The sequence below is a fragment of the Kluyvera sp. CRP genome (assembly GCF_019930565.1).
Lineage (GTDB): Bacteria > Pseudomonadota > Gammaproteobacteria > Enterobacterales > Enterobacteriaceae > Kluyvera > Kluyvera georgiana_A.
The window spans coordinates 4,938,256-4,995,267 of sequence record NZ_CP082841.1 but is presented as its reverse complement, the minus strand read 5'-3'; the positions used below and the strand labels follow the sequence as shown (position 1 = coordinate 4,995,267).

General features: G+C 56.4%; 54 protein-coding genes (2 of these 54 cut by a window edge). 33 read left to right on the top strand and 21 right to left on the bottom strand.

The window, feature by feature from the left end; all coding sequences use genetic code 11:
• On the bottom strand, positions 1–1,472 hold the 5' portion of the coding sequence (gene nadB / locus K7B04_RS23610) for an L-aspartate oxidase (RefSeq protein ID WP_223803149.1). It extends 148 nt beyond the left edge of the window; only the first 1,472 of its 1,620 coding nucleotides appear in the window; its start codon is at positions 1,470–1,472; its stop codon lies off the left edge, out of view.
• Between the two features lie 417 nt (positions 1,473–1,889).
• On the opposite strand from nadB, the gene rpoE reads away from it, so the two are divergent.
• The 11 genes from rpoE (at position 1,890) to acpS (ending at position 11,259) form a co-directional block, all read left to right on the top strand.
• Positions 1,890–2,465: an RNA polymerase sigma factor RpoE gene (rpoE, locus tag K7B04_RS23605; protein WP_223803148.1), complete on the top strand. Its 576-nt coding sequence runs from the start codon at positions 1,890–1,892 to the stop codon at positions 2,463–2,465.
• A gap of 31 nt (positions 2,466–2,496) precedes the next feature.
• A complete protein-coding gene (gene rseA, locus K7B04_RS23600; protein WP_163448319.1) occupies positions 2,497–3,144 on the top strand; it encodes an anti-sigma-E factor RseA in 648 nt (215 codons plus the stop codon).
• Positions 3,144–4,097, top strand: coding sequence for a sigma-E factor regulatory protein RseB (rseB, locus tag K7B04_RS23595; RefSeq protein WP_163448318.1), 954 nt, complete (start codon positions 3,144–3,146; stop codon positions 4,095–4,097). Before rseA ends, rseB begins: the two co-directional genes overlap by 1 nt.
• On the top strand, positions 4,094–4,570 hold the full coding sequence (rseC, locus tag K7B04_RS23590; RefSeq protein ID WP_163448317.1) for a SoxR-reducing system protein RseC: 477 nt from the start codon (positions 4,094–4,096) through the stop codon (positions 4,568–4,570). Before rseB ends, rseC begins: the two co-directional genes overlap by 4 nt.
• A 171-nt stretch (positions 4,571–4,741) precedes the next feature.
• Positions 4,742–6,541 carry a translation elongation factor 4 gene (gene lepA, locus K7B04_RS23585; protein WP_223803147.1) on the top strand — a complete coding sequence of 600 codons (1,800 nt, stop codon included), beginning with the start codon at positions 4,742–4,744 and terminating at the stop codon, positions 6,539–6,541.
• A gap of 16 nt (positions 6,542–6,557) precedes the next feature.
• Positions 6,558–7,532, top strand: a complete 975-nt coding sequence (gene lepB, locus K7B04_RS23580) for a signal peptidase I (protein ID WP_163448315.1) — start codon at positions 6,558–6,560, stop codon at positions 7,530–7,532.
• A gap of 218 nt (positions 7,533–7,750) precedes the next feature.
• Positions 7,751–8,431, top strand: coding sequence for a ribonuclease III (rnc, locus tag K7B04_RS23575; RefSeq protein ID WP_064543445.1), 681 nt, complete (start codon positions 7,751–7,753; stop codon positions 8,429–8,431).
• Positions 8,428–9,333 carry a GTPase Era gene (gene era, locus K7B04_RS23570; protein WP_223803146.1) on the top strand — a complete coding sequence of 302 codons (906 nt, stop codon included), beginning with the start codon at positions 8,428–8,430 and terminating at the stop codon, positions 9,331–9,333. Before rnc ends, era begins: the two co-directional genes overlap by 4 nt.
• Positions 9,334–9,344: 11 nt before the next feature.
• On the top strand, positions 9,345–10,052 hold the full coding sequence (gene recO, locus K7B04_RS23565) for a DNA repair protein RecO (RefSeq protein ID WP_064543449.1): 708 nt from the start codon (positions 9,345–9,347) through the stop codon (positions 10,050–10,052).
• A 95-nt stretch (positions 10,053–10,147) separates the two neighbouring features.
• Positions 10,148–10,879 carry a pyridoxine 5'-phosphate synthase gene (gene pdxJ / locus K7B04_RS23560; protein WP_163448314.1) on the top strand — a complete coding sequence of 244 codons (732 nt, stop codon included), beginning with the start codon at positions 10,148–10,150 and terminating at the stop codon, positions 10,877–10,879.
• Complete coding sequence (acpS, locus tag K7B04_RS23555) at positions 10,879–11,259, top strand: holo-ACP synthase (RefSeq protein ID WP_163448313.1); 381 nt, start codon at positions 10,879–10,881, stop codon at positions 11,257–11,259. Before pdxJ ends, acpS begins: the two co-directional genes overlap by 1 nt.
• On the opposite strand, the gene K7B04_RS23550 is transcribed toward acpS, so the two are convergent.
• A complete protein-coding gene (locus tag K7B04_RS23550; RefSeq protein ID WP_163448312.1) occupies positions 11,256–11,516 on the bottom strand; it encodes a YfhL family 4Fe-4S dicluster ferredoxin in 261 nt (86 codons plus the stop codon). The genes acpS and K7B04_RS23550 overlap by 4 nt on opposite strands.
• Before the next feature lie 93 nt (positions 11,517–11,609).
• Positions 11,610–12,458: a MurR/RpiR family transcriptional regulator gene (locus K7B04_RS23545; protein ID WP_223803145.1), complete on the bottom strand. Its 849-nt coding sequence runs from the start codon at positions 12,456–12,458 to the stop codon at positions 11,610–11,612.
• Positions 12,459–12,684: 226 nt separating this feature from the next.
• Here K7B04_RS23545 and yfhb point away from each other — a divergent pair, with 226 nt between their 5' ends.
• Both yfhb and tadA read left to right on the top strand, forming a co-directional pair.
• Positions 12,685–13,320 carry a phosphatidylglycerophosphatase C gene (gene yfhb / locus K7B04_RS23540; protein ID WP_223803144.1) on the top strand — a complete coding sequence of 212 codons (636 nt, stop codon included), beginning with the start codon at positions 12,685–12,687 and terminating at the stop codon, positions 13,318–13,320.
• 65 nt (positions 13,321–13,385) lie between these two features.
• Positions 13,386–13,889 carry a tRNA adenosine(34) deaminase TadA gene (gene tadA, locus K7B04_RS23535; RefSeq protein WP_163448310.1) on the top strand — a complete coding sequence of 168 codons (504 nt, stop codon included), beginning with the start codon at positions 13,386–13,388 and terminating at the stop codon, positions 13,887–13,889.
• 9 nt (positions 13,890–13,898) lie between these two features.
• Here tadA and K7B04_RS23530 read toward each other — a convergent pair whose 3' ends face one another.
• From K7B04_RS23530 to mltF, 4 genes are all read right to left on the bottom strand, one after another.
• The gene (locus K7B04_RS23530; RefSeq protein ID WP_167575223.1) at positions 13,899–14,735 is read right to left on the bottom strand and encodes a helix-turn-helix domain-containing protein; all 837 of its coding nucleotides are present in this window, start codon (positions 14,733–14,735) and stop codon (positions 13,899–13,901) included.
• A gap of 19 nt (positions 14,736–14,754) precedes the next feature.
• Positions 14,755–16,734 carry an amylo-alpha-1,6-glucosidase gene (locus K7B04_RS23525; protein ID WP_223803143.1) on the bottom strand — a complete coding sequence of 660 codons (1,980 nt, stop codon included), beginning with the start codon at positions 16,732–16,734 and terminating at the stop codon, positions 14,755–14,757.
• Positions 16,734–18,095, bottom strand: a complete 1,362-nt coding sequence (locus K7B04_RS23520; RefSeq protein WP_163448308.1) for a glycoside-pentoside-hexuronide (GPH):cation symporter — start codon at positions 18,093–18,095, stop codon at positions 16,734–16,736. The genes K7B04_RS23525 and K7B04_RS23520 overlap by 1 nt, the downstream gene beginning before the upstream one ends.
• 154 nt (positions 18,096–18,249) lie before the next feature.
• Complete coding sequence (mltF, locus tag K7B04_RS23515; protein ID WP_223803142.1) at positions 18,250–19,788, bottom strand: membrane-bound lytic murein transglycosylase MltF; 1,539 nt, start codon at positions 19,786–19,788, stop codon at positions 18,250–18,252.
• 245 nt (positions 19,789–20,033) lie between these two features.
• Between mltF and purL the strand changes: the two genes are divergently transcribed.
• The 5 genes from purL (at position 20,034) to glnB (ending at position 28,371) form a co-directional block, all read left to right on the top strand.
• Positions 20,034–23,921 carry a phosphoribosylformylglycinamidine synthase gene (gene purL / locus K7B04_RS23510; protein WP_223803141.1) on the top strand — a complete coding sequence of 1,296 codons (3,888 nt, stop codon included), beginning with the start codon at positions 20,034–20,036 and terminating at the stop codon, positions 23,919–23,921.
• 566 nt (positions 23,922–24,487) lie between these two features.
• Entirely contained in the window at positions 24,488–25,924 is a 1,437-nt protein-coding gene (gene qseE / locus K7B04_RS23505) for a two component system sensor histidine kinase QseE/GlrK (protein WP_163448305.1), read from the top strand.
• A gap of 17 nt (positions 25,925–25,941) precedes the next feature.
• Positions 25,942–26,634, top strand: coding sequence for a two-component system QseEF-associated lipoprotein QseG (qseG, locus tag K7B04_RS23500; protein WP_163448304.1), 693 nt, complete (start codon positions 25,942–25,944; stop codon positions 26,632–26,634).
• Positions 26,627–27,964 (top strand): two-component system response regulator GlrR, encoded by a 1,338-nt coding sequence (gene glrR, locus K7B04_RS23495; RefSeq protein ID WP_163448303.1) that lies wholly within the window; start codon positions 26,627–26,629, stop codon positions 27,962–27,964. Before qseG ends, glrR begins: the two co-directional genes overlap by 8 nt.
• Positions 27,965–28,032: 68 nt before the next feature.
• On the top strand, positions 28,033–28,371 hold the full coding sequence (gene glnB, locus K7B04_RS23490) for a nitrogen regulatory protein P-II (protein WP_002914032.1): 339 nt from the start codon (positions 28,033–28,035) through the stop codon (positions 28,369–28,371).
• Between the two features lie 45 nt (positions 28,372–28,416).
• On the opposite strand, the gene dtpD is transcribed toward glnB, so the two are convergent.
• The 5 genes from dtpD to hmpA all read right to left on the bottom strand — a co-directional run bounded on the left by dtpD (position 28,417) and on the right by hmpA (position 36,682).
• Positions 28,417–29,871, bottom strand: a complete 1,455-nt coding sequence (gene dtpD, locus K7B04_RS23485) for a dipeptide permease DtpD (RefSeq protein ID WP_223803140.1) — start codon at positions 29,869–29,871, stop codon at positions 28,417–28,419.
• Between the two features lie 60 nt (positions 29,872–29,931).
• Entirely contained in the window at positions 29,932–32,079 is a 2,148-nt protein-coding gene (cadA, locus tag K7B04_RS23480) for a lysine decarboxylase CadA (protein WP_163448342.1), read from the bottom strand.
• Between the two features lie 90 nt (positions 32,080–32,169).
• Positions 32,170–33,501, bottom strand: coding sequence for a cadaverine/lysine antiporter (cadB, locus tag K7B04_RS23475; protein WP_163448301.1), 1,332 nt, complete (start codon positions 33,499–33,501; stop codon positions 32,170–32,172).
• A 348-nt stretch (positions 33,502–33,849) separates the two neighbouring features.
• Entirely contained in the window at positions 33,850–35,355 is a 1,506-nt protein-coding gene (gene cadC / locus K7B04_RS23470) for a lysine decarboxylation/transport transcriptional activator CadC (protein ID WP_223803139.1), read from the bottom strand.
• Between the two features lie 136 nt (positions 35,356–35,491).
• Positions 35,492–36,682, bottom strand: coding sequence for an NO-inducible flavohemoprotein (gene hmpA, locus K7B04_RS23465; protein ID WP_223803138.1), 1,191 nt, complete (start codon positions 36,680–36,682; stop codon positions 35,492–35,494).
• 326 nt (positions 36,683–37,008) lie between these two features.
• Between hmpA and glyA the strand changes: the two genes are divergently transcribed.
• Entirely contained in the window at positions 37,009–38,262 is a 1,254-nt protein-coding gene (gene glyA, locus K7B04_RS23460) for a serine hydroxymethyltransferase (RefSeq protein ID WP_024157213.1), read from the top strand.
• A 67-nt stretch (positions 38,263–38,329) separates the two neighbouring features.
• On the opposite strand, the gene K7B04_RS23455 is transcribed toward glyA, so the two are convergent.
• The 6 genes from K7B04_RS23455 to hcaE form a co-directional block, all read right to left on the bottom strand.
• Entirely contained in the window at positions 38,330–38,752 is a 423-nt protein-coding gene (locus K7B04_RS23455) for a DoxX family protein (protein WP_223803137.1), read from the bottom strand.
• Positions 38,753–38,900: 148 nt separating this feature from the next.
• Positions 38,901–40,103: a phenylpropionate dioxygenase ferredoxin reductase subunit gene (hcaD, locus tag K7B04_RS23450; RefSeq protein WP_223803136.1), complete on the bottom strand. Its 1,203-nt coding sequence runs from the start codon at positions 40,101–40,103 to the stop codon at positions 38,901–38,903.
• 9 nt (positions 40,104–40,112) lie between these two features.
• Positions 40,113–40,925 (bottom strand): 3-phenylpropionate-dihydrodiol/cinnamic acid-dihydrodiol dehydrogenase, encoded by an 813-nt coding sequence (hcaB, locus tag K7B04_RS23445; protein WP_223803135.1) that lies wholly within the window; start codon positions 40,923–40,925, stop codon positions 40,113–40,115.
• On the bottom strand, positions 40,925–41,242 hold the full coding sequence (gene hcaC, locus K7B04_RS23440; RefSeq protein WP_223803134.1) for a 3-phenylpropionate/cinnamic acid dioxygenase ferredoxin subunit: 318 nt from the start codon (positions 41,240–41,242) through the stop codon (positions 40,925–40,927). The genes hcaB and hcaC overlap by 1 nt, the downstream gene beginning before the upstream one ends.
• Complete coding sequence (gene hcaF / locus K7B04_RS23435) at positions 41,242–41,760, bottom strand: 3-phenylpropionate/cinnamic acid dioxygenase subunit beta (RefSeq protein WP_223803133.1); 519 nt, start codon at positions 41,758–41,760, stop codon at positions 41,242–41,244. Before hcaF ends, hcaC begins: the two co-directional genes overlap by 1 nt.
• On the bottom strand, positions 41,757–43,118 hold the full coding sequence (hcaE, locus tag K7B04_RS23430; protein WP_163448293.1) for a 3-phenylpropionate/cinnamic acid dioxygenase subunit alpha: 1,362 nt from the start codon (positions 43,116–43,118) through the stop codon (positions 41,757–41,759). The genes hcaF and hcaE overlap by 4 nt, the downstream gene beginning before the upstream one ends.
• A 135-nt stretch (positions 43,119–43,253) precedes the next feature.
• Between hcaE and hcaR the strand changes: the two genes are divergently transcribed.
• Entirely contained in the window at positions 43,254–44,138 is an 885-nt protein-coding gene (gene hcaR / locus K7B04_RS23425; protein WP_223803132.1) for a DNA-binding transcriptional regulator HcaR, read from the top strand.
• Between the two features lie 161 nt (positions 44,139–44,299).
• Entirely contained in the window at positions 44,300–45,436 is a 1,137-nt protein-coding gene (locus K7B04_RS23420; protein ID WP_163448291.1) for a 3-phenylpropionate MFS transporter, read from the top strand.
• Here the strand turns inward: K7B04_RS23420 and csiE are convergent.
• Positions 45,433–46,710, bottom strand: coding sequence for a stationary phase inducible protein CsiE (csiE, locus tag K7B04_RS23415; protein ID WP_167575235.1), 1,278 nt, complete (start codon positions 46,708–46,710; stop codon positions 45,433–45,435). The genes K7B04_RS23420 and csiE overlap by 4 nt on opposite strands.
• 116 nt (positions 46,711–46,826) lie before the next feature.
• On the opposite strand from csiE, the gene K7B04_RS23410 reads away from it, so the two are divergent.
• Together K7B04_RS23410 and K7B04_RS23405 are read left to right on the top strand one after the other, a co-directional pair.
• A complete protein-coding gene (locus K7B04_RS23410; protein ID WP_167575236.1) occupies positions 46,827–47,465 on the top strand; it encodes a DUF1007 family protein in 639 nt (212 codons plus the stop codon).
• The gene (locus K7B04_RS23405; RefSeq protein ID WP_223803131.1) at positions 47,456–48,439 is read left to right on the top strand and encodes a nickel/cobalt transporter; all 984 of its coding nucleotides are present in this window, start codon (positions 47,456–47,458) and stop codon (positions 48,437–48,439) included. The genes K7B04_RS23410 and K7B04_RS23405 overlap by 10 nt, the downstream gene beginning before the upstream one ends.
• Before the next feature lie 121 nt (positions 48,440–48,560).
• On the opposite strand, the gene K7B04_RS23400 is transcribed toward K7B04_RS23405, so the two are convergent.
• Together K7B04_RS23400 and suhB are read right to left on the bottom strand one after the other, a co-directional pair.
• Positions 48,561–48,989 (bottom strand): OsmC family protein, encoded by a 429-nt coding sequence (locus K7B04_RS23400; protein ID WP_163448287.1) that lies wholly within the window; start codon positions 48,987–48,989, stop codon positions 48,561–48,563.
• A 135-nt stretch (positions 48,990–49,124) separates the two neighbouring features.
• Positions 49,125–49,928, bottom strand: coding sequence for an inositol-1-monophosphatase (gene suhB, locus K7B04_RS23395; protein ID WP_163448286.1), 804 nt, complete (start codon positions 49,926–49,928; stop codon positions 49,125–49,127).
• A gap of 119 nt (positions 49,929–50,047) precedes the next feature.
• On the opposite strand from suhB, the gene trmJ reads away from it, so the two are divergent.
• From trmJ to pepB, 10 genes are all read left to right on the top strand, one after another.
• Entirely contained in the window at positions 50,048–50,782 is a 735-nt protein-coding gene (gene trmJ, locus K7B04_RS23390) for a tRNA (cytosine(32)/uridine(32)-2'-O)-methyltransferase TrmJ (RefSeq protein WP_163448285.1), read from the top strand.
• Between the two features lie 239 nt (positions 50,783–51,021).
• Positions 51,022–51,513, top strand: a complete 492-nt coding sequence (iscR, locus tag K7B04_RS23385) for a Fe-S cluster assembly transcriptional regulator IscR (RefSeq protein WP_064543514.1) — start codon at positions 51,022–51,024, stop codon at positions 51,511–51,513.
• A 150-nt stretch (positions 51,514–51,663) separates the two neighbouring features.
• The gene (gene iscS / locus K7B04_RS23380; RefSeq protein ID WP_035891364.1) at positions 51,664–52,878 is read left to right on the top strand and encodes a cysteine desulfurase; all 1,215 of its coding nucleotides are present in this window, start codon (positions 51,664–51,666) and stop codon (positions 52,876–52,878) included.
• 25 nt (positions 52,879–52,903) lie between these two features.
• The gene (gene iscU, locus K7B04_RS23375) at positions 52,904–53,290 is read left to right on the top strand and encodes a Fe-S cluster assembly scaffold IscU (RefSeq protein ID WP_005120408.1); all 387 of its coding nucleotides are present in this window, start codon (positions 52,904–52,906) and stop codon (positions 53,288–53,290) included.
• 21 nt (positions 53,291–53,311) lie between these two features.
• A complete protein-coding gene (gene iscA, locus K7B04_RS23370) occupies positions 53,312–53,635 on the top strand; it encodes an iron-sulfur cluster assembly protein IscA (protein WP_004104506.1) in 324 nt (107 codons plus the stop codon).
• Positions 53,636–53,713: 78 nt separating this feature from the next.
• Entirely contained in the window at positions 53,714–54,229 is a 516-nt protein-coding gene (gene hscB, locus K7B04_RS23365) for a co-chaperone HscB (protein WP_223803130.1), read from the top strand.
• A gap of 15 nt (positions 54,230–54,244) precedes the next feature.
• Positions 54,245–56,095 carry a Fe-S protein assembly chaperone HscA gene (gene hscA, locus K7B04_RS23360; protein ID WP_163448283.1) on the top strand — a complete coding sequence of 617 codons (1,851 nt, stop codon included), beginning with the start codon at positions 54,245–54,247 and terminating at the stop codon, positions 56,093–56,095.
• A gap of 1 nt (position 56,096) precedes the next feature.
• On the top strand, positions 56,097–56,432 hold the full coding sequence (fdx, locus tag K7B04_RS23355) for an ISC system 2Fe-2S type ferredoxin (RefSeq protein WP_015963427.1): 336 nt from the start codon (positions 56,097–56,099) through the stop codon (positions 56,430–56,432).
• 9 nt (positions 56,433–56,441) lie between these two features.
• Entirely contained in the window at positions 56,442–56,642 is a 201-nt protein-coding gene (iscX, locus tag K7B04_RS23350) for a Fe-S cluster assembly protein IscX (protein WP_064543522.1), read from the top strand.
• Between the two features lie 177 nt (positions 56,643–56,819).
• Positions 56,820–57,012: the start of an aminopeptidase PepB gene (pepB, locus tag K7B04_RS23345; RefSeq protein ID WP_223803129.1), read on the top strand. 1,094 nt of this gene lie beyond the right edge of the window; only the first 193 of its 1,287 coding nucleotides appear in the window; the start codon lies at positions 56,820–56,822; the stop codon falls past the right edge of the window.

Sequence of the window (57,012 nt, the reverse complement as noted above, 5' to 3'; positions counted from 1 at the left end):
CGCAGTTCCAGCAGGTTATTGGAGACGCGGAAACGTGAGTAATACTCGTCCAGCTCCTGCTGCAACATGGTGATACGGCGCAGGGCACGCTCCAGCCGCTTGGTGGTGCGCACGATACCGACGTAGTCCCACATAAACAGACGCAGCTCGTGCCAGTTATGCTGAATCACCACCAGTTCGTCAGAGTTTTCCACCCGGCTTTCGTCCCAGGCGGGTAGTTTCTCCACCTGACGGGCGTACGGCATGCGCTTATGAATATCTTCCGCCGCCGACCAACCGTAAACCAGGCACTCCAGCAGCGAGTTTGACGCCATGCGGTTCGCGCCGTGCAGGCCGGTATAGCTCACTTCGCCAATGGCGTACAGGCCATCCACGTCGGTGCGTCCATAGTCGTCGACCATCACGCCGCCGCAAGTGTAGTGCGCTGCCGGAACAATCGGCACCGGCTCTTTGGTGAGATCGATACCCAGCCCCAGCAGCTTCTCGTAAATCATCGGGAAGTGCTGGCGTACAAAGGCTTCCGGTTTGTGGCTGATGTCGAGGTACATGCAATCAACGCCGAGGCGTTTCATCTCGTGGTCAATGGCGCGCGCCACGATATCGCGTGGTGCAAGCTCGCCACGTTCATCAAAGTCCGGCATAAACCGGCTACCGTCGGGGCGCTTCAGATGTGCGCCTTCGCCGCGCAGGGCTTCGGTGAGCAGGAAATTACGCGCCTGCGGGTGATACAGCGCGGTCGGGTGGAACTGGTTAAACTCGAGGTTAGCGACGCGGCAACCCGCGCGCCAGGCCATGGCGATGCCGTCGCCGGAGGAAATATCTGGGTTGGTGGTGTACTGATACACCTTCGAGGCGCCGCCGGTAGCCAGCACTACGGACTTCGCCGAACAGGTTTCCACCTTCTCTTTATTACGGTCCCAGATCCACGCGCCAACAACCCGGCGAGTGCCCGGCAGGCCGACTTTATCCGACACGATAAGATCGACGGCGTTACAGCGTTCCAGCACGCGAATATTCGGGTGGCTCATCGCTTTACTGACCAGCGTGTTCTCGACTTCGCGTCCGGTGGCGTCCGCCGCGTGCAGGATACGGCGATGGCTATGGCCGCCTTCGCGCGTCAGATGATAACTCTCTTCCCCGTTAGCCTGGATTTGCGTATCGAACAGCACGCCTTGATCGATCAGCCACTGCACGCAGTGTCTGGCATTGCTGACAACAAACGACACCGCCTGACGGTCACAGATGCCCGCGCCGGCAATCAGCGTATCCTCAACGTGTGATTCAATGCTATCCGTCTCGTCAAAAACGGCGGCAATGCCCCCCTGTGCATAAAAGGTGGATCCTTCGCTCATCGGGCCTTTGCTGAGGACAATCACGGAACTGTGCTCCGCAAGGCGCAATGCCAGCGAAAGCCCAGCAGCGCCGCTGCCTATAATCAATACATCACAGGAAAGTTCTGGAAGTGAGTTCATCTTCTTTGTTTAATTTACTAAACACGGTAATCGAAGATTAGCACTATAAAAGCGACATGTGCAGGGTTTTTTTACGTCAGGGTTATAATGGCTAAACATGCTGGCTGAAAAGGCGGCGTGGGCGAGGGCAAAAAATCTGAATAAAGCCAGGTGTTATCACCGCTATTTATGGTGAAATCAAGGCCGGGTTACGATACTCTTCACTGGATTTGCGTTTTTATTTCGCAACTTACACATCTGTTCACATCAGCAGACTTATAATGACAGACAATGAACGGCCTGCTGCGAAACAAAAAACAAAGCGTAACGGAACTTTACGAAAACCGGACACTCTAACCTTCTGCTTGCTCATAATGCAGTGTTGGAGTGGCATTCTGATTACGCATGGGAATAGGGTTTGGGGAGACATTACCTCGGATGAGCGAGCAGTTAACGGACCAGGTCCTGGTTGAACGGGTCCAGAAAGGAGATCAGAAAGCTTTTAACCTTCTGGTAGTACGCTACCAGCATAAGGTCGCGAGCCTGGTTTCCCGCTATGTGCCATCCGGCGACGTGCCGGATGTCGTACAAGAGTCTTTTATTAAGGCCTATCGTGCGCTGGATTCTTTCCGGGGAGATAGTGCTTTCTATACGTGGCTGTACCGCATTGCGGTGAATACGGCTAAAAATTACCTGGTTGCTCAGGGGCGTCGTCCGCCGTCCAGCGATGTGGACGCGAACGAGGCCGAAAACTTTGAAAGCGGCGGCGCTTTGAAAGAAATTTCGAACCCTGAGAACTTAATGTTGTCAGAAGAACTGAGACAGATTGTTTTTCGCACCATTGAAACGCTTCCGGAAGATTTACGCATGGCAATTACCTTGCGGGAGCTCGATGGCCTAAGCTATGAAGAGATAGCGGTCATTATGGATTGTCCGGTAGGTACGGTTCGTTCACGTATCTTCCGTGCGCGAGAAGCTATCGATAATAAAGTTCAACCGCTTATCAGGCGTTGACGGAAGCGGGATACTGGAAAAGGTATTAGGCATGCAGAAAGAACAACTTTCCGCCTTAATGGATGGTGAAACGCTGGATAAAGAACTGTTAACTGAGTTAACACGTTCCACAGAGTTGCAGAAAACCTGGGAGAGCTATCACCTCATTCGTGACTCGCTGCGCGGCGAAACGAGTGAAGTCCTTCATTTTGATATCTCCTCTCGCGTGATGGCCGCCATCGAAAATGAGCCCGTTCGTATACCGACAGCGCCGCTCATTCCTGAAGCCCAGCCAGCACCTCATCAATGGCAGAAAATGCCATTCTGGAACAAGGTCCGTCCATGGGCCAGCTCGCTCACCCAAATGGGCGTGGCGGCTTGCGTATCACTGGCTGTTATTGTCGGCGTTCAGCACTATAATGGGCAACCAGATTCCTCTCAACCTGAGTCACCGGTATTCAACACGCTGCCGATGATGGGCAAAGCCAGCCCGGTTAGCCTGGGCGTTCCTTCGGACGCGTCGGCGGGTAACGGCCAGCAGCAGGTTCAGGAACAGCGTCGTCGTATTAATGCTATGCTGCAGGACTATGAATTGCAGCGTCGCTTGCATTCAGAACAGCTTCAGTTTGAGCAGGCACAAACTCAGCAGGCTGCTGTTCAGGTGCCAGGCTATCAAACTTTAGGAACGCAATCGCAGTAATGAAGCAACTTTGGTGTGCCATGTCACTTGTGGCTGGTAGCCTGTTCTTCTCCGCAAACGCCTCGGCTGATGTATCGTCCGGGGCGTTGTTGCAGGAAATGAATCTGGCCAGTCAGTCACTCAACTACGAGCTGTCGTTCGTCAGCATCAATAAATCCGGCGTGGAATCGTTACGCTATCGTCACGTGCGTCTGAACGGTCAGCCGCTGGCGGAGCTGTTGCAAATGGACGGCCCGCGTCGCGCGGTGGTCCAGCGCGGTAACGAGATCAGCTATTTTGAACCGGGTCTCGATCCCTTCACGCTGAACGGCGACTACATTGTCGACTCCTTGCCTTCGCTGGTCTATACCGATTTCAAACGTCTGGCGCCTTACTACGACTTTATCTCCGTCGGGCGTACGCGTATTGCCGATCGCATGTGCGATGTGATTCGCGTTGTGGCGCGAGACGGCACGCGCTACAGCTATATCGTCTGGGTTGATTCCGAAAGCAAACTGCCGATGCGCGTCGATCTGCTTGACCGCGATGGCGAAACGCTGGAGCAATTCCGGGTGATAGCGGTCACCACCGGCGATCAGGTCAGCGGCACGATGCAGAACCTGGCGAAGGCTAATCTGCCGCCGCAGCTCTCTGTGCCGACCAACAACAATGTTGATCTGAATTGGTCCGCTGGCTGGGTGCCGCAGGGCTTTAAAGAGATTTCCAGCAGCCGCCGCACGTTGCCGAGCGTTGATAGCCCGGTCGAGTCGCGCCTGTTCTCCGATGGGCTCTTTAGCTTCTCAATTAACATCAATCGCGCCACAGCCAACAGCAGCGATCAAATGCTGCGTACCGGACGCCGGACGGTGAGCACCACGGTGCATAACCAGGCTGAAATCACCATCGTTGGCGAACTTCCGCCGCAAACCGCGAAGCGGGTCGCAGACGGTATTCAATTCAAGGGCGCGCAATGATTAAAGAGTGGGCCACCGTTATCGCGTGGGACAACGGCCTTGCGCAGGTCAGCTGCGATGTGAAAGCCTCTTGCAACAGCTGCGCCTCGCGCGCGGGCTGCGGCAGTCGGGTGCTGAATAAGTTAGGCCCGCAAACCACCCACACCATCACTGTACCGAGTGCGGAACCGCTGGTGGCGGGGCAAAAGGTCGAGCTGGGCATTACCGAAAGCAGCCTGTTGGGTTCCGCGATGCTGGTATATATGTCTCCGCTGCTCGGTTTGTTTGTGGTCGCAGCGCTATTTCAGGTGCTGTTCGGCACTGATATCGCCGCGCTGTGTGGTGCGGTGCTGGGTGGTGTCGGTGGATTTCTTGTTGCAAAAGGGTTTTCACCACGCCTTGCCGCGCGGCAAACGTGGCAGCCGGTCATCATCAGCGTGGGGCTTCCCCCCGACCTGATTCGCACGGCATCTTCATCTGAAATGAGCCAGTGATTACACTGGCTTTATTTTTTGGAACGCTCCTCGCAGGAAGCGCTATGCTTGCGGGAAGAGCATTTCCTGGTTGCGCGGTTGTAGTGTAGAATGCGGCGTTTTCGAACGACAACAATGTCAGGCTCCGTACCGCGGCCTCAAAGTATCCGTAAGGCATAAATATTTTAATATATGAAGAATATACGTAACTTCTCCATCATTGCACATATCGACCACGGTAAATCAACGCTGTCTGACCGTATTATTCAGATTTGCGGCGGCCTTTCCGACCGCGAAATGGAAGCCCAGGTTCTGGACTCAATGGATCTGGAACGCGAGCGTGGCATTACCATCAAAGCACAGAGCGTGACGCTGGACTTTAAAGCGGCCGATGGCGAGACCTATCAGCTGAACTTTATCGACACCCCAGGCCACGTCGACTTCTCTTATGAAGTTTCCCGTTCTCTGGCGGCCTGTGAAGGCGCACTGCTGGTGGTTGACGCCGGGCAGGGCGTAGAAGCACAGACGCTGGCGAACTGCTATACCGCCATGGAAATGGATCTGGAAGTCGTGCCGGTTCTCAACAAAATCGACCTGCCTGCCGCCGATCCTGAGCGTGTTGCGGAAGAAATTGAAGATATCGTCGGCATCGATGCGACCGACGCTGTACGCTGCTCGGCGAAAACCGGCGTGGGCGTTACCGATGTACTGGAGCGTCTGGTACGCGATATTCCGCCGCCGGAAGGCGATCCGGAAGGCCCGCTGCAGGCGCTGATCATCGACTCCTGGTTCGATAACTATCTGGGCGTGGTTTCGCTGGTGCGTATTAAAAACGGCACCATGCGTAAAGGCGACAAGATTAAAGTGATGAGCACCGGTCAGGTTTACAACGCTGACCGTCTGGGCATCTTCACGCCAAAACAGGTTGATCGTACCGAGCTGAAATGCGGCGAGGTAGGTTGGCTGGTTTGTGCGATTAAAGACATCCTCGGCGCGCCGGTTGGCGATACCCTGACGCAGGCGCGTAACCCGGCGGACAAACCGCTGCCAGGCTTCAAAAAAGTGAAGCCGCAGGTTTATGCCGGCCTGTTCCCGGTCAGCTCTGACGACTACGAAAACTTCCGTGACGCGCTCGGCAAGCTGAGCCTGAACGATGCCTCCCTGTTCTACGAACCGGAAAGCTCAACCGCGTTGGGCTTCGGCTTCCGCTGTGGCTTCCTCGGCCTGTTGCACATGGAGATCATTCAGGAACGTCTGGAGCGTGAGTACGATCTGGACCTGATCACCACCGCGCCGACCGTAGTCTATGAAGTAGAAACCACGGCGAAAGAGGTTATCTACGTCGATAGCCCATCCAAGCTGCCGCCGCTGAACAACATCTACGAACTGCGCGAGCCGATCGCTGAGTGTCACATGCTGCTGCCGCAGGCTTACCTCGGTAACGTCATTACGCTGTGTATCGAGAAGCGTGGTGTGCAAACCAACATGGTTTACCACGGTAACCAGGTGGCGCTGACCTATGAAATTCCGATGGCGGAAGTGGTACTCGACTTCTTCGACCGTCTGAAGTCGACTTCCCGCGGCTATGCGTCGCTGGACTACAACTTCAAGCGTTTCCAGGCCTCTGACATGGTGCGCGTTGATGTCCTCATCAATAACGAACGTGTCGATGCGCTGGCGCTGATTACCCACCGCGACAATTCCCAGAGCCGTGGCCGTGAACTGGTTGAGAAGATGAAAGATCTGATCCCTCGCCAGCAGTTTGATATCGCGATTCAGGCGGCCATCGGCACGCATATCATCGCGCGTTCAACGGTGAAGCAGCTGCGTAAAAACGTTCTGGCGAAATGCTACGGTGGCGATATCAGCCGTAAGAAAAAGCTGCTGCAAAAACAGAAAGAGGGTAAAAAGCGCATGAAGCAGATCGGTAACGTCGAACTGCCGCAGGAAGCGTTCCTCGCCATTCTGCATGTCGGTAAAGACAATAAATAATCTCTAAGGAGTTGGCATGGCGAACATGTTTGCCCTGATTCTGGTGATTGCCACACTGGTCACGGGCATTTTGTGGTGCGTTGATAAGTTTATCTTCGCGCCCAAACGGCGGGAACGCCAGGCGGCGGCGCAGGTTGCCACCGGCGAAGCGCTGGATAAAAAGACGCTGAAAAAAGTCGGCCCGAAACCGGGTTGGCTGGAAACCGGCGCGTCGGTCTTTCCGGTGCTGGCGATCGTGCTGATCGTGCGTTCATTTATTTATGAGCCGTTCCAGATCCCCTCCGGTTCGATGATGCCAACGCTGCTGATTGGCGACTTTATCCTGGTGGAGAAATTCGCCTACGGGATTAAAGACCCGATCTACCAGAAGACGATTATTGAAACAGGCCATCCGAAACGCGGCGATATCGTGGTGTTCAAATACCCGGAAGATCCGCGTCTGGACTACATCAAACGTACCGTCGGTCTGCCGGGCGATAAGGTCACTTACGATCCGATTGCGAAACAAGTGACGATTCAACCGGGATGCAGCTCCGGCCAGGCGTGCGGTAGCGCGCTGCCGGTTACTTACTCCAACGTCGAGCCGAGTGATTTCGTTCAGACCTTCTCCCGCAGCAACGGCGGCGAGGCGACCAGCGGCTTCTTTGAAATGCCGCAGGGCGAGCGCAAAGCAGACGGCGTACGGCTGGATCAACGTCAGGAAACGCTGGGCGATGTGAACCACCGTATTCTGACCGTGCCGATTGCTCAGGATCAGGTGGGGATGTACTACCACCAGTCCGGTCTGCCGCTGGCAACCTGGATCGTCCCACCGGGGCAGTACTTCATGATGGGTGATAACCGCGATAACAGCGCGGACAGCCGTTACTGGGGCTTTGTGCCGGAAGCGAACCTGGTCGGTAAGGCAACCGCTATCTGGATGAGCTTTGAAAAACAAGAGGGCCAATGGCCTACCGGCGTGCGTTTAAGCCGCATTGGTGGGATTCATTAATCCTCCATTTGACTTCACGCGGCGGCCAGGCGTGCGCCGCGTGAATTATTTAGTTTTAATCTATTCAAACTAACGACATCCCTTGTCGTTGCGTATAGAATATCCCCCCGAAGTTTCGGATGTCTCTTATGGGAGACACGGCACACGAAACCGCGTTGGTTTCCCTCAGGTCTGTTTCGTGTGCTGCATTGTGGACGCATTTATTTATTTGGTATCGCATGAACCCCATCGTAATTAATCGGCTTCAACGGAAGCTGGGCTACACTTTTCTTCATCAGGAGCTGTTGCAACAGGCGTTAACGCACCGCAGTGCCAGCAGCAAACATAACGAACGCTTAGAGTTCCTGGGCGATTCCATATTAAGCTACGTGATTGCCAACGCGCTCTATCATCGTTTTCCACGCGTGGATGAAGGCGATATGAGCCGCATGCGTGCGACGCTGGTGCGTGGTAACACGCTGGCCGAGATCGCGCGTGAGTTCGAGCTGGGCGAATGCTTGCGTCTGGGGCCGGGCGAGCTGAAAAGCGGCGGCTTCCGTCGGGAATCTATCCTGGCGGACACGGTTGAAGCATTAATCGGCGGGGTGTTCCTCGACAGCGATATTCAAACCGTCGAGAAGCTGATCCTCTCCTGGTACCAGACGCGTCTGGACGAAATCAGCCCGGGCGATAAGCAAAAAGATCCAAAAACACGCTTGCAGGAGTATCTGCAAGGCCGCCATCTGCCGCTGCCGTCTTATCTGGTGGTTCAGGTGCGTGGGGAAGCACACGATCAGGAATTTACTATCCACTGCCAGGTTAGCGGCCTGAGTGAACCGGTGGTCGGCACAGGTTCCAGCCGTCGCAAGGCGGAACAGGCTGCCGCCGAACAGGCGCTGAAAAAGCTGGAGCTGGAATGAGCGAAGAAAAAACCTATTGCGGATTTATTGCCATCGTCGGTCGTCCGAACGTCGGCAAATCCACGTTATTGAACAAGCTGCTCGGGCAGAAGATCTCGATTACCTCCCGTAAAGCGCAGACCACGCGCCACCGCATCGTGGGCATCCATACTGAAGGTGAGTATCAGGCGATCTACGTCGATACCCCGGGCCTGCATATGGAAGAGAAGCGTGCCATCAACCGCCTGATGAACAAGGCGGCCAGCAGCTCTATCGGTGACGTTGAGCTGGTGATTTTCGTGGTCGAAGGCACCCGCTGGACGCCGGACGACGAAATGGTGCTGAACAAACTGCGCGAAGGTAAAGCGCCGGTGATTCTGGCGGTGAACAAGGTCGATAACGTGCAGGAAAAAGCGGATCTGCTGCCGCACCTGCAGTTCCTCGGTAGCCAGATGAACTTCCTCGATATCGTGCCTATCTCTGCGGAGAGCGGGCTGAACGTGGACACCGTTGCCAGTATCGTGCGTAAGCACCTGCCGGAAGCGACACACCACTTCCCGGAAGACTACATCACCGACCGTTCACAGCGCTTTATGGCCTCGGAAATCATCCGTGAAAAGCTGATGCGTTTCCTGGGGGCTGAGCTGCCATATTCGGTGACCGTTGAAATCGAGCGCTTCGTTTCTAACGAACGTGGCGGCTACGACATCAATGGCCTGATCCTGGTTGAGCGTGAAGGGCAGAAGAAGATGGTGATTGGCAACAAAGGCGCCAAGATCAAAACCATCGGTATTGAAGCCCGTAAAGATATGCAGGAGATGTTCGAAGCGCCTGTTCACCTGGAACTGTGGGTGAAAGTGAAATCAGGCTGGGCGGATGACGAGCGCGCGCTGCGCAGCCTCGGTTACGTCGACGATCTCTGAGAATAACCCCGATGGAGGGCTGGCAGCGCGCATTTGTTCTGCATAGTCGCCCCTGGAGCGAGACCAGCCTGATGCTGGACGTCTTCACGGAAGAATCGGGTCGCGTGCGCCTTGTGGCGAAAGGCGCACGTTCCAAACGTTCCAACCTTAAAGGCGCGCTTCAGCCCTTTACCCCCCTGTTAGTCCGTTTTGGCGGCCGTGGCGAAGTGAAAACGCTGCGTAGCGCTGAAGCGGTTTCGCTGGCGCTTCCTCTGAGCGGCATTACGCTGTATAGCGGTCTGTACATCAACGAACTGGTGTCGCGCGTGCTCGAGCACGAAACCCGCTTTTCTGAACTCTTTTTCGACTATCTGCACTGTATCCAGGCGTTAGCTGGCGCAACGGGCTCGCCTGAACCGGCGCTGCGCCGCTTTGAGCTGGCGTTGCTAGGGCACCTCGGCTATGGCGTCGACTTCCTGCACTGCGCCGGCAGCGGCGATGAGGTGGACGACACCATGACCTACCGCTACCGGGAAGAGAAAGGATTTATTGCCAGCGTGGTTATCGATAACAACACCTTTACCGGCCATCAACTGAAAGCGCTGGCTAACCGTGAGTTTCCGGATATTGATACGCTGCGCGCAGCGAAACGCTTTACCCGCATGGCGTTAAAGCCGTATCTTGGCGGGAAACCGTTAAAGAGCCGCGAGTTGTTTCGACAGTTTATGCCGAAGCGGTAACCCTGATTGCACCCATCCCGCTTTTCCCCTCGCCCCTTTAGGGAGAGGCCGGGATGAGGGGAAACGAAGTTAAAAATAAAAACACGAGGATTGTCATGGCTGAATTACTGTTAGGCGTCAATATTGACCACATTGCCACCCTGCGTAACGCACGCGGCACCGCTTACCCGGACCCGGTACAGGCCGCGTTTATCGCCGAGCAGGCCGGTGCGGATGGTATCACCGTGCATTTACGTGAAGATCGTCGCCATATCACCGACCGCGATGTGCGTATTCTGCGTCAGACGCTGGACACCCGCATGAACCTGGAGATGGCCGTGACCGAAGAGATGCTGGCCATCGCCTGTGAAACCAAACCGCATTTCTGCTGCCTGGTGCCGGAAAAACGTCAGGAAGTGACCACCGAAGGCGGTCTGGACGTGGCGGGTCAGTTCGACAAAATGCGTGATGCCTGCAAACGCCTTGCCGACGCGGGCATCCTGGTGTCGCTGTTTATTGACGCCGATGATGCGCAGATTAAAGCCGCCGCTGATGTGGGTGCGCCGTATATCGAAATCCACACCGGCTGCTACGCCGATGCCGTCACTGATGCGGAGCAAGCCAAAGAGCTTGAGCGTATCGCGAAAGCCGCGACCTACGCCGCAAGCCTGGGCCTGAAGGTTAACGCGGGCCACGGTCTCACTTACCACAACGTGAAAGCGATTGCCGCGCTGCCGGAAATGCACGAGCTGAATATCGGCCACGCCATTATTGGCCGGGCGGTGATGAGCGGCCTGAAAGACGCGGTGGCGGAAATGAAGCGCCTGATGCTGGAAGCGCGCGCGTAATGGCGATTCTGGGGCTTGGAACAGACATTGTCGAAATCGCCCGTATTGAAGCGGTGATTGCCCGTAGCGGCGACCGCCTTGCGCGTCGGGTACTTAGCGATAATGAGTGGGCCATCTGGGAGACGCACCAGCAGCCGGTGCGTTTTCTGGCGAAGCGTTTTGCGGTGAAAGAAGCGGCGTCGAAGGCGCTGGGCACCGGCATTCGTAACGGCCTGGCGTTTAATCAGTTTGAAGTTTTTAACGATGAACTGGGCAAGCCGAAGCTGCGTTTATGGGGAGAAGCAAAGTTACTCGCCGAGCGTATGGGCGTGGCCCATCTGCACGTGACGCTCGCTGATGAGCGCCACTACGCTTGCGCGACGGTGATTGTCGAAAGCTAGATTTTGTCCGCGTGATGCATCTGGACAAATTTATCCCACAGCTGCTCTTCACTTTCTAAATGTGCCGGGTCCTTGAGAATGGTATTCGGGATCGGGCACACTTTCTGGCAGGTCGGCGTTTCGTAATGGCCGATGCACTCGGTGCAGCGATCGTGGTCGATCTCATAGATGCTATCACCCATCGAAATGGCCTGGTTAGGGCATTCCGGTTCGCACATATCGCAGTTGATACATTTTTTGGTGATTAACAGCGCCATCAGTAAATTCTCAGTAACTCGATAAACAGGGCGCGCATTATACGCGCATTTTCCGCGCAGGCCATACCTTTTCTGTGGTCATCGCACCGCAGATCAAACCAGCTTTTTCACCAGCGCCTCGCTATGGCGAATACGCTCCGGCGCCTTTTCCAGATCCTGCTGCACCAGGCCCATAAACAGCAGATCCGTGAGCATCATCTGTGCGCTGGTGGAGGAAATCGCGGCACTGCGCGTTGCCTGCTCTTCGGCAATGGTATACAGGCAGTGGGTCGCGCGCTGCTGTAGCGCGTTGGGCGAAAAGCCGGTAATGGCGAGCACTTTGCCGCCTACCCGTAACGTTTCGTCGGCGGCGAGATTGATCTCGCGACGCGCGCCGGAATAAGAGATGGCCAACAGCAGATCGTCCTGCGCCATCGCCTGAACGGTGGCGAGCAGGGCGTGCATATCAAGCTCCGCCACAGCGTTGAAGCCAATTTTCATCAGCTTCCAGCTAAAATTGCGCGCCACCAGCCCGGAAGCGCCGATGCCGGTGAGGATGATGCGCCGCGCGCCGTGTAGCAGGTTGATGGTCTCCAGCAGTTTGTCTTCACTGTTGACGTCCAGTGAAGCATGCATTGCCGCGACGTTATCTTTAATCAGCTTCTCGCCAACCAGCCGTAGCGGATCGTCGCCGCAAATCTGATTATGCACCGGCACCGAGTGCGGGTTGACGTTACTCGCCAGCGCCTCGCTGAGCGCCAGCTTCAGCGCCGGAAAACCCTTGAAGCCGAGCTTCTGGGCGAATTTCACCACGCTGGACTGGCTAACGCCTGCCTGGCTGGCTAGCTGTTGTGAACTTAAATGACGCGCCTGATCCGGCTGCGCCAGAATAAAATCCGCCAGCTTACGATCGCTTTGCGCTAGCTGAGGATAACGCTGGCGGATACTGATTAGACAATTCATAAGAACCTCATGGGCAAGATCGCCACCTTGCGCCAGAACACCGTTCTGATCATCTGCAAGAATTATGTATTCTATTATACCGGAATATACCGAATTAAATATTCCATGCGCCGCTAAAAACGCAACTCTTTTCGCGCATCAGGTCCGTTAACTCGCCGTTTGGCGAAAGACGGTCGACAATCTGCTAGTCTGTGGGCTGGCCCGCTAAGGAATACAGGAGGCTCTTTTGACTAGCCACTCTCGCCGCGTGGTGTTTTTCGACCTTGACGGTACGCTACATCAGCAGGATCTGTTCGGGGCGTTTATCCGCTATTTATTGCGTCGTATGCCGCTTAACGCGCTATTAGTGCTGCCGCTGCTTCCCGCCATTGGCCTGACGATGCTCATTAAAGGTCGTGCGGCCCGCTGGCCGATGAGCGTATTGCTGTGGGGTTGCACTTTTGGGCGACGTGAAGCCACGCTCAAGGCGCTGGAGGCGAGCTTTATTATCTGGTTTCGCGCTACGGTGACGCCCTTTCCGGTGGTGCAGGCGCGTTTAGACAACTATCTTCAGCACCATGAGGCCGACGTCTGGCTGATCACCGGCTCGCCGCAAACCTTGGTAGAGCGTGTCTATGCCGATGCGCCCTGGATGTCGCGCGTGAACCTTATCGGCAGCCAGATGCAACGTGCGCTGGGTGGCCGGGTACTGTCGGTGCGCTGCCTTGGCCATGAAAAGGTGGTGCAACTGGAACAGCGCCTTGGCGCGCCGCTGCGCCTGTACAGCGGTTACAGCGACAGCAAGCAAGATAATCCACTACTCTTTTTCTGTGAGCATCGCTGGCGCGTAACGCCGCACGGCGAGCTGGAACAGCTGGAATAGCGGGCGCTGCGCTTTGCTGGATATTGTGTATAATGCGCCGCGTTTGAAAACCTGGAGTCCCGACGTTGTCCGACATTGAACAAAATCACGAATACTGGATGCGCCACGCGCTGGTGCTGGCTCGTCGTGCCTGGGAAGAGGGTGAGGTGCCGGTTGGCGCGGTGCTGGTACACAACAATCAGGTAATTGGCGAAGGCTGGAACCGGCCGATTGGCCGCCACGATCCCACAGCACACGCGGAAATTATGGCGCTACGTCAGGGCGGGGTGGTGCTGCAAAACTATCGGCTGATCGACACGACCCTCTACGTCACCCTGGAACCGTGCGTGATGTGCGCAGGAGCGATGGTACATGGGCGTATTGGCCAGCTGGTGTTTGGCGCGCGTGATGCTAAAACCGGCGCGGCCGGTTCGCTGATTGACGTGCTGCATCATCCTGGGATGAACCATCGCGTGGAAATCACCGAAGGGGTGCTGGCGGATGAGTGTTCGGCCATGCTGAGCGACTTCTTCCGCCATCGTCGCCAGCAGCAGAAGGCGCTGAAGCAGTCGCTGAAAAATAGCGTTTAACGGGCGAGTCTACGCCACCGTTCGTTTTTCTCTTTCCGCACTCGGCGAATGCTGAAAAAAACGACTGTAGGCCTCGGTTAAACGGGGCAATGAGCTAAATCCGCAGGCGCGGGCAATACTGGCTACCGAGCGTTCGGTGGTGCGCAGCAGTTCCTGCGCTTTCAACAGGCGGTAGCGCTGGACGAACTGATCCGGCGTAAAGCCAGTAAACTCCTTGATAAACCGGTACAACGTGCGTTTGGGAATGGCGCACTCTTCTGCCAGATGCTCCCAGATGACGGCCTGCTGCAAATTGTCCCGAATGCTGCGCAACAGCCGTCGTTTTTTATCATCATAACGACCGCCCCGCGGTAATCTGACGCTGTTCTCCATCAGCATGCCCACGATCGTCAAAAGTATGGCTTCGGTGGTGACGAAGTAAGTGCTGTCATAATCATCATCCGTTTTGCTGTGAATCTCCCCCGCCAGCTGGACCACACGCGCCAGCGTCGCTTCGTTTAATGAGGCCGGCCGCTCGCGGGTCTGCGTCTGAAGCTGCATCAGCAGCGGCAGCAGCGATTTTACGAACTGAAATTCGCCGTCGCGGCGCAGCAGGATATTAATCAGCGACAGATGTCGGGTGGATTCGTAATAGTGAATGTCGTTGGCGGAGACGAAGAAAAAATCGCCCTTAAACACCAGATTGACGCGATCGTTGATGATGTGAAACCCGCAGCCCTCTTTCACGATGACGATTTCGTGAAAATCATGGCCGTGAATATCCGCCATCTCCTGGTCGCGTGAACTGAACAGCGAAAACGCGTGGGTATCGGAGAGGAAGTAGTCCTGGGCGAGCATAATCTTCATTCTTCCTCTCCTGACATTGTTAGTTTACAGGCAGCGTTAACGCTTGCCCGGCGCTAAGTGGCCAGCTTTCGCCGCGCAGCCGCAGCACGCCGCCGCCGCGGGAGGCGCAAACCGTCAGCTGATTGTCGCGTAAGGTGAGCGTGACTTCACCCTCTTTAATCGGCAATGTGCAGTCCAGCACGCTAAAAGGTGCAAGCCACGGTTCAATGGCGAAGGTTTCATAGCCAGGCGTTAGCGGATGCAGGCCGACAAAGTAGCGCCCCAGCAGGTAGAGCGGGCTCGCTCCCCAGGCGTGGCACAGGCTCTTGCCAAACTTGTCGCCGTACATCGCGTAGTGTTCGTCGCCTTTAATATCCGGGTTGTACTCTTCCCAGAAGGTCGTGGCACCCAGCGCCAGCATACCGCCCCAGTAATCGCGCATCCGTTGCCAGACCACATCCTGTCGGCCGCACTGGCACAGCGTATCCAGCTCGAAAAAGGTGAAGTAGGGGGTGACGATGGGGGCAATGGCCTCGTTCATCAGTACTCGCTCGACGATGGTCTGTCGCCGCTCGGGGGTTACGGTATCAAACATCAGCGCGAAGATGTTGGCATGACGAGTCACGTGACGTTTGCCGCTCTCATAGCTATCGATATAGGCGCCTTGCTCTTCGTCCCAGAAGAAGAGGTCGATGCTTTCTGCCAGTTTATCGGCCCGCCGCTGCCACTCGGCAGGATCCGCGCCGACGATCTCCGCGCACAGCGCCAGCGAACGCCAGGCCTTCAGCAGCAGCATCTGTTCGGCGCACACCGCGCCGGTTTTATCGATCTCGGCCCAGTCGATAAAAATCCAGTCGCCTTCTTTACCGCGAATAAAACCGCTTTCGTCGATATCGGGCATCAGCCATTCCATCAGGCTGACCATTTTGCCGTATACCTGACGGACAAACGCCGCGTCGTTGCTCATCAGGTAGTGCTTCTCAATGTTGATCACCCACAGCAGCGAGTAGTCGACGATGGTATTGATATGCTGGCGCATCGGGTCGCGGCCGCGAAGGGCGAGCAGGGTACGGCGGTTGATATCTTCATCGAAAAACAGATATGGGTTGATCAGCGTGCACTGCCAGGCATCGCCTGACCAGATCCAACGGTCGCGTTTCACGCCGTCGATGAAAAACAGATCGCTGCACAGGGCGAAAGTCTCGCGCGAAACCTGCCAGATCTGGTTGATCAGCGGATCGTTGCTGTGGAAGCTGGCGCAACGCGGTTTGGCGATAAATTCATGCTCCGCCGCCAGGCTGACTGCGCCAGGCGCGACATCGGGAATAAAAACGTAGCGGAAGGCGCGTTTACGGATGGCGGAATCCGGCGTGACGTTGGTCTGTGAGTAGTAGCAATATTGGGTGTCCAGCGCTTCCGCCTGGGATTCGCCATAGCACAGCGTCACCGGCGGTTGCTTATCGCTGTTGAAGCTGACCGCGAGCTCCCCATTAACCACGCGCACGAAATCGAAAAGCACGCCGCCATTCATCGCGCGTTCGCTTACCGGCAGCCGTGGTTCACGCTCAAAGTTAACGGCATTGGGAGAGGTCTGCGCCGAGGTATAGAGCGCATCACAGCCCACCGGGGCGGTGTCGATATAGTCACTGGCCAACCAGCTTTCATCGCTAAAGACCCGCTCGCCTTCGACGCGCAACGCGGGAAGCCCGCTGGCATTGGCGACGTAGAAGGTGAGCGTTTGCTCGCCCACCGGGCAGGTGAGAGGGCCGTTGAGCGGCTGTTTTTTGCCGTCAATCTGCGCGTAGCCGGAACCTTCTACCTGTACGGTGAAGGTCTGCGGTTCGCTAAAACAGTAGCGGCGGGTAAAGACGACGCTTTTGCAGCAGTCCTCTACGTGCCAGTAGGCGGGCCAGTCGAAACCGCGCTCTTCGCGCTGCAGGTTTTGCAATAACGCGTGGCGGATCTCAAAGTCTCCGGCCAGCCAGATCCATTTTGCGCGAGTATTACGCCTTGTCATCATCAATTCCCCAGACCTTCTGCATTCAGTAATTTTTGTTCTGCGAGCTGCTTCTTAATCTCTTCATACTGGTTATCGAGGGTATAAAAACGCCCCATCCACAGCATCGAGACCACAATTAACCCCGCCGGGATCCACAGATAGCAGGCTTTAATCGCCATAATCGCCGCCGCCGACTGCTGCGCTTCCGCAACGTAACCGGTCGCCGAGAGCATAAAACCGCTTAATGCCCCGGCTGCTGCCATCGCCACCTTGCCGATAAAACCGTTTACCGAGGTGAGAATGCCCGCCGTGTTGATGCCGGTTTTCCACTCGCCGTAGTCCACCGGATCGGCCTGCATGGAAAAATAGATAGCATTACGTTGCCCGAAGCCCAGCGCCAGCAGCACCGCGCCGGACATCAGCCCCCAGACGTTGACGCCGGAGAGCATCATAATGACCATACCGCCGAGGTTGATGGCGCAGGCCAACTGATACACCTGAATCTTACGCAGCCGTTTGGCGAGGAACGGCACGGTCAGCGTGCCCAGCAGCGGTACAAACGAGGCGATACCTGCCGCCACGGAGGTGAGCGCGGTGTTACCCACGTAATATTTAAAGAAGTAGATAAGCGCGCCGGACTGTAAAAAGAACGCGCCCCACATAAAGAGAATATTGATGGCGAACACCTTCCACGGCGTGTTCTCTTTGAGCCCCTGCCAGGCGCGACGCAGGGTCATTTTTTCCGGCGTAATGGCGTAGCGCTCTTTCACGTTGCAAAAGCTGACAAACAGAAAGAAAGTCGACAGCACGCCGAACAGCGTGGCGGTATAGATAAACCCACGATCCTGATTACCGTTGCCCAACCAATTGACCAATGGCAGCGTGGCGACCGAGACAATCGTCGAACCAATAAAACTGAACATTATTCTCACGGAGGAAAGCACGGTACGTTCATGCGCATCGTTGCTTAAGAAAGGGAGCATCGCGTTATACGGAATATTGACTACCGTAAACATCACCGACAATAAAAAATAGGTGATAAACGCCCATATTAGTTTGCCAGTAGTGCCGAAGTCTGGAATATAAAAGGCGAGAATACATAACAGGCCAAAAGGGATGGCGCCAATCGCCAGCCACGGACGACAGCGGCCCCAACGGGTACTGGTATTATCAATGAGGATCCCCATTAATACGTCCGTGACCCCGTCGGCCAGTCGTGTGATCAAAAACATAATGCCGATATAATAGGCTGGGAGCTTCATTATATCGGTATAGAAATACATTAAATATAATGAAATTAATTGCCACACTAAATTACAGGAAATATCGGCTACGGAAAAACCAAGCCGTAATCTCCAGGGAGACGCCGTTTTTGTTTCCATACAAACCTCATTAAACTCATGGGATAGTTGGCCGTATTAGCGATCCGGCCTGAGCATAGAGGTATTAGATAACAGCGTCTTTGCCGAGTCATCGGCTTGATTTGGCACTGGCGCGGAAACGAGCGTGACGCTGTCGGCGTTTTTGAACGGTAATCTAGTGTTTCGCCGGAAAATAGAGCAGAGAGGCGTCGTTGCCGCTCTGGCTGTCCTGGCGTAAAAAGGAGAACAGCCCGAAAAGATTGCTGTCGCGGTGAAGCTCATCAAGGGTCACCACCGGGTAAGCCTCTGCGATCTCCAGCCGCTCCGTCGCCTTCTTCTCTTTCTCCTGCAAATAGCCCACCAGGCTTATCTGGTACTTACGGATGTTCTCGACGTAGGTATAGGCCTCATGGCCGCGCGCGTAGCCATAGGTCAGCTTACTGTACCATGGCTTCTGGCTGAGCAAAGGCAGGCGCTGTTTTACGTCCGCCCAGCTGTCCGGGTTGCCTTTTTGCTTCGCTGTCAGCGCGCGGGCGTCGAGCATATGCGCGTAGCCCATGTTATAGGCGGCGAGCGCAAACCAGATTTTCTCTTCCTGTGGCACGCTGTCCGGCACCTTATCCATCATGTCCTGCAGATAACGCATGCCGCCGCTGATACTCTGCTCGGCGTCGGTACGATCGCTCAGGCCTAAGCTCTGGGCGGTATTTTTGGTCAGCATCATCAGGCCGCGTACCCCGGTCGGCGAGGTTGCCAGCGGGTCCCAATGCGATTCCTGGTAGGAGATGGCCGCCAGCAGCTTCCAGTCTATTGCGCTGGCGTACTTTTCAAAGAGCGGTTGCAGGTCGGGCAGGACGTTATCGACCGCGCGCAGGAAAGAGCGCGTATCGACGTAGTCAAAGTCGTCGCCGTGCCCAAGGTACTTTTCTTCAAGGCGGGCGAGGGTGCCGTCTTCATTCATATTATTGAAAAAGTCGAGCATGGCTGCAGAAAGCGTGTTGTCGCCGTCTTTCAGGCTAAACCAGGTCACCGGCTGTTCGTCGGTGACGTCGAGCGCGACGGCCAGCTCGGGATGTACGCGCTGGAACAGTCCGATGGCGACGGAATCCGCGATCGTGTAGTTGAGTTTACCGTCGATGACCACCTGCATAAGATCGACCGAACCGCGTTTGTCATCCACCGTCCAGGCGAGGTCGGGGTATTTCTTCTCTTTTAACGTCTGGAGATCGTTGATGACCACCTGCCCCGGCGCGACGGTGAGTTGCTCTGCGGTGACATTACTCAGGCTACGCGGGCGGTTGCTGCCCACACGGTAGACCAGCTGTTGTGAGACGGAGTAGTAGGTTGGCCCCGCCTGGTAGTTCTGTACGCGTTCAGTGTTATAGACCAGCCCGGCGGCCAGTAAATCGGCATCGCCGTGGTCCAGGTCGTCAAACAGTTGGCTGATATTCTGACGCACGGTTATCTTCAGTTTGACGCCGAGGTAGTCGGCAAACTGTTGGGCCAGCTCGTAATCAAGCCCATACACTTTGCCGTTAATGGTGGCGTAGGTCAGCGGCGACTGGACGGTACTGACGCGCAGCTCCCCCCGCTCCACAATGGCGGCGATGCGATTCTCTGGTTTGCCAAACCAGGGGAGTGAGGGCCAAAGGGCCGCTGCCAGCAGCAACGTGACAACGCCGATCAGCAGATAATTAATCTTTAATTTTTTCAAACGGTTAATTCGCTGAAGTACCCGAGTGTGTCCCTGATAACATTACGGTTTGTTACAGAATGAGCGGCATTTTGCTTAAGATTACGCCAGTTGGCAACTGATTCGCGATGTGCGTCACACCTATTGGTAAAGACGAGAGATGATTTTATTTCGACGCAAACGGTTTCGTCAGGCCGCAGGATTCTCTATAATAGCCGCCGTTCTCCCCCATTGCGCACACTGAAAGCTGAGAAGACGAGAGACTTATGATGGAAATTCTGCGTGGTTCGCCTGCACTGTCTGCATTTCGTATTAACAAACTGCTGACGCGGTTTCAGGCAGCCAACCTCCCGGTAAGCAATATTTACGCCGAGTATGTCCATTTTGCCGACCTGGACGCGCCGCTGACCGAAGACGAGCGGGCCCGACTCGAGCGACTGTTGCAGTATGGCCCAAGCCTCAACAGCCATACCCCTACCGGTAAACTGCTGCTCGTCACTCCCCGTCCTGGCACTATCTCTCCCTGGTCTTCCAAAGCTACTGACATCGCCCACAACTGTGGCCTGCAGCAGGTGCTGCGTCTGGAACGCGGGGTGGCCTACTACGTTGAAGCCGCAAGCCTGACCGACGCGCAGCTGAACGCCGTGGCGGCGGAGCTGCACGACCGCATGATGGAGAGCGTGTTTGCTTCCTTACAGGATGCCGAAAAACTGTTTGCGCATCATCAGCCTGCACCGGTCTCCAGCGTCGATCTGCTCGGCCAGGGCCGTCAGGCGCTGATTGACGCCAACGTGCGTCTCGGCCTGGCATTGGCGGAGGATGAAATCGACTATCTGCAGGATGCGTTCAGCAAACTGGGGCGCAACCCGAACGACATCGAGCTGTACATGTTCGCGCAGGCCAACTCCGAACATTGTCGCCACAAGATATTTAACGCCGACTGGATTATCGACGGTAAACAGCAGCCGAAGTCGCTGTTTAAAATGATTAAAAACACCTTCGAAACCACCCCGGATCACGTGCTGTCGGCCTATAAAGACAACGCCGCGGTGATGGAAGGCTCTGAAGTTGGACGTTACTTCGCCGACCACAAAACCGGTCGCTACGATTTCCATCAGGAACCAGCCCATATCCTGATGAAGGTGGAAACTCACAACCACCCGACGGCCATCTCTCCGTGGCCGGGCGCGGCAACCGGCTCAGGCGGTGAAATTCGTGATGAAGGCGCCACCGGGCGCGGCGCGAAGCCGAAAGCCGGGCTGGTGGGCTTCTCTGTTTCCAACCTGCGTATTCCTGGCTTCGAACAGCCGTGGGAAGAAGATTTCGGCAAGCCGGAACGTATCGTTACCGCGCTGGATATCATGACCGACGGCCCGCTGGGCGGCGCGGCGTTCAACAACGAATTTGGTCGCCCGGCGCTCACCGGTTACTTCCGTACCTACGAAGAGAAGGTCAACAGCCATAACGGCGAAGAGCTGCGCGGCTACCATAAGCCGATCATGCTGGCGGGCGGGATCGGCAACATTCGCGCCGATCACGTGCAGAAAGGCGAGATCGTCGTTGGCGCGAAGCTGATCGTCCTTGGCGGCCCGGCGATGAATATCGGCCTCGGCGGCGGGGCGGCTTCTTCAATGGCCTCCGGTCAGTCTGACGCTGACCTCGACTTTGCTTCCGTACAGCGCGACAACCCGGAAATGGAGCGTCGTTGCCAGGAAGTTATCGACCGCTGCTGGCAGTTGGGCGATGCCAACCCGATTCTGTTTATTCACGACGTCGGCGCGGGCGGTCTGTCTAACGCCATGCCGGAGCTGGTGAGCGACGGTGGGCGCGGCGGTAAATTCCAGCTGCGCGACATCCTGAGCGATGAGCCGGGCATGAGCCCGCTGGAAATCTGGTGTAACGAATCCCAGGAACGCTATGTGCTGGCGGTCGCCGCCGATCAGTTGCCGCTGTTCGACGAACTGTGCAAGCGCGAGCGCGCACCGTACGCGGTGATTGGTGAAGCAACCGAAGAGCAGCATTTAACCCTGAGCGACAGCCATTTTGACAACCAGCCGATCGACATGCCGCTGGATGTGCTGCTGGGCAAAACGCCGAAGATGACGCGCGACGTACAGACGCTGAAAGCGAAGGGCGAAGCGCTGGCGCGTGAGCAGATTACGCTGGCTGACGCGGTCAACCGCGTGCTGCACCTGCCGACCGTCGCCGAGAAAACCTTCCTCGTGACCATCGGCGACCGTACCGTTACCGGTATGGTGGCGCGCGACCAGATGGTTGGCCCGTGGCAGATTCCGGTAGCCAACTGTGCGGTCACGACCGCCAGCCTCGACAGCTACTATGGTGAAGCGATGTCTATCGGCGAACGTGCGCCAGTCGCGCTGCTGGACTTCGCTGCCTCCGCTCGTCTGGCGGTAGGGGAAGCGCTGACTAACATCGCCGCCACGCAGATCGGCGATATCAAACATATTAAGCTGTCGGCAAACTGGATGTCCGCCGCCGGTCACCCGGGTGAAGACGCCGGTCTGTACGAAGCGGTGAAAGCCATCGGTGAAGAGATGTGCCCGCAGCTGGGCCTCACCATTCCGGTGGGCAAAGACTCGATGTCGATGAAAACCCGCTGGCAGGAAGGCAACGAACAGCGCGAAATGACTTCGCCGCTGTCGCTGGTGATTTCCGCCTTTGCCCGCGTGGAAGACGTTCGCCACACCATCACGCCGCAGTTGGTGACCGAAGACAACGCCCTGCTGCTGATTGATCTCGGCAAGGGCCACAACGCGCTGGGCGCAACGGCGCTGGCGCAGGTGTACCGTCAACTGGGCGACAAGCCGGCCGACGTGCGCGACGTGGCGCAGCTGAAAGGCTTCTACGACGCGATTCAGGCGCTGGTGGCGCAGCGTAAACTGCTGGCCTACCACGACCGTTCCGACGGCGGCCTGCTGGTCACCCTGGCAGAGATGGCGTTTGCCGGTCACTGCGGCGTGGAAGCCGACGTGGCGGCGATGGGCGACGATCGCCTGGCCGCGCTGTTCAACGAAGAACTGGGTGCGGTGATTCAGGTCCGCGCCGCTGACCGCGAAGCGGTGGAAGCGATTCTGGCGGCCAACGGTCTGGCCGACTGCGTGCATTACCTTGGTAAAGCCGTTGAAGGCGACCGCTTCACTCTGACCGCCAACGGTCAGCCGGTGTTCAGCGAAAGCCGCACCACGCTGCGTATGTGGTGGGCAGAGACCACCTGGCAGATGCAGCGTCTGCGCGATAACCCGGAATGTGCCGATCAGGAACATGAAGCGAAAGCGAACGATAACGATCCTGGCCTCAACGTGAAGCTCACCTTCGATATCGATGCGGATGTTGCGGCACCGTATATCGCTACCGGGGCGCGTCCAAAAGTGGCCGTACTGCGCGAGCAGGGCGTGAACTCCCACGTTGAGATGGCGGCCGCCTTCCACCGTGCGGGCTTCGACGCTATCGACGTCCACATGAGCGACCTGCTGGCAGGGCGCACCGGTCTGGCGGACTTCCAGGCGCTGGTGGCCTGCGGCGGTTTCTCCTACGGCGATGTACTGGGCGCGGGTGAAGGCTGGGCGAAATCCATCCTCTTCAACAACCGCGTGCGCGATGAGTTCGCCACCTTCTTCCATCGCCCGCAGACGCTGGCGCTGGGCGTATGTAACGGCTGCCAGATGATGTCAAACCTGCGCGAGCTGATTCCGGGTAGCGATCTGTGGCCGCGCTTTGTGCGTAACCATTCCGACCGTTTTGAAGCGCGCTTCAGCCTGGTGGAAGTGACCAGCAGCCCGTCGCTGCTGCTGGCAGGTATGGAAGGCTCCCGCATGCCGATTGCCGTTTCCCACGGTGAAGGTCATGTGGAAGTGCGTGACGGCGCACACCTCGCTGCGCTGGAAAACAAAGGTCTGGTGGCGCTGCGCTTCGTCGATAATTTCGGTAAGGTAACCGAAGCCTACCCGGCGAACCCGAACGGCTCCCCGAACGGCATTACCTCGGTCACCAACGAAAGCGGCCGCGTTACTATCATGATGCCGCACCCGGAACGTGTGTTCCGTACCGTGGCGAACTCCTGGCACCCGGAAAACTGGGGCGAGGATAGCCCGTGGATGCGTATCTTCCGCAATGCGCGTAAGCAGCTTGGCTAATCCTTCCAGCCCCTCTCCGGAGGGGCTTTTTTTATTCTGCGGTTTAGGTAGGGCGGCAACGCGATACTGAAATTTCGCAGGTGTCGGTAAATCCCGACATATCCCCCAGGTGAGTGTCTCCAAATGGAGACGTTTAATTATTTGATTTTAATGTGATTTATTTTTATTGAAAAAGAGTGTCTCTGATTGGCGACGTTGTGGGTAAATTACGTGCAATTCGTTAACTGCGCTTTTTAAATATATTCTCCATATATTTCATTGTGTTAATTTATTGTTTTGTATATTGGCACACATCGTGCATAATATTAACCAGTGGCTCATTCACCTTCTTATGTCAGCCCCTTCGGGACGTGCTACATAAACTTCGAATGACGCACAACAAGGTGCCTGCCGTCCAGCAACTGATAATAGCGCTGCTTTATCAACCATCGGGCGAAACGTTGAGTTAGGCACCGCCTTATTCCATAACAAAGCCGGGCTTTTGCCCGGCTTTGTTATTTCTGGCCTTTCCCTCGCTGATATCCTCAGTTAGCATGCCGGTACGTTGATTTACTGAGACACCTCCGTTGAAACGCCTCTCTCTTTCGCCCCGTTCGCTGCGCCAATTGGTGACGCTGGCCTTTCTGCTGATTCTGCTGCCGCTGCTGGTGCTGGCGTGGCAGGCCTGGCAGAGCCTGAATATCCTGAGCGCGCAGGCTGAACAGACTAACCGTACCACGCTTATCGATGCTCGTCGTAGCGAAGCGATGGCTAACGTCGCGCTGGATATGGAACGGAGCTACCGTCAGTATTGCGTGCTGGATGACCCGACCCTGGCAAAGGTGTATCAGAATCAACGTAAGCGCTATAGCGATATGCTGGACGCACACGCGGGCGTGCTGCCTGATGAAACCCTCTACCAGCGGCTGCGCCAGAATCTGCACGATCTGACGCAGCTTCAGTGCACCAACAGCGGCCCGGAGAAGGCGGCGCTGGCCCGGCTGGAAGCATTCTCTACCGCCAACGCCGAGATGGTGCAGGCCACTCGCACCGTGGTCTTCTCCCGTGGGCAGCAACTACAGCAGGCGATTGCCGAGCGCGGTCAGTTCTTTGGCTGGCAGGCGCTGGTGCTGTTCCTGGTGAGTCTGGCGATGGTGTTGCTGTTCACCCGCATGATTATCGGGCCGGTGAAGGGCATTGAGAGTATGATTAACCGATTAGGGGAAGGGCAATCGCTGGACGGCGAGGTTATGTTCCGCGGGCCGCGCGAGCTACGATCCGTCGGGCAGCGTATTATCTGGCTGAGCGAGCGTCTGTCGTGGCTGGAGTCCCAGCGCCATCAGTTTCTGCGTCATCTTTCCCATGAGCTAAAGACGCCGCTGGCCAGCATGCGTGAAGGTACCGAACTGCTGGCCGATCAGGTCGTAGGGCCGCTCAGCGCCGAGCAAAAAGAAGTGGTAGCCATTCTTGATAGCAGCAGCCGCAACCTGCAAACGCTGATCGAGCAGCTACTGGACTATAACCGTAAACTCAGTGAAACCGCGGTGCGGATGGAGTATGTGGCGTTGGCGCCGTTGGTTGAGATGGTGGTTTCCGCGCACAGCCTGCCAGCGCGAGCTAAAATGATGCACACGCAGGTCGACCTGCAGGCGGCTGGCTGTCTGGCGGAGCCAACGCTATTAATGAATGCGCTGGATAATCTCTACTCGAATGCGGTGCACTACGGCACTGAATCCGGTAACATTTATCTCCGAAGCCGTCGGGAAGGAGCTCGGGTTTATATTGATGTTATCAATACCGGCTCACCTATCCCGGACGCAGAAAAATTAATGATTTTTGAGCCTTTCTTCCAGGGCAGCCAACAGCGCAAAGGCGCGGTGAAAGGGAGCGGTCTGGGGTTAAGCCTTGCGCGCGATTCCGTGCGTAAAATGCACGGCGAACTGCATCTCCTTGATCCTCAGGACGGCAACGTCTGTTTTCGCATCGAGCTTCCGGCCCCTGGGCTTGAAAAAACAATCACCTGAATCGATATCGAGTGACTATGCCCCAACGATTAGCACGTACGGGTCAACGACGACGGCAGTGGCGAGACGGCCTGTTAGGCCTGGCCTGTCTGATGCTCTCCGGATGTAACGCCACGCTTCTACCGCACAATGCGGGGGCCAGCGGCGAGGTCAGCGAACCGCGCCAGCAGGTGGCGGATTACCTGTCGACCGATTGCGATGATATCTGGTCGCTAAACGGCGGTACTGCCGAAAACAATCCACTCTACTGGTTGCGCGGTATGGACTGTGCCGACCGTCTAACGGCGGCCCGCGCCCGTTCTGAAGCGAGCTCTCTGGCTGCCGACAGCTGGCAGGGCGCGTTTAAGCGCGGCATCCTGTTGGCGAATGCCAAAATTGCCCCCGCCGAGCGGCGTCAACTGGTCAACGACATTGACGCGCTGAGCCCGCAAATTCCTACCCGCATTCGTCCGCTCTACCAGGTATGGCGCGATGGTCAGGCGCTGCAATTGTCATTATCCGAAGAGCGCCTGCGCTATAGCAAACTGCAGGAAACCAGCGATGGTCAGCTCGACGCGCTGCGTCTGCAACAGCAGCAGCTCCAGGCTGAGCTGGACCTCACCACCCGCAAACTGCAAAACCTGACGGACATTGAACGCCAGCTTTCCAGCCGTAAGCCGGGCGCTGATATGTCACATCCGGCGGCATCTGATGAGGATAAACATGAGTAACCGTAAACCTGCGCACCTGCTGCTGGTGGATGATGATCCCGGCCTGCTTAAGCTGCTGGGAATGCGCCTGGTCAGCGAGGGCTACCGGGTGGATACGGCGGAAAGCGGTCAGCAGGGGCTTCGCGTACTGGCAAAAGAACGTATCGACCTGGTGATTAGCGATTTGCGGATGGACGAAATGGACGGCATGCAGCTGTTCAGCGAAATTCAAAAAGTACAGCCAGGTATGCCGGTGATTATCCTCACGGCGCATGGCTCTATTCCGGATGCGGTTTCCGCCACGCAGCAAGGCGTCTTCAGCTTCTTAACCAAGCCGGTGGATAAAGACGCGCTCTATAAGGCTATCGACGAGGCGTTAGAACGCTCTTCGCCTGCCAATGATGAGCAGTGGCGGGAAGCCATCGTTACCCGTAGCCCATTGATGCTGCGCCTGCTGGAGCAGGCGCAAATGGTGGCGCAATCGGACGTCAGCGTGCTGATTAACGGCCAGAGCGGCACCGGCAAAGAAATTCTGGCGCAGGCGATTCACAATGCCAGCCCGCGCCACGCGAAGCCGTTTGTGGCGATTAACTGCGGTGCGTTGCCGGAACAGCTACTTGAGTCCGAGCTATTTGGTCACGCTCGCGGCGCCTTTACCGGGGCGGTCAGCAATCGTGAGGGGCTGTTCCAGGCGGCTGAGGGCGGTACGCTGTTTCTTGATGAAATAGGCGATATGCCCGCGCCGCTGCAGGTGAAGCTGCTGCGCGTGCTGCAGGAGCGTAAGGTGCGCCCGCTGGGCAGCAACCGCGATCTGGACATTAACGTGCGGATTATTTCCGCCACCCATCGCGATCTGCCGAAGGCGATGGCGCGCGGCGAGTTCCGTGAGGATCTGTTCTATCGCTTGAACGTGGTGAATCTGAAGATTCCAACGCTTGCCGAACGTACCGAAGATATCCCGCTGCTGGCGAACTACCTGCTGCGCCAGGCCGCCGACCGGCACAAACCGTTTGTGCGCGCGTTTTCTACCGATGCGATGAAGCGCCTGATGGCGGCCAACTGGCCGGGTAACGTGCGTCAACTGGTGAACGTGATTGAGCAGTGTGTGGCGCTGACCTCTTCGCCGGTGATCAGCGATGCGCTGGTGGAACAGGCGCTGGAAGGGGAAAACACCGCGCTGCCGACCTTTGTTGAGGCGCGTAATCAGTTTGAGCTCAACTACCTGCGCAAGCTGCTGCAAATCACCAAAGGTAACGTTACCCACGCCGCGAGGATGGCGGGCCGCAACCGCACTGAGTTCTATAAATTACTCTCGCGCCATGAACTGGACGCCAACGATTTTAAAGAGTAGCACCGTACATACGAGTGATTTATGATACGGTAAGCAACCGGTTACGCGATAAAAACGACAGGAACACCATGAAAAAGATTGATGCGATTATTAAACCCTTCAAACTGGATGACGTCCGTGAAGCGCTGGCGGAAGTGGGCATCACCGGGATGACGGTAACGGAAGTGAAAGGCTTTGGTCGCCAGAAGGGCCACACCGAGCTGTACCGCGGCGCCGAGTACATGGTCGACTTTCTGCCGAAAGTAAAAATTGAAATCGTGGTCACCGACGATATCGTCGATACCTGTGTGGATACCATTATCCGTACCGCCCAGACCGGCAAAATCGGCGACGGTAAAATCTTCGTCTTTGATGTGGCGCGCGTGATTCGTATCCGTACCGGCGAAGAGGACGACGCGGCTATCTAAGCCCGTAGTCAGCTGCCTGCGGCGATATGCAGGCAGCTCATCACGTTATTCCGCTAATGCGGCTGCCGGGCTACCGAGCAGGCGGCGCAGCGCGACCAGCGCCACAATGAGCGCCACGCAACCCAGCGTCCATTCCCCCATCTGTGAGAAAAAGTGCCCATAGGCGTCGATCGCCGTTTCGCTGATCTGCGATTCGGTGGTTTTTTGCGCCACTACGCCCGCCAGCCAGTTAGCGACGGAGCCGGTCGCCAGCATGTAGATACCAGTCAGTACGCCAGTAACGCCGGGCAGATTCAGACGGGTAATCTGTGCCATCGCGACCGGGTCAATAAACAACTCCGCGAACCCCATTAGCGCCAGACCTACGATCATCATCCCCATCGACGCCTGTCCGTGAAGTTGGGCGCCACGCGCGTTCAGCGCCAGCAGCATAAAGCCTGCGGCCATCAACGCCAGCCCAAAGGCGAACTTCAGCCACACTCGCAGCGTTGAACTGGCACCGCCTTCCGGACGCGCAAGCCAGGCCAGCAGCACGCCAGCCGCCATGACTGCGATCGCGTTGACCGACTGGAAGAGCGCGGTCGGCACTTCGATATTCAGCCAGTGGCGGTTGACGAAGTGGTCGATAAACAGGCTGATAGAGCTGCCACCCTGCTGCGCCAGTACCCAGAACAGTGTACCGGTGAGCATCAGCAGAACGATTTGCCACAGCGCGCGGCGGTGCTGCGGAAAACGCAGCATGATTCGCGCGACGATGCCGGCGGCAATCGCACAGACCAGCGCCAGCAGATAGCCTGACCAGTCATGTTCCAGCAGCAGCGTAAAGAATACCGGCGCGATGCACAGCATCAGCACCAGCCAGCCCCAGGTCGGTAACGCGAACCTGACTGCGCGTAATGCCGGCTGGTTCACGCCCTGCGTGTGGCGGAAGTGACGGTGGCCGCTTAAGAACACCATCAGGCCGATAAACATCCCGACGCCAGCCAGCGCAAAGCCGACGTGCCAGCCATACCACTGCGCCGCCAGCCCGCAGGCGATCGGCGCGGCGATGGAGCCGATATTACCCGCGGCATACAGCAGCGAGAAACCGCCGTCGCGGCGATGGTCGTCCGGCGCGTAAAGCTCGCCGAGCAGGCAGCTGATATTGGATTTAAACAGACCGTAGCCGCAGATAATTATCGCCAGCGCCAGATACAGGCTCCAGGTCGCGTCAGATTCGACACCGAGCACCACGTGGCCGAGCGTCATCAATAACGCACCGGCAATTACCGCCGTGCGGTTGCCGAGCAGGCGGTCGGCGAGCCAGCCGCCCAGAATAGGGGTCACATAGACCAGAGAAGCGTAAGCGCTGAAAAGATTGATTGCGTGGCTGTCGTTAAAGCCGAGCTGGTGGGTGAGATAAAGGATGAGGAGGGCGCGCATGCCGTAAAAGCTGAAGTATTCCCAGATTTGAATCGCCACGATGTAGTAGATCGCGCGCGGTTGTGAGGGTGTTTTCATGTGAACTCCTTGCGGCGTGAAAAAAGGGAAGCGGCACGCCGCTTCCCTCTACTTTTTTTATTATTTGCTGTTTTCAGCTTTCAGTACTTTTACGGTGTAACGGCCGTCAGCCTGACGATAAGCGCCATGGATGTCGGTTTCGAAGCCCGGATAGTGCGCGCCGATTTCGCACAGCATTTGCAGGAACTCCAGCACCGGACGGCTCTGTTCGGTGATTTTTTCACCCGGCATCACCAGCGGAACGCCCGGAGGATACGGCAGGATCATATTGGCGTTGACGCGGCCAACCATCTCTTCCAGATATACCTCTTCGGTTTCGCCGTGCAGCTCTTTCTGGAACGCGGTATACGGCGTCATCTCCATTTCAGGCAGCACTTCAAACGCGCGGAACATCAGGTCCGGCAGGTTGTGATGCTCAACCAGTTTATGGATATTCTGCGCCAGTTCCTGAATACGCATGTTTTCATAAAACTCCGGTGCCTCGCGGTACAGCGCCGGCAGGATGTTTTTCACACGCAGGTTCAGGTCGAACGCGCGTTTGAACTCGGTCAGCGCGCGCAGCAGGCTCAGGGCCTTGGTTTTATCGATCCCGATGCTGAACAGGAACAGCAGGTTGTACGGGCCGGTTTTCTCAACGATGATGCCGCGCTCGTCGAGATACTTCGCCACCAGGCTTGCCGGAATACCGAACTCGTCCATGGTGCCGTCTTTCTTCATCCCCGGGGTCAAAATGGTGACTTTGATCGGGTCGAGGTACATGTGCTCGTTATCGATGTTTTTGAAACCGTGCCACGGGCTGTCGGAGCGCAGCGGCCAGCATTCCGGACCATCGATATGATCCGGCTGCCAGACATCAAAGAACCAGCCTTCGGATTCGCCTTTCAGACGTTTGATCTCTTTACGGAACTTGATCGCGCGTTCAATAGAGCCATTAATCAGGCGCTTACCGGCATTACCTTTCATCATCGCCGCAGCGGTTTCGGTGGAGGCCACGATACCGTAGTGCGGAGAGGTGGTGGTGTGCATCATGTAGGCTTCGTTGAAGGTCTCTTCGTTGACGTCACCCTTCACGTGAATCATCGAAGCCTGAGAGAACGCGGCCAGCAGTTTGTGCGTGGACTGGGTTTCATAGATCACTTTACCTTCCACACGGCCGCCGCTCATCCCGCATTTACCGGCATAAATCGGCGAGAAGTTGGTGTAAGGCACCCACGCGGAGTCGAAGTGAATGGATTTCACATCCAGCGTTTTCTTGATGTAGTCAGTGTTGTACAGCAGGCCGTCGTAGGTGGAGTTGGTGATAACGGCGTGTACCGGCCAGGTGGCGTTCGGCGTCTCTTTCACGCGTTTAGCAATCGTCGCGTGCTGGAATTCGCTTTGCGGAATCCCACCCAGAATGCCGTAGGCGTTACGGGTCGGGCGGAAGTAGATTGGCGTAATGTCGCTCATCATCATCAGATGGGTCAGCGATTTGTGGCAGTTACGGTCAATCAGTACGGTGCTGCCCGCCGGGGCAGAGTACATGCCGACGATTTTGTTGGCGGTGGAGGTACCGTTGGTCACCATGTAGCTACGTTCGGCGTTAAAGACGCGGGCAATATACTCTTCCGCTTCTTTGTGCGGGCCGGAGTGATCCAGCAGAGAACCCAGTTCGGAAACGGAAATCGACACGTCAGACTTCATGGTATTCGGGCCGAAGAAGTCATAGAAGATGCTGCCGACCGGGCTTTTCTGGAAGGCGGTACCGCCCATGTGGCCTGGCGTACAGAAGGTGTACTTGCCTTCGCGAACGTATTTGAACAGCGCTTTGGTCAGTGGCGGCAGAATGGTGTCGATGTACTCGTCGGTGTTCTGGCGAATTTTCGCGGCGATATCGTCGGCGGCGCCCAGCGCATACTCGAAGAAGCGAACCTGCATGCGCAGATCGTTGAGGCTCACGTCGAGGGTGGAGTAGCTGTTCGCAAAAGCGTAAACGGGCATGTACTCGTTCATCGCGCTGATCTCTTCACACAGCTCGAGATTATATTTGTCCCAGTCGAAGATCACGCCGCACAGACGGGCGTTGTTTTCGATCAGCTTCAGCAGGTCTTCGCGGTCATTCGGGTAAACAATCTGGAAGTTCAGGCCTTCCAGGGCGCGGTGAAGCTCACGGATAGGCTCTTCTTTAAAGTAGACGCCCATGTGGTTCATGATAGCAATAACGTTCATAGTCATAGTCATGTTTCCAGGTAAAGGAGGCCCTTCCCACCGCGTTAGCGGCAGGGGAGGAAGGGCCTGTAGAAATAGGGGAGTTAGCGGTTAGAGCGCTTCAGCCGGTTTGTTGTCGTGGTCGTCATGCTGACGCTGATGCATTTTGCGGCCATAGAACATCAGGATGACCAGGCTGACGATAAAGGTGCCGGACAGCTCGAAGGAGTTGGCCCCCATCAGCGCGATAAAGCAGAACGCGCAGCCCAGCACGGAGCACACCAGGCTCGCCGAGTTACGGATGTTGAAGCCTTCGAAGCGAATCAGGTCAACGCAGGAGTAGAAGTACGGCAGCATGGTCAGCAGAACCGCAATACCGGTCAGTTCACCGAACAGGTCAGAGGCTTTACCGCCGCTGGAGTTCATGATGGTGATGATAATCATCAGCGCGGTCATTTTGACGGCGGCCAGCAGCAGGCCTTTTTTCGGGATGCCGTTTTTATCGACTTCGCCGTACACTTTCGGGAAGTTACCATCGTTAGCGGCACGAACGCCTGCCTGGCCAACCAGCATCATCCAGGAGCCCAGAGAAGTCAGACACGCAAAGGCGGTAAAGGCAGACACCATTGGCGCAGCCCAGCTACCCATGATAGTCGAGGCGCTGACGGCGAACGGCGCGCCGGAAGAGGCCATCACGGAAGCCGGATACATACCGGAGATCACCTGGGTTGCGGCGATGTAAATCACGCCCGCAATCGCTGTACCGAGCATAGTGGCCAGCGGTACGGTACGTTTCGGGTTTTTCACCATACCGGTACTGACAGCGGCAGATTCCACGCCAACGAACGCCCACAGGCACAGCAGAATACTTTTGATCACCGCGTGCGGATCGGTGGTTGCCGAGGTGTTCCAGTTAGCCTGATAGGTTGCCATATCAAACCAGTGCCAGCCGATAACGGCGGTGATGACAACCGGGATAAGCACCAGCACCAGACCAATGGTCGTCAGACGGCTTACCCAGGTCCCACCGAGCATATTCACGAAGGTGAACAGCCAGACGATGGCAATACAGGCGATACCCGCTGGAATCGGGTCATTTAATACTGGGAAGAAGGTCGATAAATAAGAGACGGCGGTAATCCCGATTGCCAGGTTACCAATCCAGTTGGCATGGTAATAAAGTACGCCGGTCTGGAAACCAAATGCCGGAGATAATTCACCCGCATAGGCAATTGGGCCACCCTGCTGCGGGTTTTTGGTCGCCAGTCGGGCATAAACATATGCCAGCGACATTGCGCCAATAATAGAAATTACCCAGCCCCAAATTGCAATACCACCGATGCTGGCGAGGTTTGCAGGTAATAAGGCAATGCCGCTCCCCATCATATTCCCGGCGACAACGCCGGTGCAGGCAAATAGCCCAATCTTCTTAGCGGAACTCATGTTCGTTTCTCCTGAGCAGTATTTTTAAGTGCGGACCGCGAGGTGAGCTATGGCGAGCGACCCGACCAACTGACGGCAATATTACTGAGCAGGCTAAGAGAAGTCCTAAAGTTAAAGTGAAATAAACACAAACATCGAAAAGATGAGGTGTTTAGCTTTTTGCATTAACATGTCAGGATAAAAAGTTTATATCACGAAAAGGTAAATGTTTAATAATTACAATGGAGTAGGGTTTGTCCTTGCTGGAGGGGAGATGTTGCTGCAAGGTAACAATTAAAACCTTGCAACAACATCAATATTACATCTTGCGTGCCCTTATTTAACCATGATAATGACGGTCAACGCCCGCTAAGCGGTTTTAGGCAGGAAGGTTTGCAGATAAGGAACAATTTTTTCTATCGACGTCTGGAATATTCCGTTCTGAATCCAGTACAGCGTATTGTCGCCGGGACGTAAATTAAAGGCAGTGATATAGGCGTCAGCGGCAAGCCGATTCTCACCTTTCATTTCGTACACTTTTCCCAGCACTACATAATTAAGCCATGACATTTCCAGCTCAATGCTTTTATTAATAGCCTCGTACGCGTTATCAATACTGCCTTTGCCTAACGCATCAATTGCCCGAATACGATAGAGCACCGCACTATTTTGCAGTTCTGGCATGTTGGCCACGTGATCTAATTCGTGGCTTAACGCCACCAGTTGGCTGCTATCAAACGGTTGCTGCGAATGGCGTAATACATCCACCATCGCTTTCTGGGCATAGCCATAGGCGAAATCGGGCGACAGCTTAATAATACTGTCGAGCATGGCGCTCGCCTTAGTTAAAGACGGCGCATCGCCCTGGGAAATTAATAACAGTGCCTGATAGAACTGGGCGAGTGACATCGGCTGGGGCATATCCAGATGTGCCAGCATGGTTTGCATCTGTGCTGGCCATGGCTGCGTCAGCGCGGTAGAAAGGCTGTCAAAAAGATCGCGCTGAATAGACACCAGGTTTCCGTCGGTGACGAAATAACGCTTATCAAGCATCTTTGAACTGTCGGCGTTATCCACCAACAGTACCGACATAAAGCACTGCTGGGCGCGGTAGTGACGCTGGTTGACGAAGCTGATGGTCAGCGTTTTCCCGGAACTGCTGGGCTCATTGACGTTGTAGTTGGTTTTGTCATGCACCATAAAGGTGGAGTAGGTATTCAGCGAGGTGGTGATCAGCGTTCCCAGCCCAATGGCGTAGGCCTGCTGTGATACCCAGTTATTGCACGATGCGCCCGGCTCAAAGCGTACGTCGATGTCGCGCGGGTTCAGCAACAGATGTGAGCGGGTGATCTGCGGATGGGGACGAATGACGGTCAGTAACACCATCGCTATCAGCACGCCCAACGAAAGCAGGAAGGCAAACTGAGTCCAGACGTTGGAGTACCAGCGGCGTTTCGCTTTGAGTCGCGGGGCCGCTGACGCGTTTGCCGGCGCGGCCGTGGGGGCTAGCGAAACGACCGGCGCCTCAGGTGTTTGATTCTCTTCTGTTTCATCAAGCCAGGTGACTTCAGCCGTGAGCTGATAGCCGCGTTTGGGAACGGTAATAATATAATCAATGTGCCCATCGTCGCCGTCACGCAGCGATTTGCGCAGCTCAGAAATGCTCTGGGTGACCACATGGCTGGTCACGATGTTACGCATCCAGATGTTATCGATCAGTTCATCACGGCTCAGTACCTCCCCCGGATGCTGGGCAAAGTACATCAGCAGATCGATTAATCGCGGTTCCAGAGTGAGGTGTCGGCCTGCGCGGCTGATTTGATTAATAGAAGGCGTGATCAGCCATTCGCCAACGCGTACAACCGGTTGTTGCATATAAATGAATCGCCAAAGGATAAAAAATGGGACAGGAGATTAATCATAACACAATTCGCTGTCCGGTTTTTTGACCTTGCAGAGCGTACGATGGGGGAGGAAGACGGGCAAAATATGCCCGTCTGGAAAGAAAAGATTACAGTACTTTATGCGGACCGAAGCATTCATAGTGAATACGATCGCTGCTGACGCCTAGCGCCACTAACTGTTTGGCCGCGTGCTGCATAAAGGCAACCGGGCCGCAGAGGTAGAACTGCATCTCTGGGTTCTGTAGATTCGCGGCCAGTGGTTCCAGCGCCATCAGCCCTTCGCTATCAAAAGCGGCGGCTTGACGGTCTGCCTCGGTAGGCGCGCGATACCACAGGTGTGAAGTGAAATGCGGCAGCTCTGCGCCCAGCGCGTTGACTTCATCGGCAAAGGCGTGAACCTCGCCGTTTTCCGCGGCGTGGAACCAGTTCACCTGCGCCGGATGATGATTCTTCGCGAGCGTATCGAGCATCGCCAGCATCGGTGTCTGGCCGACGCCGCCGGAAATGAGGGTCACCGGCGTTTGTGGCGACACGTTGAGGAAGAAGTCGCCAGCCGGCGCGGCCAGATGGACAATATCACCTTCTTTTGCCTCGTTATGCAGCCAGTTTGATACCTGGCCGCCATTTTCGCGCTTCACCGCAATGCGGTAACCCTTGCCATCTGCCTTGCGGGTCAGTGAATACTGACGAATTTCCTGAAACTCAAAGCCCTCGGGCTTCAGCCATACCGCCAGATATTGGCCCGGTTGGTAATCCGCTACCGGCTGGCCGTCTACGGGTTCCATTTCAAAGCTAGTAATCAGCGCGCTGCGCGGGGTTTTCTTCACGATACGGAATGCGCGGGTGCCTTCCCAGCCACCGGTTTTGCCGGCGTTATCCTGGTAGATCTCTGCTTCACGCTTGATAAACACGCCTGCCAGTACCCCGTAGGCTTTGCCCCACGCGTCCAGCACTTCCTGGCCCGGGCTGAACATCTCATCCAGAGTCGCCAGCAGGTGTTCGCCGACAATGTTGTACTGCTCCGGCTTAATCTGGAAGCTGGTGTGCTTCTGGGCGATTTTCTCCACCGCCGGCAGCAGGGCAGGGAGGTTTTCAATATTGCTGGCGTAGGCGGCAATGGCATTGAACAGCGCTTCACGCTGATCGCCGTTGCGCTGGTTGCTCATATTAAAAATCTCTTTCAGCTCCGGGTTATGGGCAAACATCCGGTCATAAAAGTGGGCAGTAAGCTTTGGACCGGTTTCGACCAGCAGCGGAATGGTGGCTTTAACGGTGGCGATAGTATGAGCATCAAGCATGGCAGGTCTTCCTTTCGTGTTATTAATTGTTGCATGTTAAATACATCTTATAAAAATACCCCTGCTTTGTAAATGGTTCTTTGTTTTAATGGGGTCTCCTGGTTACAACATGAATAATTCGCATCACAATCCTGAAAAGAAATCCGTTTGCGCCCTGAAGCGCTTTATTGCTCAATCCCTTGTGTGGCTTGAAGGTAAACGTTTGCGTAATTTCGTTTGTCAAGACCTGTTATCACAGAACTAATCAGTTATACTGTGGGCCGTTGTCCAACAGGACTGCCTTTTTCAGGTCAAAATTTTATTGTTAGCTGAGTCAGGAGATGCGGATGTTAAAGCGTGAAATGAACATTGCCGATTATGATGCCGAACTGTGGCAGGCTATGGAGCAAGAAAAAGTACGTCAGGAAGAGCACATTGAACTGATCGCCTCCGAAAACTACACCAGCCCGCGCGTCATGCAGGCGCAGGGTTCTCAGCTGACCAACAAATACGCTGAAGGTTATCCGGGCAAGCGCTACTACGGCGGCTGCGAATACGTTGATGTCGTTGAGCAGCTGGCTATCGACCGCGCGAAAGAGCTGTTTGGCGCCGACTACGCTAACGTGCAGCCGCACTCCGGTTCTCAGGCTAACTTCGCTGTTTACACCGCGCTGCTGCAGCCGGGCGATACCGTTCTGGGTATGAACCTGGCGCAGGGTGGCCACCTGACTCACGGCTCCCCGGTCAACTTCTCCGGTAAACTGTATAACATCGTCCCTTACGGTATCGATGAGTCCGGTAAAATCGACTATGACGAAATGGCGAAGCTGGCCAAAGAGCACAAGCCGAAGATGATTATCGGTGGTTTCTCTGCTTACTCCGGCGTGGTTGATTGGGCAAAAATGCGCGAAATCGCTGACAGCATCGGCGCATACCTGTTCGTCGACATGGCGCACGTGGCTGGCCTGATTGCCGCTGACGTATACCCGAACCCGGTTCCGCACGCTCACGTTGTCACCACCACTACCCACAAAACCCTGGCGGGTCCGCGCGGCGGCCTGATCCTGGCGAAGGGCGGTGATGAAGAGCTGTACAAAAAACTGAACTCTGCTGTCTTCCCAAGCGCGCAGGGCGGCCCGCTGATGCACGTAATCGCGGGTAAAGCGGTGGCGCTGAAAGAAGCGATGGAACCGGAATTCAAAGTCTACCAGCAGCAGGTTGCGAAAAACGCGAAAGCGATGGTGGAAGTGTTCCTGAACCGCGGCTACAAAGTGGTTTCTGGCGGTACTGAGAACCACCTGTTCCTGCTGGACCTGGTGGATAAAAACCTGACCGGTAAAGAAGCTGACGCAGCCCTGGGCCGCGCTAACATCACCGTGAACAAAAACAGCGTCCCGAACGATCCAAAGAGCCCGTTCGTGACCTCCGGTATCCGTATCGGTTCCCCGGCTGTTACTCGTCGCGGTTTCAAAGAAGCGGAAGTGAAAGAGCTGGCTGGCTGGATGTGTGACGTGCTGGACAACATCAATGATGAAGCCACCATTGAACGCGTGAAAGCGAAAGTGCTGGATATCTGTGCACGCTTCCCGGTTTACGCGTAAGCGTGAATCGTGTGATGTGAAAAAGGCCGCATATGCGGCCTTTTTTACGCCTGATGGCGACGCTCCATCAGCGACGATCCAGCGAGATTTTCCCCGGCCCGACAATTGCCAGCAGCAGGAACGCCCCCGAGATACTGATATTTTTGTAGAAGTTAATCATATTTGGCATCACCGCATCGCCGGTCATGTTCCAGTAGTGGTGGCCAATCACCGCTGTCCCCAACGTATAGAACAGAAAAATCACCGCCAGCGGACGCGTAAAGAACCCCAGAATCACCAGAATAACGGCGGGAACTTCCATCACGATCGCGATGATAGCCGCCAGCGCCGGCATCGGTGTGCCGATGGAGGCCATGTACTGCACCGTGCCGTCGTAGTGGAGCATTTTGGGATAGCCGGAGAGAATAAACAGCAGCACGATAGCGATACGGGCAATCAGCAGCAGCAGATCGCGCGAAGCGCCAAAGTCGAGATAGCGAAGCGAGTTCATGGCAGTTCCTTTGGGTAAGTACGTTTGATTTAAACGTAATACACAATTTTGTGGCCTGCCACACAGGGGCGAAAAATCAGTAGATTGGATGGTACTTTGGTATGGCCCCTTCGCCGTAGCGATAAGAAGGGGCCGTCATGCGCACCTGCTATAGCGACTTTAAGGGTACGCTTTCATCACAAAGGGCGTCTTCACTGACTACGTGTCCTGACTGAATCAGCTTACGCAGCACGCGTACTTCGCGTCCGTTGTTTAGTGCTACCGCGCCTGCCAGCGCGCCTTCACGTAGCTGAAGCCAAATGGCTTTCCTGTCGCCTGGTTCACCACGACATAACCAGTTTTCTCCCTGCATTTCGCCAACAAACTGCAGGTTATCACTGTATTGATCGGTCCAGAACCAGCCCGGGGTGGCATCCGGCACGGGTAAACCGAGCATGGCAGCGGCGGCGACCTGAGCCTGGAAGTTGGCATTTTCCCAGCTTTCGATGCGCCTTAACGAGCCGTCTGGCTGACGAGTGAGCGCCACATCACCGGCGGCGAAAATGGCCGGGTCGGCGGTGGCACAGGTGCTATCGACAATAATACCGTTAGCGGTTTCCAGCCCCGCGTCGCGGGCCAGAGCATCGTTGGCCACGATCCCGATACCGTAAACCACGGCATCAGCCTGTAGCGTTTCGCCATTTTGCAGGGTAAGCGAGAGGAACTCGCCCGCTTCAGCGTGCTCAATGGCGCTGTTGAGCAGCACCCGCACGCCCGCTAACTGGTGGCGTGCAAGCAGATAATCGCGTACCGGAGTCGGGGCATTGCGGCCCATCACCGTATCCGCCAGTTCGACCACAGTCACCCGACAGCCACGCTGGGTGGCGCTGGCCGCCAGCTCCAGGCCGATGGTGCCCGCCCCGACAATCACGATGGCTTTGCCCGGCTGTAACGCTATGCGCAGGCGCTCGGCATCGCCGGCATGACGCAGGGTAAAGCAGCGCTCGCCCAGCGCATCCAGCAGCGGCAACGGCCTGGCGGCGGCCCCGGTCGCCAGCAGCAGCTGTGACCAGCGGTAGGTTTGCCCATCGGCGAGCGTTAGCGTGCGGGTAGCGCGATCGATCTCCCGTATCGTGACGCCCATATGCAACTGCACGTTGTGTTCCTGCCACCAGTTGGCGGGCAGAACTGGCTGAAGCTGTGGGTTATCGTCCAGCAGCATGGCCTTCGAGAGCGATGGGCGCTCGTAAGGCAAATGCATTTCGTTGGAGAAAAGATGCAGCGGCCCGCTAAACCCCTGCTGTCGCAGCGCGGCGGCGGCCATCGCCCCCGCCTGGCCGCCGCCGATAATGGCAATAATCTGTTCGCTCATGCTCGCTCCTTACAGATCCAGACCGGCAGCCACGTGGCGGATCCCACGGATCCCCAGCCCGGCATCGGCGTTGATCATCACGCCGCTTAGCGTACGGTTGTTGCGGCGTGAAGCCAGCATCACGTACGGGCCGGTGAAGTCAGCCGGTTCCGGGAAGAACTGCAGCGGCAGAATGGCGGCAATTTTCTCCGGCGTCAGCGACTGCATTATTGAGGTATCGTTCTGACCGAGCGCCTGCGGGCCACGCAGATCGGTGGCCATGCCGCATGGGCCGACACCGTTCACCCGCACCTTCGGCGCCAGCTCGTAGGCCAACTGGCGAATCAGCCCGGTGGCCGCGTGCTTGCTGGCGGTATACAGCGGCCCACCGCCGCCCGGATACCAGGCCGCGTTAGAGAGGGTAAAAATCATGCTGCCTTCGCTGGCGATAAGTGCGGGAGAGCAGGCTTTCGCGCCCAGCAGATAACCCAGCACGTTAACGTTAAACAGCTCGTGGAAGCCGCTCTCCAGCGCATCCGCAGGCGTATTCACCAGGGAAGCGTTGTGATCCCAGATCCCGGCGTTGCCGATAAAGCAGTCCAGTTTGCCAAAATTGCTGAGGATCTGATCTACCGCGCGCTGGTAGTCTGCATAACAGGTGACATTACCTTCTACCGCCAACACATGATCGCCAAAGCGCTGGCGCAGGCTGGCGACTTTGGCTGGCGAAAGTTCCAGCGTGGCAACCTTCGCACCTTCTTCAATAAAGCGTTCGACCAGTGCCAGCCCCAGCCCGGAACCGCCGCCGGTAATAAACACAACGTTATCGCGTAAATCGCTCATCAGGCCTCCTCGGGTAAATCAATAAACACCTCGCCGCCTTCCACATGCACCGCATAGGTGGTGAGCGGATCGGTGGCGGGCAGGCACAGCGCTTTGCCGGTTTTCAGGCAGAAGCTGGCGGCGTGCAGCGGGCATTCCACCGTCGCATCGTCTTCCAGATAGCCCTCTGACATCGAGGCGTTGCCGTGGCTACAGCGGTCGTTAATGGCATAAAACTCGCCGCCGATATGGAACAGCGCGATGACGGGCGAGGTGTCCAGGCGGAGGGCTTCCCCCTCCGGTAGCTCCGTGGCGGAGCAGGCCAAAATACGGTTCATCAGAAAAGGATGCTCAGGTTGTGGGAGGTGATCACCGCCTGATCGAGCACGATCTCTCGTGCCAGCAGACGCCACGTGTCGTCAGGCAGACGGCGGACTTTATCCACGCGTGTACCGACGTAGAACGTTTCATCACGCTCCTTTTGCGCGCGGTACAGCAGATAGTTAAGGCGCACGGCGAACACGTCCGGCTGGTCGGTTTCGCTCACCTGCAGGTTACTGATCATGTGGCGGGTGCGGGAAGGTGGCTCCTCCGCCCACGCCATGCCGGTTTCCAGCCGCGCGATGCGGCGCTCAAGCTGGTCTTTGTTGTCGTTGAAAATCCAGGTGGTCGGCGGCTGTACGCCTTTACGGCGGTCGCGCGTCTGGGCATTCACCGTGGTACGCATGGTGTAGCGAATCTCTTCATCCAGTTGCGCCAGCCAGTCGCGAAACTGCCAGTCGTCCAGCAGACGCGCTTCTTCATACAGGAACTGGCTGATGCGGTGATGCAGCTCAGGGGAGACTAACGCGCTCATTTGATCACCTCCTGCTGGTATGCGGCGGTTTTTTCCTGCACTTCCTGCCAGCTTTCGCTGCTTAATAAATCGGCCCAACGCTGATACATGCCGCGGGCGGCGGTTTCCGAGAAGATGTAGTTGGTGATCCCTGGAATGCCGTCTTCACGACGTTTTTCCTGGCCGAGCCCCATCTCCAGGCACAGGTTGGTGTTGCGTGCCCGGTGGCCTTTGAGCAATTTTTGAATTTCACACCAGTTTTCCGAATCGTCCTGCTCAAGGAACCCCGCCGGTCCGAAAGCGCGGGTGGCGCTGTTTTCAAAAGCGGCTTTGACTTCATCAGAAGCGGCTTTATCGGCGATGCAGAACGCCCATACTTCGACTTTGTCCGGCCCGCGAGGGTGCCAGACGCGCAGCGTGGCGGTGCCATTCAGCCAGGAGAGGGTGGGGAAAATGTTGTTGTGACCGGCGAGACGCAGCGCGCGTACCTTGCCCAGACGCTGCTCGGCCTCTTCATAGGTATCGCGATAGTAGCTGGAGACTTCACCGTCGACCCAGACGTTGGCGTCCGGTTTCTCGGTAAAGAAGAAGCCGCTGCCGTGTCCGTCCTGGCCGAACTGCAGCGCGTCTTTGGCGGTTTCCCACACCGGGCGGGCGGTCTGACCGTCGCCGAGGCGCTTATCGCTGCCGTCATCCTTCGCGCCCAGTACCTGCACGGCGGAAGCGTGGCTGAACAGCGCGTGATACTGGTCGCTGGCGAACTGTTCGGCGGGGAATTTCCAGTTACAGTCGATGGTCCACTTCTGCACGCCGCCGACGATTTCGGTGCCGCCTTCACGGCGATCCAGCACGCCGTCGAGATACCAGGCGATGTCGCCGAGATAATCGCGAAGATTCGGCGCGCTGGTATCCCAGTTACCGAAAATCAGCCCTTTGTAACTCTCGACGCACGGCACTTCGTTCAGCCCCCAGTGGGATTTGCACAGCCCTTGCGGGTAGGCGCGTGGCTCCAGCGGCACGTCGATCAGCTCGCCGTTAATGCCATACGACCAGCCGTGATATGGGCAGGTGAAGGCGCGGGTGTTACCGCAGTCGGCGTAACTCACGCGCATCGCGCGGTGGCGACACTGGTTGAGAAACGCCTTGATGCTGCCGTCCTTCTGGCGCACCACCACCACGGCGTCTTCGCCCATATAGGTGTTAAAGAAATCGCCCGGTTTGGGGATTTGGCTTTCGTGGGCCAGAAACAGCCAGCAGCGTCCGAAGATGCGTTCCAGCTCCAGTTGGTAAATGTCAGGGTCGGTATAAATTCGTGGGGTTACGCGACCGTGTTGGGTATCAATCAGTTGGTAGATGTCTAAATTTGAGGGTGTGGTCATATTTTTTAATCCTGAAAGCTAAGATGTATTGACCTTCTTTTTTTGTGCCCTAAGGATGTTGCTGGTTAGTTATCAATCTGTGAAATAGTAAATATCTACCAGCTGAGACGTTTTTTCGATAACAAGGAGAGGGACATGGAACTGAGGCACCTACGCTACTTCGTCGCGGTGGCGCAGGAGTTAAACTTCACCCGAGCCGCAGAGAAATTGCACACCTCGCAGCCCTCCCTGAGTAGTCAAATACGCGATCTGGAGCAGTGCGTGGGCGTCGCGTTGCTGGAACGCGACAAGCGCAAAGTGACCCTCACGGCAGCCGGTGAGTGTTTCTTGCAGGATGCGCAGGCCATTCTGGACAATGCGGAACAGGCCAAGCTGCGGGCGCGTAAAGCGGCGCTGAATAACGACCATCTGGCGATTGGCTTTGTCCCCTCCGCCGAGGTGAATCTGCTGCCAAAGGTGCTGCCGATGCTGCGTCTGCGTCAGCCTGAAACCCATATCGAGCTGGCAAGCCTGATTACCACGCAGCAAGAAGAGAAGCTGCGGAGCGGTGAACTGGACGTCGGGCTGATGCGTTATCCTGTTCACGGGCAGGATATTGAATTTATTGAGCTGTTTCATGAAACGCTGGTGGTGGTGCTGCCGGTAGGTCATCCACTATCCCGCGAGGAGAGTATTTCCGCCCAGCAGTTACACGGTGTGAACTTTGTCACCACCGACCCGGACTATTCCGGCGAACTTTCATCGGTAGTCAACGCGTGGTTTGAGAAAGAGCGCAGCCAGCCGAATATCGTACAGGTGGCGACCAATATCCTGGTGACCATGAACCTCGTTGGTATGGGACTGGGGGCCACTTTGATACCCGGTTATATGAATAATTTTAATACCGGACAGGTGGTTTTTCGGCCAATTAAAGGCGAAGCGCCGACGCTGGCGCTGCTGATGGCGTGGAAAAAGGGCGAGCTAAAGCCCGCCCTAAGGGATTTTATCGAGCTGGCGCAAAGACCGTTGGTTGAAGCTTAACGCGGGCGTGCTTCTCAGCGGCTGCCGTTTGGGCGGACAACTCTGGAGTGATAAAGAAGGAAGGTGATGCTCGTCACAATTTTCTGGTAACTACCTGCGTTAGTACTCTCCAGAATATGGAGAGAGTCATTAGACTATCGCCTCCATAACGGGAGGAACCCATGGTTTTGCACTCCACGCGCTGGCTGGCGCTCAGTTACTTCACCTACTTCTTTAGCTACGGTATTTTTCTGCCTTTCTGGAGCGTCTGGCTCAAAGGCGCGGGGCTCTCTCCCGAAACCATCGGTTTGCTGCTCGGCGCCGGGCTGGTGGCCCGTTTTCTCGGCAGCCTGCTGATTGCGCCGCGCGTGAGCGACCCCTCGAAACTGATTAGCGTTCTGCGCATTCTGGCGTTGATGACGCTGCTGTTCGCGCTGGCCTTCTGGGCGGGCAGCAACGTAGCGTGGCTGATGGTGGTGATGATCGGGTTCAACCTCTTTTTCTCACCGCTGGTGCCGCTGACCGATGCGCTGGCCAATACCTGGCAAAAACAGATAACCATGGACTATGGCCGGGTGCGCCTGTGGGGGTCGATTGCCTTTGTGATTGGCTCGGCGTTGACCGGCAAGCTGGTGAGCTTGTTTGACTATCATGTGATTCTGCTGATGCTGAGTCTGGGCGTTGCTTCGATGCTGCTGGGCATGTTGCTGAAGCCGTCGGTGATGCCGCTCGGCGAGTCCCGTCACCAGGAATCAGTGGGCTGGCCGGCCTGGCGCGCGCTGGTGGTACAAAACTGGCGTTTCCTTGCCTGCGTTAGCCTGCTGCAAGGCGCGCACGCCGCCTATTACGGTTTTAGCGCGATTTTCTGGGAAGGCGCAGGCTACTCGGCGTCGGCAATTGGCTATCTTTGGTCGTTAGGCGTGGTGGCGGAAGTGCTGACCTTTGCCCTGAGCAAAAAAGTGTTTCGTCGCTTTAGCGCGCGGGACTTACTGCTGCTCTCCGCCATTTGCGGCGTGATTCGCTGGGGGCTGATGGGCTGGACCACCAGCTTACCGTGGCTGATTTTGATTCAGATCCTCCACTGCGGCACCTTCACCGTCTGCCATCTGGCGGCTATGCGCTACATTGCCGCGCGCCAGGGCAGCGAAGTGATTCGCCTGCAGGCGGTCTACTCGGCGGTGGCAATGGGCGGCAGCATTGCGGTGATGACCATGTTTGCGGGCTTCCTCTACCAGCATCTGCACCAGGGGCTGTTCTGGGTGATGGCGCTGGTGGCCCTGCCTGCGCTGGTGCTGCGGCCAAAAGCCGTCGTCCGCTAGGTTTCGAGGATCTGGCAGATACGCTGCTGCTGATGTTCGCTGAGCGACTGCTCGGCGTGGATCAGCGGCGGCGAAAACAGCGGCAGCACAATCGCGTAAGGCGATATCACCAGCGTGCTGTCCTTTGGCGCCCCTTCTTTCTGGAAAATATGCGCCGCCAGATATTTCACGTTGAGCGGCAGCAGGGTCAGCTCCCGCAACTGCTGCTCAATCTCCTGTTCCAGCGCCGGGTTATCGCCGGTCAGTAATACCACCTGTTTCTCGTGCAGCTCGCTCTCCTGCATCAACCCCGCGCCGAAAATAACCGCAATCAGCGCCGCTTCGTCATCGCTGAAGCGCAGGGCGTAACGCGTTTCAAAATCAGCCAGCGCGCTGCGGGTGGTGCGAATTAAACGCGGATAGAGGCGATGGATCTCCTCCGGTAGATGATGATCGATGCCGATCCCGAACACACAGCGGTTGAGCGCCTGCGATAAATGAACATAAAGCTGGTTGTGCAGCGCGCGTTCGTCGGTAAAGTGACATCCGGCAAGCTGCTGGAAGCGATCGACCAGATGGGATATCGCCAGATGTAGCTGCTGCTCCTGCTGGCGGCTATCGTCGTGCGGATTGGGGATTTTCAACAGCATAAAGAGTAGGGCGAGGAAATGCTGTTCATAAGGGTCAGGCGTCTGCATAACACGGCGCTGCCAGTGGCGCACGATATCCGCCGCCATCTGGTATTCGTCGGTCGATTGGGTCCAGGCGCTTTGCAATGTTGTGAACCGGGGGCTGACACCCTGATGATGTTGCAGCAGACAATATTGTAAATACAGGCGTAAAAACTGACCGTCCCGGCACTCAAACTCGCGCTCCAGGCTACGGGCACAGCGGTTAACCAGCGCCTGGAGGTTGGTTTCATCATACAGCGTTCGGGCAATTTTCAGCTGTTTCAGCTGCGTTTTGATAGCCGGTGTAAAATGGTTGGCGACAAACTGCGGGCATAGCCGCAGCGCACGGCGCAGCCAATGCAACAGACACAGGCGCAGGTCGAGGGTGGTGCCTTCAATCCGATAGCTGCCATCCGCCTGAGTGGCGATTGCCAGACGATGGTAACGCTCAATCTCCTCGCCGGCGTCAACGATATCTTGCCGGGCGGTTGAAACATCGACATTATTCACCATGCCAATGTATTCCGCGGTAATGGTATGCCCTGGGAGATACAGCATCAGCAGCGCCTGGCAGCGGCGCTGGGGACTGGAAAGCACAGATGGCGGTTCAAGTACGGTCATCATCAGCTAGATCCAGTTTTAGGTAACCAGGATTAAGGATAGACAAAAGATAGCGGCGACCACGGCGCTTTCGCTAAGGAATGCTGGCGACGCTCACAGAATTTTTCACTGAGGAACGGATGAAGAGAGTGAAACAATGCGCGGTAATGGTGTTTCTTGCGTTTTTATCATTAAACGCCAGGGCGCATCCGCACAGTTTTATCACCATCACCAATCAATTGGTGGTGAGCGATGGCGCGCTTACCGGCATGAAAATGCGTTGGGTGATGGATGAACTCACCTCGGCCGACCTGCTGTACGACGCGGGTAATGCAAAGCCGGGGGATGAGGTATGGAAAAAACTGGCGGCGGAGGTGATGGCCAACGTGCTGGGGCAGCATTACTTCACCGAGTTCTGGCACAACGGAAAAAAGGTGAAGTTTAACAATCTGCCTGAAGACTACGGTCTGGCGCGTCAGGGGCATCAGGCGGTATTGACCTTCACGCTGCCGCTGGCCTCACCGCAACCGCTGGCGGGGCAAACCTATACTTTTTCCACCTTTGACCCGACCTATTATGTTGATATGAGCTACGAAAAAGACAGCGACGTGGCGTTTGCCGCAGATTTTAAAGGCGCGTGCAAGGTTCGTGTGCACACGCCGCAGCCCAACGAAGAGATGCTCTCCTACGCGCAGTCGCTCGATAAAGAAGACGCGCCGGAGGAGGATATGGAGCTGGGAAAACAGTTTGCCCAGAAGGTGACCGTGCAATGTCAGTGATTTCCGTTAACCGACGCCGTCCGCCGCGCCGCTGGGTCTCGCTCTGGCCGCTGGCGCTGTTTCTTGTTGCTGCCGCTGTAGGGCTGTTCTGGCTGTGGCAGGCGTGGCCGCAGGTGATGCTGAAAAGCGTTATCTGGCAGCGTGACGTCAACCAGCAGATGAGCGGTCTACTGAAAGCGGTGGCTGATAATCCCACCCAGGCGGGCGGCGCGCTGCTGCTGTTCAGCTTTGCCTACGGCGTGTTGCACGCGCTGGGGCCGGGACACGGCAAAGTGGTGATTACCACCTGGCTGGCGACCCATCCGTCAAAACTCAAGTCGAGCATCGGTCTGACGCTGGCTTCCTCATTATTACAGGGGCTGGTGGCGATTGCGTTGGTGGTTATTGTGCTCACCGTATTACGGCTTCCGGCGCGGCAGCTGCATCTCAGCAGCTTCTGGCTGGAAAAGGGGAGTTACGCGCTGGTAGGCGTACTGGGGCTACTGCTGTGCTGGCGGGCGTTGAAAAAGCTGCGCTTACTACTGCGTAAACCGAAATTCACCGCCTTTACGCCGCATCATGTTCACCATGACGGCTGTGGCTGCGGACACCAGCATTTGCCGAACCCGCAGCAGCTTGAACAGAGCGACGACTGGCGCGCGCGGCTGATGATTATTCTTTCGATGGGAATGCGCCCTTGTTCCGGCGCCATTATGGTACTGCTGTTCAGTAAAGTGATTGGCGTCTTTAGCTGGGGCGTTGCTTCGGCGCTGGCGATGGCGGCAGGGACGTCACTCACCATCTCGTCGCTGGCGCTGTTGGTTCACGGTTTCCGTACGCTGGCGGTGAAGCTGAGCGGCAATAAAACACCGGTGCTGTGGCGGCAGGTGGGCTGGACGACGCTGGCCTTAGCGGGCGGCGTTATTCTGATTGCCGCGGCGGTGGTCATGTGGCTGAGCGCGGTGCCGGTGGGCAGAGGGCTGAGACCGTTTTAGCGTTGATGTCGAGGGACATAAAACGGTCTGAGCCCGAAAACAGGGCATTGAGGGCAGTTCTTCTGTGGCATACCTCATCTGCGCCTCTTTTATCAGGGGCGCCAGAATCAGCGGTTTCGCGTTAGTTCAACGTATAATCCAGCGTAATTTCCGCTTTTAGCAGCTGTGATACCGGGCAACCGGCTTTAGCTTTCTGGATAATGCCATCGAACTGTTGCGCGTCAATACCAGGGACCGCCACCTTACTTTGCAGCGCGATTTTGGTAATGGCAAAGCCACCGTCGGTTTTATCCAGCGACACGTCCGCCGTGGTATCAATAGAATCTGCGGTATAGCCTGCTTCGCCCAGCATCAATGATAACGCCATCGAAAAACAGGCCGCGTGAGCCGCGCCAATCAGTTCTTCCGGGTTAGTTCCTTTAGCGCCTTCAAAACGGGTATTAAAGCCATAAGGCTGCTGGTTAAGAACGCCACTTTCGGTAGAAACCGTCCCTTTTCCGTGTTTGATATCACCTGACCAGTGTGCGGAACCGTGCTTGTGAATTGTCATGTTCGCTCTCCTTTTGGCTAACAAAAGGCTAAGTATAGACGACGGATTTGGCGACAACGGGAATAGAGATAATTCTGGGGAAGGGGATAAAAAAGAAGCCCGCGAACGGGCTTCTTAATGACACGCGGTATGAACTTAGCGCTTCAGCGCTTCGCTCAGTTCGTCGCGCATGTTCGCCAGCATGGCTTTCACCACACGTGGGTTACCGGCAACGATGTTACCGGTCATCATGTAGTTGTGACCGCCAACGAAATCGCAAACCAGCGCGCCCGCTTCACGTGCAATCAGTTCGCCCGCGGCGAAGTCCCACGGCTTCAGGCCGATTTCGAAGTAACCGTCAACGCGCGCAGCGGCCAGGTAGGCCAGATCCAGCGCGGCGGAACCGGAACGGCGGAAGTCCGCGCACTCGGTAAACATTTTGCCGAGGATGTTCATGTAAGCGGTCGCGTGCTGCTTGGCTTTGAACGGGAAACCGGTGGCGATAATGGTGCCATCCAGATCGCGGGCAGTGCTGCCGCGCAGACGGTAACCGTTGAGCTGTGCGCCCTGGCCGCGAGTGGCGGTGAACAGTTCGTTGCGCATCGGATCGTAAACGACAGCCACTTCAGTACGGCCTTTAATGCGTACGGCAATGGAAACTGAGAAGTGTGGCAGACGTTTGATGAAGTTGGTGGTGCCATCCAGCGGATCGATAACCCATTGTACATCCAGATCTTCGCCAACGTGTTCACCGCTTTCTTCGGTGATGATGGTGTGTTGCGGGTAAGATTTGCGAATGGTGTCGATAATTACCGCTTCGGCTGCTTTATCAACGTTGGTCACGAAATCGTTGCTGCCTTTCTGGCTCGCTTCAACAGCTTCTGGCGTTTCGTAGTTTTTGGCAATCAGGTTACCCGCCTTGCGCGCTGCGCGCACGGCGATGTTCAGCATCGGATGCATCAGGTTACTCTCACTGGATGTTAAAGAACGGGAAAACGGCGCATATCATAGCAGCGAATTCGGATTCTGTCTCAGCTTTATGGTAATATGGCCGAATAATCTTTAGACGAAGAATGACAATGCTGCAAAATATCCGAATCGTGCTGGTCGAAACCTCCCATACCGGCAACATGGGCTCCGTTGCCCGCGCTATGAAAACCATGGGTTTAACCAACCTGTGGCTGGTTAACCCGCTGGTGAAACCTGACTCCCAGGCCATCGCCCTGGCGGCAGGCGCCAGCGATGTCATTGGCAGCGCGCAGATCGTCGACACACTCGACGAAGCGCTGGCCGGTTGCAGCCTGGTGGTCGGCACCAGCGCGCGTTCCCGTACTCTGCCGTGGCCGATGCTTGACCCGCGTGAATGCGGCCTGAAAAGCGTCGCTGAAGCTGAACACGCGCCGGTCGCGCTGGTGTTTGGTCGTGAGCGTGTGGGTCTGACTAACGACGAACTGCAGAAATGTCATTATCACGTGGCGATTGCCGCTAACCCGGAATACAGCTCGCTAAACCTGGCGATGGCGGTACAGGTCATTTCTTATGAAGTGCGTATGGCCTGGCTGGCGGCGCAGGAAAGCGCTGAACCGAAGGTGGAACACGAAGAAACACCGTACCCGCTGGTGGACGATCTCGAACGTTTCTACGGTCACCTGGAGCAGACGCTGCTCTCCACGGGCTTCATTCGTGAAAACCATCCGGGGCAGGTGATGAACAAGCTGCGTCGTCTGTTCACCCGCGCGCGTCCGGAAAGTCAGGAGCTGAACATCCTGCGTGGGATTCTGGCCTCTATTGAGCAGCAGAACAAAGGCAAGTAATCGCGTAAATGCCGGATGGCGCTTCGCTTATCCGGCCTACAACTCGAGCGGCCAGTAGGCCGGATAAGCGAAGCGCCATCCGGCAGATCAATACCGCACGGAACGTCAAATACCTGACTAAATCACTCAAGTAAATAGTTGACTGATTTAGTCGGGAATGTCAGACTTGCTCCTGCTATGCAATACCCACAATATTATTAAAAACCCCGGGCAGGGGCGAGTTTGAGGTTAAGTAAGACATGAGACTGACATCTAAAGGGCGTTATGCCGTAACCGCGATGCTGGACGTTGCACTCAACTCCGAAGCGGGCCCGGTGCCGTTGGCTGATATTTCTGAACGTCAGGGAATTTCACTCTCCTATCTGGAGCAGCTGTTCTCCCGTCTGCGTAAAAATGGCTTAGTGTCCAGCGTACGTGGTCCAGGCGGCGGTTATCTGCTGGGTAAAGAAGCAAACCATATCGCCGTTGGCGAAGTGATCAGCGCAGTGGACGAGTCCGTTGACGCGACCCGCTGCCAGGGGAAAGGTGGCTGCCAGGGCGGCGATAAATGTTTGACCCACGCTCTGTGGCGCGATCTGAGCGACCGTCTGACCGGTTTCCTGAACAACATCACCCTTGGTGAACTGGTTAACAACCAGGAAGTTCTGGACGTGTCCGGCCGTCAGCACTCGCACGACACCTCCCGCACGACTCGCGTACAAGACGCAATCGACGTTAAGTTACGCGCATAATCCAACCGCTCTGCTGGGTACTGCGCAGAGCGAGTTATAGATAACAATGAGATTTCAGAGTCAGGCCGGGACACTCTCCCGTCAACGCGGTCGTACATCCAGCCGGTTGCCTGACTCCTTGCATTGAGTGATGTACGGAGTTAAAGAGCAATGAAATTACCGATTTATCTCGACTACTCCGCAACCACGCCGGTGGACCCGCGTGTTGCCGAGAAAATGATGCAGTTTCTGACCCTGGACGGGACCTTTGGTAACCCGGCTTCTCGTTCACACCGTTTCGGCTGGCAGGCTGAAGAGGCGGTAGATATCGCCCGTAACCAGATTGCCGACCTCGTGGGTGCCGACCCGCGTGAGATCGTCTTTACTTCCGGCGCGACAGAATCTGACAACCTGGCGATTAAAGGTGCAGCCAACTTTTATCAGAAAAAAGGCAAGCACATCATCACCAGTAAAACCGAACACAAAGCCGTGCTGGACACCTGTCGTCAGCTCGAGCGTGAAGGTTTCGAAATCACTTACCTGGCACCGCAGCGCAACGGCATTATCGATCTCAAAGAGCTCGAAGCGGCGATGCGTGACGACACCATCCTCGTCTCCATCATGCACGTGAACAACGAAATCGGCGTGGTGCAGGATATCGCGACTATCGGCGAAATGTGCCGTGCGCGCGGCATCATCTATCACGTTGACGCCACCCAGAGCGTGGGCAAACTGCCTATCGACCTGAGCCAGCTGAAAGTTGACCTGATGTCCTTCTCCGGTCACAAAATCTACGGCCCGAAAGGTATCGGCGCGCTGTACGTTCGTCGTAAACCGCGTATCCGTATCGAAGCGCAGATGCACGGCGGCGGTCACGAGCGCGGCATGCGTTCCGGCACCCTGCCTGTTCACCAGATCGTCGGCATGGGCGAAGCTTACCGTATCGCGAAAGAAGAGATGGAGACCGAAATGGCCCGTCTGCGCGGTCTGCGTAACCGTCTGTGGAACGGCGTGAAGGATATGGAAGAGGTTTACCTGAACGGTGACCTTGAGCAGGGCGCACCGAACATCCTCAACGTGAGCTTTAACTACGTTGAAGGCGAATCGCTGATTATGGCGCTGAAAGACCTGGCGGTTTCCTCCGGTTCTGCATGTACTTCCGCAAGCCTTGAGCCATCCTACGTGCTGCGCGCACTGGGCATGACCGATGAGCTGGCGCATAGCTCCATTCGTTTCTCTTTAGGTCGTTTCACTACCGAAGAAGAGATTGACTACACCATCAATCTGGTTCGCAACTCCATTGGCCGTCTGCGCGACCTTTCTCCGCTGTGGGAAATGTTCAAGCAGGGCGTGGATCTGAACAGCATTGAATGGTCACATCATTAATCGGTACCGATAAGGAGAATTCATCATGGCTTACAGCGAAAAAGTAATCGATCATTACGAGAACCCACGTAACGTAGGTTCCTTCGACAACAGCGACGAGAGCGTCGGCAGCGGTATGGTCGGTGCGCCGGCTTGCGGCGATGTGATGAAGTTGCAGATTAAAGTCAACAATGAAGGTATCATTGAAGACGCGCGTTTCAAGACCTACGGCTGCGGTTCCGCCATTGCTTCCAGCTCCCTCGTCACCGAGTGGGTCAAAGGGAAATCCCTGGACGAAGCACAGGCGATTAAAAATACCGATATCGCCGACGAGCTTGAGCTGCCGCCGGTGAAAATTCACTGTTCTATCCTGGCAGAAGACGCGATTAAAGCCGCTATTGCGGATTACAAAAGCAAACGTGAAGCAAAATAATTAAGAAGAGTTGAGGTTTTTATGTCGATTACCTTAAGCGACAGTGCAGCAGCGCGAGTCAATACCTTCCTGGCAAACCGCGGTAAAGGGTTTGGTCTGCGTCTGGGCGTCAGAACGTCCGGCTGTTCAGGTATGGCCTATGTACTGGAATTTGTTGACGAGCCGGCGGCAGAAGACACCGTTTTCGAAGACAAGGGCGTGAAGGTGGTCATCGACGGTAAGAGCCTGCAATTTCTTGATGGCACGCAGCTCGACTTCGTCAAAGAAGGTCTCAACGAAGGGTTTAAATTTACTAACCCGAACGTGAAAGACGAGTGTGGTTGCGGCGAAAGCTTTAACGTCTGATTTTGTGTCCTGCCAACCCCACCATAGCGCCACTGCTGTGCGTGGGGTTTGTTTTAAATAGTTAACCCTGAGAACGTCATGGATTACTTCACTCTCTTTGGATTGCCAGCCGGTTATCACGTAGACACTCAGGCCCTCGCGGCACGCTTCCAGGACCTGCAGCGTCAGAATCACCCCGACCGTTTTGCCAGCGCCAGCGAAGCTGAACAGCTCGCGGCGGTCCAGCGCTCCGCGAATATCAACCAGGCATGGCAAACGCTGCGTCAGCCGCTGACGCGCGCCGAATATCTGCTCTCCCTGCACGGCTTCGATCTGGCCTCCGAACAGCATACCGTACGCGATACCGCGTTCCTGATGGAACAGCTGGAGCTGCGTGAAGAGCTGGACGAGATTGAACAGGCGAAAGACGCTGACCGTCTGGAAGCGCTGCTTAAACGCATCAAAGCGATGTACAGCCAGCGCCAGCAGCAGATGGTGGCGGAACTTGATTCGCAGACGTGGGACGCGGCGGCGGATACCGTACGTAAACTGCGTTTTCTCGATAAACTCCAAAGCAGCGCTGAATTACTCGAAGAAAAGCTGCTCGATTTCTGATTCTGGAAGCTTAACATGGCCTTATTACAAATTAGTGAGCCGGGTCTGAGCGCCGCGCCGCACCAGCGTCGTCTGGCGGTTGGCATTGACTTAGGCACCACCAATTCCCTGGTTGCTACCGTGCGTAGCGGTCAGGCGGAAACGCTGGCCGACAATCAGGGGCGTCACCTGCTGCCTTCTGTTGTGCACTATCAGGCGCAGGGCCACGTGGTCGGCTATGATGCGCGTACCAACGCCGCGCTGGACCCGGCCAACACCATTAGCTCCGTAAAACGCATGATGGGCCGCTCGCTGGCGGATATCCAGACGCGTTACCCGCACCTGCCTTACCAGTTCCAGTCCAGTGAAAACGGCCTGCCGATGCTGGTAACCAACGCCGGTGTACTCAACCCGATCCGCGTCTCGGCTGATATTCTCAAAGCGCTGGCGGCGCGCGCCACCGAAACGCTTGATGGCGAACTCGACGGCGTGGTGATTACCGTTCCCGCTTACTTTGACGATGCACAGCGTCAGGGCACCAAAGACGCTGCGCGTCTGGCTGGCCTGCACGTGCTGCGCCTGCTGAACGAACCGACTGCCGCGGCGATTGCCTATGGCCTCGATTCCGGTCAGGAAGGGGTGATTGCCGTCTACGATCTGGGCGGCGGTACCTTCGATATCTCGATTCTGCGTCTCAGCCGCGGTGTGTTTGAAGTGCTGGCCACCGGCGGAGACTCCGCGCTGGGCGGTGACGATTTCGACCACCTGCTGGCAGATTACATTCGCGAACAGGCAGGCATTGCCGATCGCAGCGACAATCGCGTACAGCGCGAGCTGCTTGATGCCGCCATCGCCGCCAAAATCGCCCTGAGCGATGCTGACAGCGTCACCGTTGAGGTGGCTGGCTGGAAAGGCGAAGTGACCCGCGAACAGTTTAACGATCTGATTTCCGCGCTGGTGAAGCGCACCCTGCTGGCCTGCCGCCGTGCGCTGAAAGATGCGGGCGTGGAAGCCGAAGAGGTGCTGGAAGTGGTGATGGTCGGCGGTTCGACTCGCGTACCGCTGGTGCGTGAGCGCGTGGGCGAATTCTTTGGCCGCACACCGCTGACCTCTATCGACCCGGATAAAGTGGTGGCGATTGGCGCCGCTGTTCAGGCCGATATTCTGGTCGGCAACAAGCCGGACAGCGAAATGCTGCTGCTCGACGTGATCCCGCTCTCTCTGGGCCTCGAAACCATGGGCGGCCTGGTAGAGAAGGTTATCCCGCGTAACACCACCATCCCGGTGGCCCGCGCGCAGGAATTCACCACCTTTAAAGACGGCCAGACCGCGATGTCCATCCACGTGATGCAGGGCGAACGCGAACTGGTACAGGACTGCCGTTCGCTGGCGCGCTTTGCGCTGCGCGGTATTCCGGCTCTCCCGGCGGGCGGTGCGCACATTCGCGTCACCTTCCAGGTGGATGCTGACGGTCTGCTGAGCGTCACGGCGATGGAAAAATCCACCGGCGTGGAATCGTCTATCCAGGTGAAACCGTCCTACGGTCTGACCGACGGTGAAATCGCCACTATGATTCAGGATTCCATGAGCTATGCCGAGCAGGACGTGAAAGCGCGTATGCTGGCCGAGCAGAAAGTGGAAGCGGCGCGCGTGCTGGAAAGCCTGCACAGCGCGCTTGCCGCCGATGCCGCGCTGTTAAGTGCCGCAGAGCGTCAGGAAATTGACGAGGCCGCTGCGGCGTTGAGCGCGGTAGCTGAGGGCAATGACACTGACGCCATCGAACAAGCCATTAAAAACGTTGACAAACAAACCCAGGAATTTGCCGCTCGCCGCATGGACCAATCCGTTCGTGTCGCGCTGAAAGGCCAATCCGTGGACGAGGTTTAATATGCCAAAGATTGTTTTTCTGCCCCACCAGGACCTGTGCCCGGATGGCGTAGTTGTGGAAGCTGAGACCGGTGAAACCATTCTGGATGCCGCGCTGCGTAGCGGTATCGAGATTGAACACGCCTGTGAAAAATCCTGTGCCTGCACCACCTGCCACTGCATCGTGCGTGAAGGTTTCGACTCGCTGCCGGAAAGCACCGAAGACGAAGACGATATGCTGGACAAAGCCTGGGGGCTGGAACCGGATAGCCGCCTGAGCTGCCAGGCCCGCGTCACGGATGAAGACCTGGTGGTCGAAATTCCGCGTTACACAATTAACCACGCGCGCGAGCACTAAGAGGATAGTATGGGACTGAAGTGGACTGATAGCCGTGAAATCGGTGAAGCGCTTTACGATACCTTCCCGGATACCGATCCGAAAACGGTACGTTTCACCGACATGCACCAGTGGATTTGCGACCTCGAAGACTTTGATGACGATCCTCAGGCATCAAATGAAAAAATTCTTGAGGCAATTCTGCTAGTCTGGTTGGATGAAGCAGAATAATTTTTGCGTCATGATTCGCGCCGCAGGTGCGTTGGCTACGTTCGCTCACCCCAGTCACATAGTTATCTATGCTCCCGGGGATTCGCTCACTTGCCGCCTTCCTGCAACGCGAATCATTTAGCAAAAGATCTAACGGGCTGCCATTCGGCGGCCCGTTTGCTAATAAGGATAAATAAAATGACAGAAGCGATGAAAATTACCCTGTCTACCCAGCCAGCCGATGCGCGCTGGGGTGACAAAGCGGCCTATAGCATTAATGATGAAGGGATTACCCTGCACCTGACCGGCCGCGACGATGCGGGCCTTATCCAGCGCGCGGCGCGTAAAATCGACGGCATGGGCATCAAGCATGTTGCGCTAAGCGGTGAAG

Coding starts and splice junctions, on each gene's coding strand:
- era (WP_223803146.1), top strand. CDS start 8,428: ATGAGCGAAGAAAAAACCTATTGCGGATTTATTGCCATCGTCGGTCGT.
- hcaF (WP_223803133.1), bottom strand. CDS start 41,760: ATGAGCGCGTTAGTCTCCCCTGAGCTGCATCACCGCATCAGCCAGTTC.
- recO (WP_064543449.1), top strand. CDS start 9,345: ATGGAGGGCTGGCAGCGCGCATTTGTTCTGCATAGTCGCCCCTGGAGC.
- K7B04_RS23420 (WP_163448291.1), top strand. CDS start 44,300: ATGGTTTTGCACTCCACGCGCTGGCTGGCGCTCAGTTACTTCACCTAC.
- hmpA (WP_223803138.1), bottom strand. CDS start 36,682: ATGCTTGATGCTCATACTATCGCCACCGTTAAAGCCACCATTCCGCTG.
- iscR (WP_064543514.1), top strand. CDS start 51,022: ATGAGACTGACATCTAAAGGGCGTTATGCCGTAACCGCGATGCTGGAC.
- fdx (WP_015963427.1), top strand. CDS start 56,097: ATGCCAAAGATTGTTTTTCTGCCCCACCAGGACCTGTGCCCGGATGGC.
- dtpD (WP_223803140.1), bottom strand. CDS start 29,871: ATGAAAACACCCTCACAACCGCGCGCGATCTACTACATCGTGGCGATT.
- K7B04_RS23520 (WP_163448308.1), bottom strand. CDS start 18,095: ATGGAAACAAAAACGGCGTCTCCCTGGAGATTACGGCTTGGTTTTTCC.
- csiE (WP_167575235.1), bottom strand. CDS start 46,710: ATGATGACCGTACTTGAACCGCCATCTGTGCTTTCCAGTCCCCAGCGC.
- cadB (WP_163448301.1), bottom strand. CDS start 33,501: ATGAGTTCCGCTAAGAAGATTGGGCTATTTGCCTGCACCGGCGTTGTC.
- K7B04_RS23525 (WP_223803143.1), bottom strand. CDS start 16,734: ATGATGACAAGGCGTAATACTCGCGCAAAATGGATCTGGCTGGCCGGA.
- glnB (WP_002914032.1), top strand. CDS start 28,033: ATGAAAAAGATTGATGCGATTATTAAACCCTTCAAACTGGATGACGTC.
- K7B04_RS23400 (WP_163448287.1), bottom strand. CDS start 48,989: ATGACAATTCACAAGCACGGTTCCGCACACTGGTCAGGTGATATCAAA.
- K7B04_RS23550 (WP_163448312.1), bottom strand. CDS start 11,516: ATGGCGCTGTTAATCACCAAAAAATGTATCAACTGCGATATGTGCGAA.
- glrR (WP_163448303.1), top strand. CDS start 26,627: ATGAGTAACCGTAAACCTGCGCACCTGCTGCTGGTGGATGATGATCCC.
- rseA (WP_163448319.1), top strand. CDS start 2,497: ATGCAGAAAGAACAACTTTCCGCCTTAATGGATGGTGAAACGCTGGAT.
- rpoE (WP_223803148.1), top strand. CDS start 1,890: ATGAGCGAGCAGTTAACGGACCAGGTCCTGGTTGAACGGGTCCAGAAA.
- iscA (WP_004104506.1), top strand. CDS start 53,312: ATGTCGATTACCTTAAGCGACAGTGCAGCAGCGCGAGTCAATACCTTC.
- lepB (WP_163448315.1), top strand. CDS start 6,558: ATGGCGAACATGTTTGCCCTGATTCTGGTGATTGCCACACTGGTCACG.
- rseB (WP_163448318.1), top strand. CDS start 3,144: ATGAAGCAACTTTGGTGTGCCATGTCACTTGTGGCTGGTAGCCTGTTC.
- cadC (WP_223803139.1), bottom strand. CDS start 35,355: ATGCAACAACCGGTTGTACGCGTTGGCGAATGGCTGATCACGCCTTCT.
- pdxJ (WP_163448314.1), top strand. CDS start 10,148: ATGGCTGAATTACTGTTAGGCGTCAATATTGACCACATTGCCACCCTG.
- hcaE (WP_163448293.1), bottom strand. CDS start 43,118: ATGACCACACCCTCAAATTTAGACATCTACCAACTGATTGATACCCAA.
- hcaD (WP_223803136.1), bottom strand. CDS start 40,103: ATGAGCGAACAGATTATTGCCATTATCGGCGGCGGCCAGGCGGGGGCG.
- rnc (WP_064543445.1), top strand. CDS start 7,751: ATGAACCCCATCGTAATTAATCGGCTTCAACGGAAGCTGGGCTACACT.
- hscA (WP_163448283.1), top strand. CDS start 54,245: ATGGCCTTATTACAAATTAGTGAGCCGGGTCTGAGCGCCGCGCCGCAC.
- glyA (WP_024157213.1), top strand. CDS start 37,009: ATGTTAAAGCGTGAAATGAACATTGCCGATTATGATGCCGAACTGTGG.
- iscX (WP_064543522.1), top strand. CDS start 56,442: ATGGGACTGAAGTGGACTGATAGCCGTGAAATCGGTGAAGCGCTTTAC.
- hcaR (WP_223803132.1), top strand. CDS start 43,254: ATGGAACTGAGGCACCTACGCTACTTCGTCGCGGTGGCGCAGGAGTTA.
- qseG (WP_163448304.1), top strand. CDS start 25,942: ATGCCCCAACGATTAGCACGTACGGGTCAACGACGACGGCAGTGGCGA.
- K7B04_RS23545 (WP_223803145.1), bottom strand. CDS start 12,458: ATGAATTGTCTAATCAGTATCCGCCAGCGTTATCCTCAGCTAGCGCAA.
- hscB (WP_223803130.1), top strand. CDS start 53,714: ATGGATTACTTCACTCTCTTTGGATTGCCAGCCGGTTATCACGTAGAC.
- K7B04_RS23530 (WP_167575223.1), bottom strand. CDS start 14,735: ATGAAGATTATGCTCGCCCAGGACTACTTCCTCTCCGATACCCACGCG.
- suhB (WP_163448286.1), bottom strand. CDS start 49,928: ATGCATCCGATGCTGAACATCGCCGTGCGCGCAGCGCGCAAGGCGGGT.
- K7B04_RS23410 (WP_167575236.1), top strand. CDS start 46,827: ATGAAGAGAGTGAAACAATGCGCGGTAATGGTGTTTCTTGCGTTTTTA.
- trmJ (WP_163448285.1), top strand. CDS start 50,048: ATGCTGCAAAATATCCGAATCGTGCTGGTCGAAACCTCCCATACCGGC.
- hcaB (WP_223803135.1), bottom strand. CDS start 40,925: ATGAGCGATTTACGCGATAACGTTGTGTTTATTACCGGCGGCGGTTCC.
- iscS (WP_035891364.1), top strand. CDS start 51,664: ATGAAATTACCGATTTATCTCGACTACTCCGCAACCACGCCGGTGGAC.
- K7B04_RS23455 (WP_223803137.1), bottom strand. CDS start 38,752: ATGAACTCGCTTCGCTATCTCGACTTTGGCGCTTCGCGCGATCTGCTG.
- K7B04_RS23405 (WP_223803131.1), top strand. CDS start 47,456: ATGTCAGTGATTTCCGTTAACCGACGCCGTCCGCCGCGCCGCTGGGTC.
- acpS (WP_163448313.1), top strand. CDS start 10,879: ATGGCGATTCTGGGGCTTGGAACAGACATTGTCGAAATCGCCCGTATT.
- iscU (WP_005120408.1), top strand. CDS start 52,904: ATGGCTTACAGCGAAAAAGTAATCGATCATTACGAGAACCCACGTAAC.
- cadA (WP_163448342.1), bottom strand. CDS start 32,079: ATGAACGTTATTGCTATCATGAACCACATGGGCGTCTACTTTAAAGAA.
- rseC (WP_163448317.1), top strand. CDS start 4,094: ATGATTAAAGAGTGGGCCACCGTTATCGCGTGGGACAACGGCCTTGCG.
- lepA (WP_223803147.1), top strand. CDS start 4,742: ATGAAGAATATACGTAACTTCTCCATCATTGCACATATCGACCACGGT.
- hcaC (WP_223803134.1), bottom strand. CDS start 41,242: ATGAACCGTATTTTGGCCTGCTCCGCCACGGAGCTACCGGAGGGGGAA.
- purL (WP_223803141.1), top strand. CDS start 20,034: ATGATGGAAATTCTGCGTGGTTCGCCTGCACTGTCTGCATTTCGTATT.